General features: G+C 40.9%; 55 protein-coding genes (1 of these 55 running past the window's edge). 23 read left to right on the top strand and 32 right to left on the bottom strand.

Annotation, left to right across the window (positions count from 1 at the left end):
• Nucleotides 1-97, top strand: the final stretch of a protein-coding gene (locus ACSFVZ_RS14560) for a S9 family peptidase (protein WP_435559135.1). Its footprint begins 2,069 nt before the window's first position; only the last 97 of its 2,166 coding nucleotides appear in the window; its start codon lies off the left edge, out of view; it ends in the stop codon at nucleotides 95-97.
• A 21-nt stretch (nucleotides 98-118) separates the two neighbouring features.
• Here the strand turns inward: ACSFVZ_RS14560 and ACSFVZ_RS14555 are convergent, their stop codons facing one another.
• The 4 genes from ACSFVZ_RS14555 to ACSFVZ_RS14540 are packed head-to-tail and all read right to left on the bottom strand — an operon-like array spanning nucleotide 119 to nucleotide 3,820.
• A complete protein-coding gene (locus ACSFVZ_RS14555; RefSeq protein ID WP_135923141.1) occupies nucleotides 119-1,594 on the bottom strand; it encodes a sensor histidine kinase in 1,476 nt (491 codons plus the stop codon).
• Nucleotides 1,594-2,322 carry a response regulator transcription factor gene (locus ACSFVZ_RS14550; protein WP_138557886.1) on the bottom strand — a complete coding sequence of 243 codons (729 nt, stop codon included), beginning with the start codon at nucleotides 2,320-2,322 and terminating at the stop codon, nucleotides 1,594-1,596. The genes ACSFVZ_RS14555 and ACSFVZ_RS14550 overlap by 1 nt, the downstream gene beginning before the upstream one ends.
• A 58-nt stretch (nucleotides 2,323-2,380) precedes the next feature.
• On the bottom strand, nucleotides 2,381-3,109 hold the full coding sequence (locus ACSFVZ_RS14545) for a spondin domain-containing protein (RefSeq protein WP_435559134.1): 729 nt from the start codon (nucleotides 3,107-3,109) through the stop codon (nucleotides 2,381-2,383).
• Between the two features lie 9 nt (nucleotides 3,110-3,118).
• Nucleotides 3,119-3,820: a spondin domain-containing protein gene (locus tag ACSFVZ_RS14540; RefSeq protein ID WP_135923144.1), complete on the bottom strand. Its 702-nt coding sequence runs from the start codon at nucleotides 3,818-3,820 to the stop codon at nucleotides 3,119-3,121.
• Between the two features lie 223 nt (nucleotides 3,821-4,043).
• Between ACSFVZ_RS14540 and ACSFVZ_RS14535 the strand changes: the two genes are divergently transcribed.
• Nucleotides 4,044-4,415 (top strand): DUF4870 domain-containing protein, encoded by a 372-nt coding sequence (locus tag ACSFVZ_RS14535; protein ID WP_135923145.1) that lies wholly within the window; start codon nucleotides 4,044-4,046, stop codon nucleotides 4,413-4,415.
• A 56-nt stretch (nucleotides 4,416-4,471) separates the two neighbouring features.
• The gene (locus tag ACSFVZ_RS14530) at nucleotides 4,472-4,906 is read left to right on the top strand and encodes a YqaA family protein (RefSeq protein ID WP_138557884.1); all 435 of its coding nucleotides are present in this window, start codon (nucleotides 4,472-4,474) and stop codon (nucleotides 4,904-4,906) included.
• Here ACSFVZ_RS14530 and folX read toward each other — a convergent pair.
• From folX to ACSFVZ_RS14500, 6 genes are all read right to left on the bottom strand, one after another.
• Entirely contained in the window at nucleotides 4,903-5,262 is a 360-nt protein-coding gene (gene folX / locus ACSFVZ_RS14525) for a dihydroneopterin triphosphate 2'-epimerase (protein WP_054554637.1), read from the bottom strand. The two genes, ACSFVZ_RS14530 and folX, sit on opposite strands and share 4 nt — an antisense overlap.
• A 2-nt stretch (nucleotides 5,263-5,264) precedes the next feature.
• A complete protein-coding gene (gene folE, locus ACSFVZ_RS14520; protein WP_135923147.1) occupies nucleotides 5,265-5,819 on the bottom strand; it encodes a GTP cyclohydrolase I FolE in 555 nt (184 codons plus the stop codon).
• An 18-nt stretch (nucleotides 5,820-5,837) separates the two neighbouring features.
• Entirely contained in the window at nucleotides 5,838-6,557 is a 720-nt protein-coding gene (folM, locus tag ACSFVZ_RS14515; RefSeq protein ID WP_135923148.1) for a dihydromonapterin reductase, read from the bottom strand.
• Between the two features lie 342 nt (nucleotides 6,558-6,899).
• On the bottom strand, nucleotides 6,900-7,736 hold the full coding sequence (nadE, locus tag ACSFVZ_RS14510; protein WP_435559133.1) for an NAD(+) synthase: 837 nt from the start codon (nucleotides 7,734-7,736) through the stop codon (nucleotides 6,900-6,902).
• A gap of 88 nt (nucleotides 7,737-7,824) precedes the next feature.
• Nucleotides 7,825-8,445: a YceH family protein gene (locus ACSFVZ_RS14505; protein ID WP_135923150.1), complete on the bottom strand. Its 621-nt coding sequence runs from the start codon at nucleotides 8,443-8,445 to the stop codon at nucleotides 7,825-7,827.
• Nucleotides 8,446-8,456: 11 nt separating this feature from the next.
• Complete coding sequence (locus ACSFVZ_RS14500) at nucleotides 8,457-11,822, bottom strand: ATP-binding protein (RefSeq protein WP_253039786.1); 3,366 nt, start codon at nucleotides 11,820-11,822, stop codon at nucleotides 8,457-8,459.
• Between the two features lie 193 nt (nucleotides 11,823-12,015).
• Here ACSFVZ_RS14500 and ACSFVZ_RS14495 point away from each other — a divergent pair, with 193 nt between their 5' ends.
• Nucleotides 12,016-14,298, top strand: coding sequence for a penicillin acylase family protein (locus ACSFVZ_RS14495; RefSeq protein ID WP_435559132.1), 2,283 nt, complete (start codon nucleotides 12,016-12,018; stop codon nucleotides 14,296-14,298).
• Here ACSFVZ_RS14495 and ACSFVZ_RS14490 read toward each other — a convergent pair.
• On the bottom strand, nucleotides 14,291-15,391 hold the full coding sequence (locus ACSFVZ_RS14490) for a GGDEF domain-containing protein (RefSeq protein ID WP_206769074.1): 1,101 nt from the start codon (nucleotides 15,389-15,391) through the stop codon (nucleotides 14,291-14,293). The genes ACSFVZ_RS14495 and ACSFVZ_RS14490 overlap by 8 nt on opposite strands.
• A gap of 258 nt (nucleotides 15,392-15,649) precedes the next feature.
• Between ACSFVZ_RS14490 and ACSFVZ_RS14485 the strand changes: the two genes are divergently transcribed.
• Both ACSFVZ_RS14485 and ACSFVZ_RS14480 read left to right on the top strand, forming a co-directional pair.
• Nucleotides 15,650-17,182, top strand: a complete 1,533-nt coding sequence (locus ACSFVZ_RS14485; protein ID WP_135923153.1) for a carbon-nitrogen hydrolase family protein — start codon at nucleotides 15,650-15,652, stop codon at nucleotides 17,180-17,182.
• Complete coding sequence (locus ACSFVZ_RS14480; protein ID WP_135923154.1) at nucleotides 17,182-17,499, top strand: DMT family transporter; 318 nt, start codon at nucleotides 17,182-17,184, stop codon at nucleotides 17,497-17,499. The genes ACSFVZ_RS14485 and ACSFVZ_RS14480 overlap by 1 nt, the downstream gene beginning before the upstream one ends.
• 40 nt (nucleotides 17,500-17,539) lie before the next feature.
• Here ACSFVZ_RS14480 and ACSFVZ_RS14475 read toward each other — a convergent pair whose 3' ends face one another.
• The gene (locus tag ACSFVZ_RS14475; RefSeq protein ID WP_171040425.1) at nucleotides 17,540-18,418 is read right to left on the bottom strand and encodes a DMT family transporter; all 879 of its coding nucleotides are present in this window, start codon (nucleotides 18,416-18,418) and stop codon (nucleotides 17,540-17,542) included.
• 234 nt (nucleotides 18,419-18,652) lie between these two features.
• Between ACSFVZ_RS14475 and ACSFVZ_RS14470 the strand changes: the two genes are divergently transcribed.
• The gene (locus tag ACSFVZ_RS14470) at nucleotides 18,653-19,036 is read left to right on the top strand and encodes an MAPEG family protein (RefSeq protein WP_135923156.1); all 384 of its coding nucleotides are present in this window, start codon (nucleotides 18,653-18,655) and stop codon (nucleotides 19,034-19,036) included.
• Between the two features lie 79 nt (nucleotides 19,037-19,115).
• Here the strand turns inward: ACSFVZ_RS14470 and ACSFVZ_RS14465 are convergent, their stop codons facing one another.
• From ACSFVZ_RS14465 to ACSFVZ_RS14455, 3 genes are all read right to left on the bottom strand, one after another.
• Nucleotides 19,116-20,321 (bottom strand): M56 family metallopeptidase, encoded by a 1,206-nt coding sequence (locus ACSFVZ_RS14465; protein WP_435559131.1) that lies wholly within the window; start codon nucleotides 20,319-20,321, stop codon nucleotides 19,116-19,118.
• A gap of 9 nt (nucleotides 20,322-20,330) precedes the next feature.
• Nucleotides 20,331-20,705 (bottom strand): BlaI/MecI/CopY family transcriptional regulator, encoded by a 375-nt coding sequence (locus tag ACSFVZ_RS14460; RefSeq protein WP_054554650.1) that lies wholly within the window; start codon nucleotides 20,703-20,705, stop codon nucleotides 20,331-20,333.
• A 68-nt stretch (nucleotides 20,706-20,773) separates the two neighbouring features.
• Nucleotides 20,774-21,460, bottom strand: a complete 687-nt coding sequence (locus tag ACSFVZ_RS14455; RefSeq protein WP_435559145.1) for a pseudouridine synthase — start codon at nucleotides 21,458-21,460, stop codon at nucleotides 20,774-20,776.
• Between the two features lie 80 nt (nucleotides 21,461-21,540).
• On the opposite strand from ACSFVZ_RS14455, the gene ACSFVZ_RS14450 reads away from it, so the two are divergent.
• Together ACSFVZ_RS14450 and ACSFVZ_RS14445 are read left to right on the top strand one after the other, a co-directional pair.
• Complete coding sequence (locus ACSFVZ_RS14450; protein WP_063528566.1) at nucleotides 21,541-21,846, top strand: DUF6482 family protein; 306 nt, start codon at nucleotides 21,541-21,543, stop codon at nucleotides 21,844-21,846.
• A gap of 308 nt (nucleotides 21,847-22,154) precedes the next feature.
• Entirely contained in the window at nucleotides 22,155-22,568 is a 414-nt protein-coding gene (locus tag ACSFVZ_RS14445) for a GNAT family N-acetyltransferase (protein WP_435559130.1), read from the top strand.
• On the opposite strand, the gene ACSFVZ_RS14440 is transcribed toward ACSFVZ_RS14445, so the two are convergent.
• From ACSFVZ_RS14440 to lptM, 8 genes are all read right to left on the bottom strand, one after another.
• The gene (locus ACSFVZ_RS14440; protein ID WP_138557876.1) at nucleotides 22,561-22,920 is read right to left on the bottom strand and encodes a HopJ type III effector protein; all 360 of its coding nucleotides are present in this window, start codon (nucleotides 22,918-22,920) and stop codon (nucleotides 22,561-22,563) included. The genes ACSFVZ_RS14445 and ACSFVZ_RS14440 overlap by 8 nt on opposite strands.
• A gap of 9 nt (nucleotides 22,921-22,929) precedes the next feature.
• A complete protein-coding gene (locus ACSFVZ_RS14435; RefSeq protein WP_281547178.1) occupies nucleotides 22,930-23,904 on the bottom strand; it encodes a retroviral-like aspartic protease family protein in 975 nt (324 codons plus the stop codon).
• A gap of 262 nt (nucleotides 23,905-24,166) precedes the next feature.
• Complete coding sequence (locus tag ACSFVZ_RS14430; RefSeq protein ID WP_421967910.1) at nucleotides 24,167-24,877, bottom strand: HAD-IA family hydrolase; 711 nt, start codon at nucleotides 24,875-24,877, stop codon at nucleotides 24,167-24,169.
• Between the two features lie 12 nt (nucleotides 24,878-24,889).
• Complete coding sequence (locus ACSFVZ_RS14425) at nucleotides 24,890-25,843, bottom strand: tyrosine recombinase XerC (RefSeq protein ID WP_435559129.1); 954 nt, start codon at nucleotides 25,841-25,843, stop codon at nucleotides 24,890-24,892.
• On the bottom strand, nucleotides 25,840-26,451 hold the full coding sequence (locus ACSFVZ_RS14420; RefSeq protein WP_135923163.1) for a DUF484 family protein: 612 nt from the start codon (nucleotides 26,449-26,451) through the stop codon (nucleotides 25,840-25,842). Before ACSFVZ_RS14420 ends, ACSFVZ_RS14425 begins: the two co-directional genes overlap by 4 nt.
• Complete coding sequence (gene dapF, locus ACSFVZ_RS14415; protein ID WP_135923164.1) at nucleotides 26,448-27,278, bottom strand: diaminopimelate epimerase; 831 nt, start codon at nucleotides 27,276-27,278, stop codon at nucleotides 26,448-26,450. Before dapF ends, ACSFVZ_RS14420 begins: the two co-directional genes overlap by 4 nt.
• Nucleotides 27,279-27,342: 64 nt before the next feature.
• On the bottom strand, nucleotides 27,343-28,596 hold the full coding sequence (gene lysA / locus ACSFVZ_RS14410; protein ID WP_138557873.1) for a diaminopimelate decarboxylase: 1,254 nt from the start codon (nucleotides 28,594-28,596) through the stop codon (nucleotides 27,343-27,345).
• The gene (gene lptM, locus ACSFVZ_RS14405; RefSeq protein ID WP_435559128.1) at nucleotides 28,597-28,776 is read right to left on the bottom strand and encodes an LPS translocon maturation chaperone LptM; all 180 of its coding nucleotides are present in this window, start codon (nucleotides 28,774-28,776) and stop codon (nucleotides 28,597-28,599) included.
• A 148-nt stretch (nucleotides 28,777-28,924) separates the two neighbouring features.
• On the opposite strand from lptM, the gene cyaY reads away from it, so the two are divergent.
• The 8 genes from cyaY (at nucleotide 28,925) to add (ending at nucleotide 38,507) form a co-directional block, all read left to right on the top strand.
• Complete coding sequence (cyaY, locus tag ACSFVZ_RS14400) at nucleotides 28,925-29,248, top strand: iron donor protein CyaY (protein WP_036974421.1); 324 nt, start codon at nucleotides 28,925-28,927, stop codon at nucleotides 29,246-29,248.
• Nucleotides 29,245-29,901: an alpha/beta hydrolase gene (locus ACSFVZ_RS14395; RefSeq protein WP_138557872.1), complete on the top strand. Its 657-nt coding sequence runs from the start codon at nucleotides 29,245-29,247 to the stop codon at nucleotides 29,899-29,901. The genes cyaY and ACSFVZ_RS14395 overlap by 4 nt, the downstream gene beginning before the upstream one ends.
• A gap of 24 nt (nucleotides 29,902-29,925) precedes the next feature.
• Complete coding sequence (locus ACSFVZ_RS14390) at nucleotides 29,926-30,789, top strand: DUF2914 domain-containing protein (RefSeq protein ID WP_435559127.1); 864 nt, start codon at nucleotides 29,926-29,928, stop codon at nucleotides 30,787-30,789.
• A 29-nt stretch (nucleotides 30,790-30,818) separates the two neighbouring features.
• Nucleotides 30,819-31,757: a hydroxymethylbilane synthase gene (gene hemC / locus ACSFVZ_RS14385; RefSeq protein WP_135923168.1), complete on the top strand. Its 939-nt coding sequence runs from the start codon at nucleotides 30,819-30,821 to the stop codon at nucleotides 31,755-31,757.
• A gap of 1 nt (nucleotide 31,758) precedes the next feature.
• A complete protein-coding gene (locus ACSFVZ_RS14380) occupies nucleotides 31,759-33,570 on the top strand; it encodes a uroporphyrinogen-III C-methyltransferase (protein ID WP_435559126.1) in 1,812 nt (603 codons plus the stop codon).
• Nucleotides 33,567-34,676: a heme biosynthesis HemY N-terminal domain-containing protein gene (locus tag ACSFVZ_RS14375; RefSeq protein WP_435559125.1), complete on the top strand. Its 1,110-nt coding sequence runs from the start codon at nucleotides 33,567-33,569 to the stop codon at nucleotides 34,674-34,676. Before ACSFVZ_RS14380 ends, ACSFVZ_RS14375 begins: the two co-directional genes overlap by 4 nt.
• Nucleotides 34,677-34,706: 30 nt before the next feature.
• On the top strand, nucleotides 34,707-37,403 hold the full coding sequence (locus tag ACSFVZ_RS14370) for a CHASE domain-containing protein (protein WP_435559124.1): 2,697 nt from the start codon (nucleotides 34,707-34,709) through the stop codon (nucleotides 37,401-37,403).
• Nucleotides 37,404-37,505: 102 nt separating this feature from the next.
• Nucleotides 37,506-38,507 carry an adenosine deaminase gene (gene add, locus ACSFVZ_RS14365; protein ID WP_435559123.1) on the top strand — a complete coding sequence of 334 codons (1,002 nt, stop codon included), beginning with the start codon at nucleotides 37,506-37,508 and terminating at the stop codon, nucleotides 38,505-38,507.
• 9 nt (nucleotides 38,508-38,516) lie between these two features.
• Here add and ACSFVZ_RS14360 read toward each other — a convergent pair whose 3' ends face one another.
• The 4 genes from ACSFVZ_RS14360 to ACSFVZ_RS14345 form a co-directional block, all read right to left on the bottom strand.
• Nucleotides 38,517-38,933 (bottom strand): CBS domain-containing protein, encoded by a 417-nt coding sequence (locus ACSFVZ_RS14360; RefSeq protein ID WP_435559122.1) that lies wholly within the window; start codon nucleotides 38,931-38,933, stop codon nucleotides 38,517-38,519.
• A gap of 145 nt (nucleotides 38,934-39,078) precedes the next feature.
• A complete protein-coding gene (gene fre / locus ACSFVZ_RS14355) occupies nucleotides 39,079-39,792 on the bottom strand; it encodes an NAD(P)H-flavin reductase (protein ID WP_435559121.1) in 714 nt (237 codons plus the stop codon).
• An 87-nt stretch (nucleotides 39,793-39,879) separates the two neighbouring features.
• Nucleotides 39,880-41,346 carry a 4-hydroxy-3-polyprenylbenzoate decarboxylase gene (ubiD, locus tag ACSFVZ_RS14350; RefSeq protein ID WP_135923174.1) on the bottom strand — a complete coding sequence of 489 codons (1,467 nt, stop codon included), beginning with the start codon at nucleotides 41,344-41,346 and terminating at the stop codon, nucleotides 39,880-39,882.
• An 81-nt stretch (nucleotides 41,347-41,427) separates the two neighbouring features.
• Nucleotides 41,428-41,718 (bottom strand): MliC family protein, encoded by a 291-nt coding sequence (locus ACSFVZ_RS14345; protein ID WP_199526002.1) that lies wholly within the window; start codon nucleotides 41,716-41,718, stop codon nucleotides 41,428-41,430.
• Between the two features lie 113 nt (nucleotides 41,719-41,831).
• On the opposite strand from ACSFVZ_RS14345, the gene ACSFVZ_RS14340 reads away from it, so the two are divergent.
• Together ACSFVZ_RS14340 and ACSFVZ_RS14335 are read left to right on the top strand one after the other, a co-directional pair.
• Nucleotides 41,832-42,737, top strand: coding sequence for a DUF808 domain-containing protein (locus ACSFVZ_RS14340; RefSeq protein WP_281547186.1), 906 nt, complete (start codon nucleotides 41,832-41,834; stop codon nucleotides 42,735-42,737).
• 73 nt (nucleotides 42,738-42,810) lie between these two features.
• A complete protein-coding gene (locus ACSFVZ_RS14335) occupies nucleotides 42,811-44,763 on the top strand; it encodes an alpha/beta hydrolase family protein (protein WP_435559120.1) in 1,953 nt (650 codons plus the stop codon).
• Between the two features lie 311 nt (nucleotides 44,764-45,074).
• On the opposite strand, the gene ACSFVZ_RS14330 is transcribed toward ACSFVZ_RS14335, so the two are convergent.
• A complete protein-coding gene (locus ACSFVZ_RS14330) occupies nucleotides 45,075-46,031 on the bottom strand; it encodes a tetratricopeptide repeat protein (protein ID WP_135923177.1) in 957 nt (318 codons plus the stop codon).
• A 187-nt stretch (nucleotides 46,032-46,218) separates the two neighbouring features.
• Here ACSFVZ_RS14330 and dbpA point away from each other — a divergent pair, with 187 nt between their 5' ends.
• Nucleotides 46,219-47,607, top strand: a complete 1,389-nt coding sequence (dbpA, locus tag ACSFVZ_RS14325; protein WP_135923178.1) for an ATP-dependent RNA helicase DbpA — start codon at nucleotides 46,219-46,221, stop codon at nucleotides 47,605-47,607.
• A 9-nt stretch (nucleotides 47,608-47,616) separates the two neighbouring features.
• On the opposite strand, the gene ACSFVZ_RS14320 is transcribed toward dbpA, so the two are convergent.
• The gene (locus ACSFVZ_RS14320; RefSeq protein ID WP_199526050.1) at nucleotides 47,617-48,198 is read right to left on the bottom strand and encodes a DNA-J related domain-containing protein; all 582 of its coding nucleotides are present in this window, start codon (nucleotides 48,196-48,198) and stop codon (nucleotides 47,617-47,619) included.
• Nucleotides 48,199-48,413: 215 nt separating this feature from the next.
• On the opposite strand from ACSFVZ_RS14320, the gene ACSFVZ_RS14315 reads away from it, so the two are divergent.
• Entirely contained in the window at nucleotides 48,414-51,194 is a 2,781-nt protein-coding gene (locus tag ACSFVZ_RS14315; protein WP_435559119.1) for a tetratricopeptide repeat-containing hybrid sensor histidine kinase/response regulator, read from the top strand.
• On the opposite strand, the gene ACSFVZ_RS14310 is transcribed toward ACSFVZ_RS14315, so the two are convergent.
• The 3 genes from ACSFVZ_RS14310 to trxA form a co-directional block, all read right to left on the bottom strand.
• Nucleotides 51,167-52,423, bottom strand: coding sequence for a methyl-accepting chemotaxis protein (locus ACSFVZ_RS14310; protein WP_135923180.1), 1,257 nt, complete (start codon nucleotides 52,421-52,423; stop codon nucleotides 51,167-51,169). The two genes, ACSFVZ_RS14315 and ACSFVZ_RS14310, sit on opposite strands and share 28 nt — an antisense overlap.
• A gap of 161 nt (nucleotides 52,424-52,584) precedes the next feature.
• Complete coding sequence (gene rho / locus ACSFVZ_RS14305) at nucleotides 52,585-53,844, bottom strand: transcription termination factor Rho (RefSeq protein WP_062566226.1); 1,260 nt, start codon at nucleotides 53,842-53,844, stop codon at nucleotides 52,585-52,587.
• A gap of 182 nt (nucleotides 53,845-54,026) precedes the next feature.
• Nucleotides 54,027-54,353 carry a thioredoxin TrxA gene (trxA, locus tag ACSFVZ_RS14300; RefSeq protein WP_135923181.1) on the bottom strand — a complete coding sequence of 109 codons (327 nt, stop codon included), beginning with the start codon at nucleotides 54,351-54,353 and terminating at the stop codon, nucleotides 54,027-54,029.
• A 90-nt stretch (nucleotides 54,354-54,443) separates the two neighbouring features.
• Between trxA and rhlB the strand changes: the two genes are divergently transcribed.
• Together rhlB and gppA are read left to right on the top strand one after the other, a co-directional pair.
• Nucleotides 54,444-55,718 (top strand): ATP-dependent RNA helicase RhlB, encoded by a 1,275-nt coding sequence (gene rhlB / locus ACSFVZ_RS14295; RefSeq protein ID WP_135923182.1) that lies wholly within the window; start codon nucleotides 54,444-54,446, stop codon nucleotides 55,716-55,718.
• A 48-nt stretch (nucleotides 55,719-55,766) separates the two neighbouring features.
• On the top strand, nucleotides 55,767-57,260 hold the full coding sequence (gppA, locus tag ACSFVZ_RS14290; protein WP_135923183.1) for a guanosine-5'-triphosphate,3'-diphosphate diphosphatase: 1,494 nt from the start codon (nucleotides 55,767-55,769) through the stop codon (nucleotides 57,258-57,260).
• The last annotated feature ends 411 nt before the right edge of the window (nucleotides 57,261-57,671 follow it).

Here is a 57,671-nt window from a genome sequence, read left to right as displayed (position 1 = left end):
AGCAGGGCATGGTGGTGCATCTGGGCGCTTTAAAAGCTTGCAAGACACCGCGTTATTTTATGCCTTTATGTTAGATTTAGCGGGTATAGAAAAATAATCACCCATCAGGCATCCGTGATTAAGCGGATGCCTGCATGGTTAAATTAAAGCGAAATTCACTGCCTTTTCCAACAGTACTTTGTACTTCGATTTTACTATTCATTAGCATAAGTAGTTGTTTACATATAGCTAACCCTAATCCGGTAGAGCCACGTTTTATACTATTGCGAGCCTGATAATGTGGTTCAAAAATCGCAGTGAGCTCGTCGGCATGAATGCCAACACCAGTGTCTGATACCGCTACAAATAGTTCGTTAGCTTGCTCAGAAACGCTAACTGAAATCACTCCGCCATCTGGGGTATGGCGAATAGCATTTTCGATTAAGTTTGTTAGCACTCGTTCTAACTTGGCAATGTCAGCAGTTACTGTGAAATCGCATATCTCAGGGATAACCTTAAGTTTAATGCCGGCAGAGCGAGCGGTTAATTCCAGTTTTGCCACACAGTCATAAATTAACTCGCCCAAATTAAATGTTTCGGCATTTATTTTTACTTGCCCGCACTCTAAGTTAGCTAATTCAAATATTTGCTCAATGAGTTGTTTTAACTGTTGGCAATTATCCATCGCTAAATTTAGATAATGTTGCTGCTCTTGCTCACTTAAATGGCTGTTAGGCTTATTAATTACTTCGATAAAACCATGTAATGACGACAGCGGTGTTCTTAAGTCATGAGAGAGGTGGGTTAGTAATTCGCGACGCTGCTTATCTGCATGCTGTAGGGATTGAAATTGCTCATCGATGCGCGACAACATTGCATGTACGCCTTTGCTTAAATTACCAATTTCATTGTTACCCGTGTAACTTGGTCTGAGCGACATCTTTGTTAGGCTGTAATTGGCCGCTTCAATCTGGCAAATTTCTTTGTTGAGTTGTTTTAGCGGTAATGTGAAGAACCTAAATAATATTAGCATGGCTATAAAAAGCGCGAGCATAGCTGTTATAAACCAAGCCGCACCTAGCCACAGTGCATCATTTTCTTTGATATTGTTTAAGGTTGTATCAAATGCTTGACCACCAATAATAACGTATAAATAGCCTTGCAGTTGTTGTTGATTAAACACCGGGGCAGCAGAGAAAATCTTTTTTGCGTCATGGCTACGTGGATCGTCACCATAAATAGGTGTGGCAGTGGGGTCGTTAATGAGCTTTTTAATGGGAGCAAGGTTGATCTGTTTTTTAATAACTTGGCCCGGTTTTGCAGAGTATGTAAGTAATTCTCCGCGTGGGTCTACAAAATAAAATTCAAAGTTGGGGCCTAATATCATCAGGGTATGAAATAAATTCTCTAAGGCTTCATAATCATACACACCTTGTTTTATTAAAGGATTGTCATGAACGAGATGCTCAGCCAGCTGTAAGTGTAAGTTTTGCTGTGCATGGTGCTGCGAAGTTTGCTCAAGATGCTTGCTCCAACTAAATACTAGGGCACATAGTAGGCTAAAAATAAGTACAAGCGACCATGCGAGCTTTTGATAGAGTGTCATTGTTTTCATTAGTGTGTGCTCAGTTGCGATGGGTTTAGTTTGTAGCCAACCCCCCATACCGTTTCAATAAAGTTGCTAGCGTGATACTGCTCAAACTTACTACGCAGACGATTTATATGTGAATTGACTGTATGTTCATAGCCACAGTGTTGATATCCCCAAACGTGATCAAGTAATTGCTGGCGACTAAATACATGATTTGGGTGTTTAGCAAAATACACCAGCAAATCAAATTCGGTGGCAGTAAGATTGATTGCTTGATTAGCTAAAAAAGCCTGATGACTTGAAAACTCGATATGTAGATCCCCAAGTTGAATGGATTCTGCATTATGCGCTTGTTCATTAGTTGATTGTGCGATGAGCAATTGTGCTCTATGGCGCAGTTGTGTTTTGATCCTTGCCTGTAACTCTCTTGCAAAGAAAGGTTTGCAAATATAATCATCTGCACCCATCTCTAAACCAATTACCCGATCCATGTCGCTACTTAGTGCAGTCAATAAGATGACAGCTGTTTGCGGATAGTGCTCTTTAATTTTTCGACATAAGCTAAGGCCATCCATTTGCGGTAGATTGATATCTAGCAACACCAACCCATAACTTTGATTAGCCAGCTTTTTTATCGCGGCCTCAGCACTTGCTGTTTCGTCAATGTGCAGGTTTAAGCTAGTCAACTGGGTGGTGATGAGTTGGCGAATGGTTTTATCGTCTTCAACTATGAGTAATTTTTCAGGGCGCATCGTTTAATCCAAGTAGCTAAGGCACATCCTTATGACCTTAGCGTAAGGAGTGCGATTGTTATTGCGTCCGCGTTATGACTATTCGAGCAACGGGGTTATCAAACTTGTATTGGCTTGTAAGCACTGAGCTTGCTAAACCATCATCTTGAGTTACAACTCCCGGGTGCATTGCTACCCGATTAATGTCGTCTCGCATTTCGTTAAAACCTTCACCTGAATCAGCCGGACCAGGAATAGTGCCAGCAGCTTCAGAGTTGGCTTCAGTGCCAGCATCATAGGAAAAACTAGTACGAGACAGTGACTCATTAACCGCTAACGAAGACACGTCTATAGCATTAAGACCGGTAAACGCATCATTTGTATTCACTAACATAGTTGCAACACTGATTTTTAATGAATCAAGCTCCCCGGTTGTTAGTACCATAGTAACCTGTTGACCCGGTGGTAGTGGGCTTTCTGCAGAAGCGGATTGCAAAGTGTATTCACTGGCTAAAAGCTCGCTGTTGTCGCCGCCTTCGGCCATTAATTCAAGAGCACTGGAGGCTGGTTCGCCAATTTGCCATAGCATGCCATCGGTATGGGCAATCACGGCAACTGGTGAGAAAGGTTGAGCGGCAGTGAGATTTGTCACTTGCACGGTAAATTGATGGCTTTCTGCCATTTCTCCCATTTGGTTAGTCATCTCATCCACACTGTCTGTCATATCAACAGTCTTTTTATCAGAGCCACCGCAAGCTGTGAGGCTTCCTGCGAATGCAATGATGAGTAAGCTTTTTGAAAAGCGCATAATAACCTCCTATTTCACTGTGATAGTTAACATAGCAACAGGGTTAAGCCATCTGTGAACGGTATTATTAAGGTCACTCATTCCACCTTCAGGATCATCGTCACCTAAGTTCCCAGGGTGAATATGAACCATCATATTGCTTTCGCTACTAGTTACACCGCTTGCATTCATACCGGCATTACCGCCCGGCGCAGCCGGAATACCTGGCATTCCCATAGCACCAGAGCCATCGACAACTCGTTCGTCATTTGCTTCGGTGCCTGCATCATAAGCGTTTAAATACAGGGTGTAAGTCCCTGCTTCTGATGGGATCATCCAACTGTCTAAACCAACAAAGCCATCATTGGTAGGCAGTAACATAGCTGTTAACGACAAGTAGTTGTTACCTTCACTGGTGGTAAGCGAAGCCATTGTAGAGCTGGTTGGCGCTAATAAGCCTTCGGCTGGATTAGCAACCATATCGTTATTTGCTGCAGCTGCTTCATTCATTAATGGTTCTATGTTACCGCCTTCAGCCATCGCTTGAAGAGCCATTGAAGCAGGTGTAGCTACGTTAAACATCTGGCTATCGTTAGTGTGAGCAGTAATTAAGATAGGAGTAAAGTGTAAGCCTTGCGTAAGGTTAGTTAGTTTTATATCAAGCTCAGCGGCTTGGCTTGTAAGGCTAGTGACTGCACATGCAGCAAACAAAGTTAAAGGTAAAGCTTTCATGATCGATTCCTGTTTTTGATGATTCAAAATCAGTATCGAACAGCAATATCCAAAAACTTTCACAAAGTTATCACATTTTTATCACAGCCAAAAAAGTCTTCTCAAAAGCCTTTTGTTTGTCTTTTGTGCACGTTTTTGTTTTAAATCTAAGCAAATTATCTATGGTAAAGTAGCCTAAAGGTTTATAGTAGAAACATAAACAGACCATAACAAGGAATTTAAAATGGATGATAATCAAAAAGTTGAAATAATTGTGGCCGATAAAGAGCAGCGTAATTGGGCGATGTTTTGTCATTTAAGTGCATTAGCGGGATTACTTTTCCCATTTGGCTCGGTTATTGGTCCGCTTATTATTTGGCTGGTGAAAAAGGAAGAAATGCCGCTTGTTGCTGAGCATGGCCGCAAGTCATTGAACTTTCAACTCACCATGATGATTGCTTACATTGTTAGCTTCTTACTGGTGTTTGTTGTTGTTGGTGTCATTTTATTACCAATCGTTGCACTGTTTTCTTTGATTATGGTTATTGTCTCGGCAATTAAAGCCAGTGATGGGAAGGAAGTTAATTACCCATTGACGATTGAATTTATAAAATAAACTGATTGCCATATAATGAGGGCTCAGCCCTTTGCTGAGCTTATTTTGTGGTATTTATGGCCTATTTCTCCTTATTCCTCAGCGCGTTTATTTCCGCAACCTTATTACCGAGCTCCTCTGAGTTAGTTATGACCGCCATGATTGCCAGTGGCGACTATTTACTCTGGTTATTGTGGTTAAGTGCGACTTTAGGCAATGTCTTAGGTAGTTGCGTTAATTATTGGCTAGGCACACAAGTGATGCGTTTTAAAGACCGTAAATGGTTTCCTGTATCGCAAAAGTCGATAGATAAAGCAGAACAGCAATTTAATAAGTATGGTATCTACAGCTTGCTATTTGCTTGGTTGCCCATTATTGGCGATCCACTTACTGTGGTTGGAGGAATTTTTCGGGTTAAGTTTTCAATCTTTTTGTTACTCGTGACCCTAGGCAAAGGCGCACGTTATTTAGCTGTGCTTGCCTTTGCGGTAGGACTAGAAAAGTTATTTTAACTTTTTTGCCAATCAAGAGTCAGTGATACTGAATCAGCAAAGCGCAGCGCATGAGGTTTATCGACACGCACTTTGGCATAGTGAACACTTTGATGCTGGTGGCAAATCGCTAAAATTTCAGCAACCAATTTTTCTAACAGTAAAAAGTGGCCTTCTTCGACAAGGCTGATCACTTCTTTAGTAATAGTCTTGTAGTTTAGCGCTTTATCGACTGCGTCAGTCTCACAAGCTTGATCAGCAGGGTAGTGAATTTCTAAATTAATCACTACATCTTGCTTTTTTTCGCGTTCCTCAGGGTTAAAACCAATGAAGGTTCGTAGCCTGAGGTTAGTGACATTAATAATTGCGTTAGCCATCATTACCCTCTAACTAGTTGTAAGAACTCGTTACGGGTTTTTGGATCTGCTCTGAAGTTGCCTAGCATGACCGATGTACGCATGCTTGAGTTTTGCTTTTCAACGCCGCGCATCATCATACACATATGTTTTGCTTCAACAATTACACCCACGCCTTTTGCTCCGGTTACTTCTTCAACCGCTTTAGCGATTTGATGGGTTAATTGCTCTTGAATTTGAAAACGGCGTGCGTACATATCAACAATACGCGCAAATTTAGATAAACCAAGAACTTTGCCATTTGGGATATAGGCAATATGACAGCGACCAACGAATGGCAGCAAATGATGCTCACACATAGAGTAAAGTTCAATATCTTGAACCAGTACCATGTCATCGGCGTCTGATGTAAATACCGCATTGTTAGTGATCTCGTCTAACGTTTGGCGATAACCTTTTGTCAGATACTCCATTGCTTTAGCGGCGCGCTTAGGCGTGTCGAGTAACCCTTCTCGTTGTGGATCTTCACCCACGGCGCTAATAATTTCGTGGTAACTCTTTTTTAAATCATCGTGCATAGGATTCTCAGTAATTCGTTATTTTAAATGTCTGCCACCATCGACAGGCATCGAACGCCCGGTAATGTAATGGCTGTGTAGTAATAGCTCTACGCTGTGAATAATTTCAGCGCAACCAGGCTCAATGCCCATCAGTGATTTTTGTAATGTTTTTGCTTTGTATTCGTCGCTATCATCTTCGTTGAAAATGATTAATGACGGCGCAATTGCATTGACCTTGATTGCAGGGGCAAACTTAGCCGCGAATGATTTTGTTAAGTTATCAAGTGCAGCTTTGCTTGCAGCATAAGCAAGGTGTTTTGGACTACCTTTTTCAACGACATAATCGGTGAGATGAATAATATCGGCAGGGTGTCCTGTATTTTCGTAATGGTGTAGCAGTAAATCGCTCACTGCTAAATTTATTAGGTAGGGCGCTTTTGCATGAATTCGCATCATATTATCGAAAAGCGCTGCATAATCATGATTACTTGCTTCGCAGTCCCAACTAGAAGCATTATGAATAATGGCTTGAAGTTGATTGGTATGCGATTTTAATTGTTCTATGAAGTTGGCTATCGCTTCATCACTATTAAAGTCAGCATGAATACATGTAGCCCCTTGTCCAGCTAGTACATCAATGGCTTGATGACGCGTACGGTAGGTAACAATGATTTCTTGCCCTTGCGCTAAAAAGTGCTCGGCCAAAGCGAGTCCAATTCGTTGGCCTGCGCCAGTAATTAATATGGGCGATGACATAAACTAATATAAAACCTTAGATTTTTAATGTAATGAGTAATGTGTTTAACACTATCAACTATAAACCAAATTACAGAACTATTTCATCTTTACTGCAATGATGTTGCTAAACTTTCTACGCAAATGAAGATAACCCAGATCATTTTTAGTAATGGAGTAATTGTAGTTAGCTTGGTTTTGATAAGAAAAGCATGTCTTAAGCAAACCCAAAAAATCATTACCTAGCAGCTTTTAACGCCGGACTAAAGGAAGTTTTAGGTATCAGGGAAGAGTTAGCTGTAGGCAATTAAACAGTGTTAATTGCCTACAGCTAGAAAGTAATGCACCAAATAATATTGTTGCTTACAGCGCGTCGTAAACGGTTGGAATAGCTTGACGTTTATGTTGAGTGCGAAGATAAATCGCAGTTAGCTTCTCTTCAACTTCTGCTGAGACTTCTTTGCCTTCTAAGAAATCGTCAATTTGATCATAAGTTAGGCCGAGCGCTTCTTCATCGGTTAAGCCTGGGCGGTCACATTCTAAATCAGCGGTAGGAGCTTTATGGACTAGCACTGCTGGTGCGCCTAAATGCTCTGCAAGAGCACGAACTTGGCGCTTAGATAAACCAAATAGAGGAGCAAGATCACATGCACCATCACCAAATTTTGTGTAAAAGCCGGTAATATTTTCTGCGCTATGGTCGGTGCCAACGACTAATCCTTGGCAGAAGCCTGCAATTTCATATTGTGCGACCATGCGCTGGCGTGCTTTAACATTACCCTTAATGAAATCTATTTTAGCTTGTTCAGGAAGCTCAGCACTTGCACCGACTAACGCGGCCATAGCTTGTTCATGCATACCATCTACAGCTGCTTTGATATTAACCGTCATGCGCTTTGATGGCTTGATAAAGTCAACCGCGAGTTGTGCTTCGTCTTCATCTGCTTGTACACCGTAAGGTAAACGTACAGCAATGAACTGATAATCGTTTGTGTTATGTTCTTGGTTTAATTCATCTACAGCTAATTGACATAAACGACCACAGGTTGATGAATCAACACCGCCACTGATCCCTAATACAAGCGAGCGTGAGTGCGCAGCAATGAGACGGCTTTTTAGAAAGTTGACGCGACGAGTGATTTCCGCTTTTACATCAATAGTGGGTTGGACTTTCATTTCTGCCAGAATGTCGGCACGCATGGTAGAGCTCCTTTTTTACTTTTGGTTGTCAGCGTGGAAGCCCCAAGACGAATGGGGTAACTACATTATGTTACGGGTCAGGTTATTATTAAAGACCTAAATGCGCTTTTATTTCGTTAATTTGTTGCTTAAGTTCGTCTATTTCAGCTCTTAATTGTTGAACTTCGCTACTGTTAATTGCTTCAGGCTCACTCAGCATCTCTTCGATACTATCTGGATCTACGAATAAGTGCATATAACGACTTTCTCGTTTTCCTGGCTCACGGGCTAAGCGAGTGACATATTCTTTCTCGATTAATGCAGCTAAAGCTGCTTCCACTTCATTAACATTACTAAACTCAGCAAGGCGGTTACTTCGGGTTCTAAGTTCGCCGGGGGTTTGTGGTCCGCGTAATAGTAGCAAACAGATAATAGCACGCTGTTGTTCGGTAAATTGCAAGCTGCCAAACTCGGTATTGCAAAAGCGGTGCGCGTACTTATTAACCCGCCCAGAAAGGCCTTCATCTAAGGTTACTAATCGCTGCGCAATGAGTTCATCAAGGGTATCTTGTACTTGTGATTCAGATAACGACAGTACTGGATCTCTATTAGATTTTTGGTTGCAAGCGTTGGTAAGTGAATTTAAAGATAATGGATAATGTTCAGGTGTTGTACTTTGTTTTTCGAGCAAACAGCCAATGACGCGTTGTTGATTTATTGATAATTGCATTGTTTTACTCTCTATTCTTCAGTGCTTAACCACACGGTTAGTTTTTTACTGAGCGTATCAAACTTCAAAGGTTTGGTAACATAATCATTCATGCCCGCATTTAAACAGCGTTCTTTGTCACCTTGCATTGCATTAGCGGTGAGCGCAATGATAGTTACATCTTGATGTGCCTTACCAGCTTCACCTGCACGAATTGCCCGAGTTGCTTGGTAGCCATCCATTTCTGGCATTTGGCAATCCATAAGCACGAGTTGGTAAGGCATTTGCTCGCGACGAGATAGCTTAGCAATTGCTTCAAGGCCATTTTCAGCTATGTCGAAGCTGATACCTACCTGCTTTAAAAGCGATCCAGCAACAATTTGATTAACCTTATTATCTTCAACTAGCAGCACTTGTGAAGCAGAATTTTCATCTTGAGTGGCAACTTTTGTAATCAGTGTGTCGTTGTTTACTTGTTGTTGCTCAATGTATTTTTCGTTAGCAAGTGAGTTAAATAAATCTGACTGGGTCAAAGGTTTAAAAATGATACTCTCAGCTTTTAAGGCCTGTTTGCTTTGCACTTCGGTCAAACTCATTGGTGCCATTAAAATACGTTTACACTGTTCAGCATTAAAGTGTTTAACAAAAACTTGTTGTTGCTCTTTAGTTGCGTTGGTATAAAACAAGAAATCAACGAAAATCGCGTCACATTCGACATGTTCCGTCATAGCCGCGCGACTCAATAAACGTGTCATATCGGTAAATACTTCAACGCTGGCCCCCCATAGTTGCAGCTGTTTTTTCGCTATATTGCTACTCAACTTACAATTATCTGCAATGAATATATGTTTTTTATCAATAATATGGCTGGGTTCTAGGGCTTTCTTTTTATGATCTATTTTCACTTTTACAGAGAAATTAAAAGTACTGCCTTCTCCATATGAGCTGACCACACTCACATCGCCCTTCATTAGGTTACATAGTTGTTTAACAATCGCTAAGCCAAGCCCTGTACCGCCATATTGGCGAGTTGTTGAGGTATCTGCTTGGGTAAATGAGTCAAATAATGTAGCTTGCTTTTCAGGCTTAATACCGACTCCGGTATCAATGATGGAACAGTTTAAAAAGTGCTCGTCATCTAATTTCTCAAGCTTAGCAATAATAATTATTTTGCCATTTTTAGTGAATTTAACCGCATTACTAACAAGGTTGTTGATAATTTGTCTGATCCTGTTTGGATCGCTGACAATAAATTCGTGATAAATATCAGTCGTATCAAGGATAAGTTTGGTGTTGTTTTGTTCGGCTTTAATTGCAAATGATTCGATGGTGTTGCCGAACAGTTTTGAAATATTAAAGCTAACATTTTCGATATCTAGTTTACCGGCTTCAATTTTTGAGAAATCTAAGATGTCGTTAATGATATGCAATAGCGACTCGGCTGAAGATTGTGCTAGCTCTAGATGATGACTCTGTTGGCTATCTAATTTAGATTGCTTAATGATATTGAGCATGCCAATCACCCCATTCATTGGAGTGCGTATTTCATGGCTCATACTTGCTAAGAACTCACTTTTTGCTTTTACTGCTTGTTCAGCTGCTTCTTTAGCTTGCACTAGTTGCTGCTCGGTTTCTATACGGCGTTGGCTGGCGTGTAAACTACCAATTAGCGCTGCAACGGCAATTAAAAAACTTTCTTCGTTTTTGCTCCATTGCCTGCGAGATTTGCATTTTTCTGCGCACACAACCCCCATGGTTTTACTACCGGTGGGAATGATCACCGTGAGCATTGAGCATATTTTAAATCGTTCAAAATAAGTTGTTCGTAATTCTTTTAAAAACGGATGGTGTGGGGCATCACTAGCATTTACAACGGCATTGTTATTAATGGCGTCAAAGTAATCAGGGTAATCAATTTGTTTTAGTGTGGTTGCTTCTCGTATTTGTGGTGTATTCTCGTCATGAACAGCAAAGGTATCGAGAGACTCTCTGTCGTCACTAAATAACCAAATGCTGGCACGGTCAACGTCAAAAGCATGACAAATCGCTTGTACAATGACATGCTTTGATAAATTCAAATTACCCGTTAGTACAGCATCATTAACTGTGAGCGACGCTAAAATCTCGTTGTGTAAAGCTACTTTCCTGTTTTCAATTTCAACTCGTTTACGGGCATCAATATTTTGCAGTGAGCCGAATACTTTTATGCAGCGGCCATTACGATGTTCGGTTTCGGCGTGAACTAACACCCATATTTCATCCCCATCAGCTGTGACGACTTGTACCTGAGTTTCAAAGCTTTCGCCGTTTTTTATAGCGCGCTCATTCAATTGGCGGATTTTATCGCGGCTTTCACCGGCTTTAAAATAACTATAATTTTGAGGCCACTCGGGCTGCTTGCTCAGCGGAAATTTAAAAATTTGTTTGGTCATATCAGACCAATACACAGATTTTGTTTCTAGGTTGAACGACCATGCCCCTACTTTGGCAAGACTACTCATAGTCTCTAGCATTCGCTCACTCTTATATTGCCGCTCAAGCATTTTCAGAAAAAACCATGAGCAACCTGCAAATAAAACACAAAATAAAATAATGGCTAACCGTAGTGGCCAAATGGCAGAAGCAGGGGGGTGCCAACCTGCTTTGGGTGATGCGTACATTTGCCACTTACCACCCGGGAAGTGAATTATAAAATCGAGAGGATCATTTTTTAAAATTGCACTTTTTCCGTAAAAGAAATCTCCTTGTGAGCCCAGACCATTTCGCCCTTGCAGGGCAACATCATAATTTTCACTGAGCGAAACTAAACCAGAGTTTACATATATTTTATTGATATCAAGTACCACAGATAATAATCCCCAAAACTGTTGTTCTGGAGGAATAAATACAGGCATACGTGCGATGAGTGCCTGTCCACCTTGTACTAGCTCTAATGGGCCAGCCATAACAATCTGGTTTTCATCTCGTGCTCTGAGCGCATCTGCGCGTTGTGCTGCATTTTCTAAAAAATTAAGCCCAATTGATTTTTCGTTACCTTCTAGGGGGTAGGTCATTCGAATAACCATATTGGGAGCCGCACCAATATTTCTTAGTTCAGATGAGGTTTCAAATAGTGGAGAGGCTATTTGGCTGTAACGAGCTTGATCTAAATTTGGCTCCGCCGTTATAGCTACGGCGAGACCGCGAACAAGTTGAATATTTGAGACGAGGATCGCTTCTAATTCAGCCCGATAAGCACTTACTTTTGCTAGCTCTTGCGCACGGAAAGCATCTTTTTCACGGTGATAATTTATCCGATCAATCACGATACCTATAACGATAACAAGCACGAGAGATAGCCAAAAAGCTAACTTTAATTTATGTAATTTCTTATTATCAGTGTCGATCGTTAATGGCATTAGAAGCATTGATTTTTTTACTATTTAATTACTATAGACAATTTACCTTGTAATTAACAATGGGGACTTTGATATGTAAGTTATTTGTCTGTGGGTCGTTTTCTCAGTTCAGTGATCATTATTTTGTATGAAGACACTATTTTTTCACAAAACTTAGGTTAATATAGTGTTACTTTAGCTAAGGGAAGCAAGCATGTTTAAGATAATCAAATGGTTACTAGTCGCTTCGCTCATCATCGGACTATTGGCAACAGGCCTCATCTATGGGGTGTTGAATCTAAGTTTGCCAGCACTTGATGGTCGAGGACAAAGTAATGCAATTACCCACTCAGTGAAGATTGAGCGTGATGCTTTGGGGCAAGCTGTTATTAGCGCTCAAAATCGCTTAGATGCTGCTTATGCGCTTGGTTTTGCGCATGGCCAAGACCGATTCTTTCAAATGGATTTATTGCGCCGTAATGCGGCGGGTGAATTAAGTGAGCTGTTTGGTAAAGCTGCGTTAGAGCTTGATAAAAAAATGCGTTTTCATCAATTACGTCAGCGTAGCCAGTTTTTAGTTGAGCAACTACCTGCTGCAGATAAGACGCTACTTAAAGCCTATGCTAATGGCGTGAACGAAGGTTATGCGCAATTGGGTTTTGATAGCTTTGAATACATATTAACAGGCTCGAGTGCTCAACCTTGGCAAAGCGAAGACAGTTTGTTGGTTATTTTTAGTATGTACTTAGACTTACAAACAGCAACATTTGAACGAGATAAAACGCTGATAGAAATTGAGCAGCTTTACGGTAAAGACATGGTTGACTTTATTACCCAGCCAAGCCCTTATCAGGCTGCACTTGATAACAGTCAGTTACCTGCATACGGTGCAGGGATCCCTGCTTTAAACAAGTCATCATGGGTAATCAACGATATTCTCGACCGAGAAGAATTAGGGAGTAATAATTGGGCCGTTACAGGGCAGTTAACTAAAACGGGCGCTGCAATGTTATCTGATGATATGCACCTTTCTTTTGCGGTGCCAATCATTTGGTATCGCGCTCAACTCAATTATCCTGTTGATGGTCAGATGCAGCAAATTACCGGTGTATCATTGCCGGGGGCACCGGCAATTGTGGTTGGTACAAATAATAAAATCGCGTGGGGTTTTACCAATGGTTATTTAGATACCGCCGATTGGGTAGCACTTGAGAGTAAAGAGAAAACGTGGCAAATAGATGAACCCATTTTACTTAATGATGGCAAGGTTGAAAATTATGCTTTGACCATGAGTGAGTATGGTCCCGTTAAAGAAATTAATGGCAAACCCTATGCTTTAAGTTGGGTTGCTCATCATGATTATGCCGTTGATATGGACTTATTAAAGCTTGAAAGTGCAAAAACGGTTGATGATGCGCTAGCTATTGCTGCAGACGTTGGTATTCCGGTGCAAAACTTAATGGTGGTCGATGATAAAGGCAATGCTGCATGGAAAAATATGGGAGCAGTGCCTGCACGTAAAGTGCCTCATCAACTGGCTGTGTCTGAACAAGCTTACTCTGCAGCTTGGCATGAGAATGAAACGGATCGTCCCTTTGTAAAAAATCCTGAGAGCGGTCGTTTATGGACTGGTAATTCTCGGGTTGTTTCGGCTAAAGATGATGAGCGATTTGGTAATGGTGCATACGCGATGGGGGCAAGATCAGCACAAATTCGCGATCGTTTATTTGAAAAGCAGCAATTTACCGAGCAAGATTTTTATTCATTACAGCATGATAACGAGGCGCGCTTTTTAGCACCATGGCATCAATTACTGGTTAAACAGCTTAGTACTGCAGGCGATAAATATGCGCTGTATTTAAAAGAGCTAAATAACTGGCAGGCGTGTGCTTGTAGTGACTCGATTGGTTACACCTTAGTAAAACGTTACCGCAGTGAAGTGATTAATAGCTTATTTAGCCCATTAGAAAATAAGCTAAAAGATCTCGACAGTAGTTTAAAGCCAGTTAAGCGAGATTTAGAGCCTGCCGTTTGGCAACTTATCGAAGCTCAGCCTCAAACATGGTTAAACCCTGATTATGCAAACTGGCAACAGCAAATGGTAGGAGCCTTTGACCGCGTTATTACTAAACTTACAGAGCAGTACGGTAATAATTCACACAGTTGGCAATGGGGTAAGGTCAACGAATTAGTGATTGAGCACCCGTTTGCCAAGCAAATACCGGCACTTAAAAGCTTATTAAATATGCCTACAGCTCCTGGTTTTGGCGATACCTTCATGCCAGCAGTCCAAGGTCGTAGCTTTGGCGCTTCACAGCGTTTTATAGTACAACCAGGCCATTTAGATAAAGCGATTATGGCGATTCCTGGTGGTCAATCAGGGCATCCGTTGTCGGAGTTTTATCGAGCTGGATTTGACGACTATGTGAGTAACGGTTTAACTCCTCTATTACCACAAGAGATTATTCATAGTATTCGTATTGATGCGGTTAACTAACCGCATCAATATCATCGAAAGTAGGGTTGGAACCTTTCGCGACAGTGGTTTGATTTCGACCCAAGTGTTTACTTTGATACAAGGCCGTATCAGCGTGTTGTAGCATTTTTTCTATCGGTGCAAGAGGCTGCCACTCGATTAAACCAAAGCTCATAGTGATTGTTAAATCAGGGAAATCGGGATGGGCATCAAGCTCGGCTATCTGTTGACGAAGCGCTTCTATTTTAGCAAAAGCTTGCTGCTCATTAGTATTTGTAAGTATCAATAAAAACTCTTCACCTCCCCAACGAACAGCAATGTCATCTTCACTGATAAAGTCACTAATTAGTTTTGATACATTTATTAAGATGGTGTCACCTTTATCATGACCAAAGGTATCATTAATACTTTTGAACCTGTCAATGTCAGCCATAACCATACATAGATTGGCATCTTGCTCGATACTCTTTTTATGTGCCATTGAGATGAGCTTTTTCGCAAACCGTCGGTTGTATAATTTTGTTAATGGATCTCGAGCGGCCATCTCGGTGAGCTCAACGCGTTGTGAAAGCGTAATTTCACGAATAAGCCCCATCCCATACACCATAGGTAATCCGGCAATGATGATGTTTATCACATTGATATATGGAAGGAGTTCAGGATAAGCGAAACCATAGGTTACGTCTGAGAAAAATAAATACAACGAAGCAAAGGTAGCAATCATTAACAAGCTGTATGTTGCAGCCCATTTAAAAGTAAGCTGGTAATCAATCATCAAAATACACGACACAGTCCATAAATAGAACTGAAACCCAGCACCTAAGCCAAGAGTTGCGCAGACAATAACTGCATGAATAAGCACTTCGAGGCAAAACACCCTCAAAGCAAGAGAGGTTAAGCCTTGCTTTATAAGGAAAATACCACTGCCCCAAGCAAATACACTTAAAATGTTAACTATAGCGAGCATGTTCGCGCCAATGTGCGCGAAAGCGGGGATTAGTAAAGCATGTACAGCTAATGCGAAATAGGCAATTTTAGTAATAATAAGAAACTTTACATGCTCTATTTCTTCTAATCCAGACTGTTTGGTTTGTCTTAGTAAATGTTTTATCAAACCAACCTCATACACACTTACAGGGAGAAATTAAAGTATAGATGATTATTTGAACAATGCGGCAGTGTTGTCAGGTGCTTTTAATATCAGCACAATAAAATTTTTGTATAATGCTAATTAAAGCCTTGTTCACCTGCAGTTTGCTAAGTTTAAGGCTTGGCAGAGCTCATAATTGATGCCACTCTAAATAAAACCAATCTAGAAACATGAGAATATCTTGTTTTATTGATTATCCTCTCGTGCCTAAAAGGAGTAAGTATGCCGGCGGAAAAAACGCATTTAGCGATCTGTAATTTAACTAAAGAGCAGTATCCACAAATCAAAACTCTCATGGATCAAGCGTATCCGGGGCTCGGTGGTGCTTGGCCAAGTCACACTATTTTTAGGTTAATAGACCAGTTTCCGGAAGGGCAAATAGGCATTGTTGATGACGGTGTTTTGGTAGGAATTGCGCTTAGCGTACAGGTTGATTACGGACGCTTTTCTAACCCTCATACTTATGAAGACATTGTTGATGGTCACGACCGTGTATTTAGTGACCCTGAAGGTGATGCCTTATATGGTTTAGATGTGGTTATTTCATCGACTCACCGAGGTATGCGACTTGGTCGTCGTTTATACGATGCGCGAAAAGAGTTGTGCCGCCAGTATAACTTACGGGCTATTTTAGCAGGTGGGCGAATTCCGCGTTATTACAATCATAGTGCAGAGATGACTCCGATGGAGTACATCGAAAAAGTGGACCACAAAGAGCTGTACGATCCGATTTTAAGCTTTCAGCTATCTAATGATTTCCAAGTAAAACGTCTACTTAAAAAGTATCTTCCTGAAGATCAGGAATCTGTTGGTTATGCCACTTTACTAGAGTGGAATAACATTATGTTTGAGCCAACTGATACGGTACTTGAGTCGACCAAATCAATTGTGCGCGTCGGTGCTGTACAGTGGCAAATGCGCTGTGTTGAGTCTGTTGAAGAGCTGCTTAAGCAAGTGGAATATTTTGTTGATACGGTATCAGATTATAAGAGTGACTTTATTCTGTTTCCGGAGTTTTTCAATGCCCCGTTAATGGGACTCACTGAGCAAAGCAATCAAACCGAAGCAATTCGCTATCTGGCCGAATACACAGAAACATTCCGTGATGCTATGTCGCGTATGGCGGTTGAATACAATGCCAATATTATCACCGGTTCTATGCCGCTTGCTGAAGACGACAAGATTTATAATGTCAGCTATTTGTGCCACCGTAGCGGTAAAATTGATGAGCAGCGCAAAATTCATATTACGCCCCATGAGCAAAATGACTGGGTGATCCAAGGCGGTGACAAAATTGCCGTATTTGAAACGGATGCGGGTCGTGTCGGTATTCAAATTTGTTACGATGTTGAGTTCCCTGAGTTGTCACGTATTCTCGCTAAACAAGGGCTGGATATTTTGTTTGTACCATTTTGGACAGATACCAAAAACAGTTACTTACGTGTTCGTCATTGTGCCCAAGCACGCGCAATCGAAAATGAATGTTATGTTGTGATTGCAGGCTCTGTTGGTAACTTACCTGAAGTAGAGAGTTTAGACGTACAATACTCGCAATCGGCAGTGCTTACGCCATCAGATTTCTCATTCCCGCATGATGCGACCTTGAATGAAGCAACACCGAATACTGAAATGTTGTTATTCAGTGATTTAGATATGGATAAACTGAAAATCCTTCACAGTGAAGGTACGGTAAGAAACTTAAAGGACCGCCGTGAAGATCTGTATGACGTGATCTTGAAAAAGCGAGAGCAATAATGGCGTGGCTGTATTTAATTGTCGCAGGACTGTTAGAGATTGGTTGGCCAGTCGGCCTTAAAATGTCTCAACAGCCAGATAGTCGCTGGTTAGGTATTGCAATAGCTGTCGCCTTTATGGTCGCCAGTGGGGTTATGTTGTGGTTAGCGCAAAAGGATATTCCGATGGGGACATCCTATGCGGTATGGACAGGCATAGGAGCCGCAGGCACCTTCTTGGTTGGTATTTTATTTTATGGTGATGCTGCCACATTTGGCCGCATTGCCGGAGTACTTTTGATAATTAGTGGTGTAATAACCCTAAAAATTAGTCATTAAAAAAGCGGCATTACCGCTTTTTTAATGACTAGGAATAAGCCTAATTGGGTAGCATTACCAGAATCGCTGCCAGTGCAATTAACACAAGCCCCGCTGTGTCTTGGCGTTTCAACGGCTGTTTTAGCCAAAGAATCGATACCATAATGGTAAAAAATACTTCAATTTGCCCCAGTGTTTTTACATAAGCAACATGCTGCAAGCTCATGGCGCTAAACCAACCGATGGAACCTAAACAGCTACACACACTAACAGCGGTCGTGGTGCCTTTGTGATGCCAAATTTTCTTAAATGTATCGCGCTCTTTGAGTGCAATATAAACGCACAGCATAAGCGTTTGTAAGCTGATTGTCAGCACTAACACCCAAGCTGCAGAGTGCGGGAAAGTTAGTCCTGAATTTAAACTTGCTTCGCGGATCCACGACGATGAAAGAGCAAATGAAGTACCGCAAGCAAGCCCAAGCAGTGCAGTGCCCAAATTAAAGTGTTTAACATTCGCGATGCCACTTAATAGCAATACCGCAATTGCACCAATAAATACCCCAATCCAGCCTAGTAATGATAGTGCGGAGCCAAAAAACATAACACCTAAAATAGCAGCCATCAGCGCTTCACTTTTGGCAAGCCCAGCACCGACTGCAAAGTTATTCATTTTAAATAGTTTTACCATCAAGCCTGTGGCAAGGATTTGGACGATACTGGCGCCAACAATGTAGCCAATAAAAGCCAGATTAAAGTCAGGAAGTGCAGCGTCTTGGTATTGATAAAGTGCAAATAAATAAAGGGCAGCAATCGGGCTAGCAACAATAAAGCGGGCAAGCGTTACCCCTGCAACACTCACTGTTGCACTGAGTTTACTTTGCAGAGCATTGCGCCATGACTGCATAAACGCTGCAAAAATAGTTAAGAAAATCCAAGTCATATTGAAAATATATTAATGGGGGGAGGTAATTAGAGTATCAAAACCAAAGTATTAGGGCATTAGCTTATCGACCAACTTGAGAAAAACTCAGCTGTGACAATATGTCGCAGGGCTTTTAAGTAATCATTAGGCTATAGTGACAATGATGCTATTGCTAGCCGTTGCTTTTAGAAGTAGCGGCTTTTTTTTGTTTGCTGTAGGGTAAGCTATTACAGTTAAAAATAAGGAAATATCATGACAACACTGATTATCTGCGCACTCATCGCAGTACTCATACCTTATTTAGCTAAAGCCCCCGTGGCTTTTGCACAAAATAAGCTAGCAGGCTACGACAATAAGCACCCTCGCGAACAACAAGCAAAACTAACCGGCTTTGGTGCTCGTGCATTAGCAGCACATCAAAATAGCTTTGAATCGCTGATTATTTTTGCAGTAGCGCTGGCGGTGGTAATTGGTAGTAATAATATCTATCAGGTGACTGAAACCCTTGCGATTGTGCATGTTATTGCTCGCGTTCTGTACTGTATTTTCTACTACATAAACCAAGATATATTGCGCTCATTAGTCTGGTTTATTGGTTATGTTTGCGCTGTGGCGATGATCGCTCTTTGCCTCTAGTCATAAGGTAAATAGTTAAAAACCACAAAGCAAGCGGCTTAAATAAGGCGCTTGCTTTAGGGTCTTAAGTTGCTACAGCTTATTTAGAACTAACTTTAACTTTCTCAATTAAATCCTTAGCTTGATAGTTTTCGTCTAAGGCAAAATCGAGTTGCACTAGGGCGTTTTTAAAGCCAGATTCAGATGGCGCATATTGCCATTGTTTTAATGCTCTTTTCGCTTCTCGATTGAAAACATCTTCAGGCTCTGCACTTACCACACTAATATTGCTGGTGGCGCCGCTTGGTAAAATATCGTATTTCAAAACGACTGAACCGCTAATGCCTTGCTCTGCCGCTTGAATTGGGTATATCGGTTCTACGCGCATAACCGCTTGATAGTCTTTTGTCTTTTCAACTGACATTGGCTGTTTTGCAATGGCAAAGCTGCTAAGCATGCCCGCTGTAAAAATAACTAACGCTGTTTTTGCGATAAATGAGCTGTTGTCGATCTGCTTTATTTGATTTAGACGTTGTAACATGGTGTTTTTATCTCCGTATTGTGAATAAGCCATTAAGCCTGTTCTGCTAAAGCTTGCACAGTGCACTAATGCCTTACTGTATAAAATTCGTTGCTCTGTCGATTTATTTTTGAGTACCTGCTCATCACATGAAAGCTCTTGAATACGGCGCAGGCTTGCATAGCCAAGCCAAGCGATTGGGTTAAACCACTGCACAATAGTGGCACTCAAAGCAATGGCATTAATCAGATTGTCTTTACGTTTAATGTGCACAGATTCATGCTCTAAAATAAGCGCTAAAGCATGGTTATCGTAGTGGCTTTGATAGTTTGTAGGCAGCACTAGCTTGGTATTTATAACGCCTACAACCATAGGTGAGCTCACCTGCTTGCTTTGGTATAAGCGCATACTTTGGCTGTTGTGATGAACAACCGTAATTGGCTCTAGTTGCAGTTTCGCTAAAAAACGATAATGATAGTACACGGCAGTGATCAGCATAGTAACCGTAAAAAAGCCATAAATAGCGAACCACGTTAGCGTAAATTGCGGCATTATTGCTGTGTTTGGCGTAATGGTCAGCTTACTGATAAAGTCGTTTTGTATCGGCTTTAAGTGATTTGGCAGGTTCGCTAACAGTAAGCTAATAGGTAGTAGTGCCCACAGCGTATAAACCAAGCGCGCTGATAACTGGCTCAATAATTTTCGCTCTAGCAGCAATAAAAACAAAATTGCAGATGAGATCAAAAGTTGTTGATCTAACAACCAATTAAAAAATGCATCTAACATAACAACGCCTTATTTTTGCTGTTTTTCCCAATCATCGATAACCTTTTTCAGCTCATCAATATCATGTTGCGAGAGTTGCTCTGATTTAGCAAAGCCACTCACCAGCGGCGCAATTCGGCCATTAAAAAAGCGTTCAATAAAGCTTTGGCTTTCTTTTAATGTGTATTCTTCACGAGCAATGCAAGGGGTGTAGTTATATTGGCGACCTTGTTTCTCGAAGCTTAGTGCGCCTTTTTTAACTAAACGGCTTAGTAGCGTTTTAATGGTTTTTTCGTGCCATTCTTTATCGTCACTTAAACGCGCAATTACTTCACTAGCCGTGGCAGGGTAGCCAAGCCATACCGCATCTAATACTTCGAATTCAGCTTTAGAAAGTTCAATCATTTTTATGCCTACAGATGTAATCTTTAATTTAAGATTACACGCGTAATCAATTAATGCAAACTTTTTTGTTAGAGAATGTCACTTTTTTTGATACTGACTATCTGCCCTTCGGGCAAATTCAGCGTGGTGAGTGACAGTTTGGCGATATCTGTGCGGTACAGGTCGATGACTTTGTAGCCACAAAAACGTGCCATTTTACGTATTTGCCGGTTTAAACCTTGTTTTAAGACGATGCAAAACTGTGTTTCGGTGACTTGAGTCACCTCACAAGGAAGGGTTATTTGTTTATCTACAGGCACACCGTTTGCCATTTTTTTACAAAAATCACTATCAAGAGGTTTATCTACGGTGACTAAATAGCGCTTGGGATGGTGGTAATCAGGGTGGATCAGTTGATTACAAAACTCACCGTCATTGGTCAAAATTAACAACCCACGAGAGTCCTTGTCGAGCCGGCCAATTGGGTAAACGCGAGTGGTTTTAGGCAGGCTATGAATAAGGCTTGTTGGGTCGTCAGCATTTAATTTGCAATCTATACCAACAGGCTTGTGATATGCAAAGTAGGTGAGTGGCGCTTTAGCTGAAATTTTTTCGCCAAGTACAATTACATCATCGTGCTCATCAACATGATCTATGTGATTTGCAGCACGGCCATTTACTGTTACCTTACCTTGATCTATCAAGCGTGATGCTTGCTTTCGAGAACAAACTCCTGCATGGGCAATAAATTTAGCAAGTCGTACTTTTTCAGTCATGGATGCTTTTTGTACAATTAATTTGATCACAGTATACCAAAATCACGTATGAATAGTTCCACCACCAAAGAGGAACGCACATGCCTATCAAGTTATCAGAGCTTGCAGATCATCAGCCACTGCAAAAAGTTATCCTTCATTCGTTGGAAATGGCGCTGTATCAAGTGTCTGTGGTAATTAATAACGTTGAGTATTATGTTACTGATGAGAAAGGTGAATTTATACGAGATCTCAGTCCGTTGCATATTCAAAAGCGCCTAGATCATTTAAGTTACGGTGATATGGTTTTACGCCACACCAGTGCTTATGACGAAATGTGCGGTCAGCCAGAAAAATTGGCCAGCAATATGCTAGAAGTACCCTATGGTAAGAACCACTTATACTGATTAACGATATAAGCGTATACTGAGTCATAACATTTTATATACCCAAACCACCTCAAGATGCGAGTTTCAGTTGGAATTAAATGCGATTTAGGCAAGGCATTGATTGCAAGTAATAGTGGTTCTATTGTTAAAATCAATAACGCAGTATAAATTGCATTTAAACCAACCCTTTGGGCGCTTCACAGGCACTTACTCTCATCGTTGTTACTTCTTAAAAGGGACTGCCATTCTTGCAAAGTAACGCCTTGATATTAAGCACCTGTGAAACGCTGAATTCTGCATCTTGAGGTGGCTTGGGTATATATACTATGTATCAATTAAAAAGTGATGACTCAGCTGACTTAAATAACCAGCTAAGAGAACATGTTGTTGCCTACAATGCGGCACATTTTAATGCTAAACGTATCCCCGTTGGTTTTAAGTTTGTTAATAAGCATAACACCGTTGTGGCGGGTATTCATGGCCAAGTATTTGGTAACTGGCTGCTAATTAATTGGCTTTGGTGTGATGATAAGACGCGTGGTAAAGGGCTTGCAACCCGCTTACTAACGGAATTAGAGAGCAAAGCTAAAGCGCTTGGCGCAAACACTGCACAACTCGATACACTCGATTTCCAAGCCAAACCCTTTTACGAAAAAAACGGCTACCAAGTTAAATATGAAATGAGTAATTACCCACTCGATGGTTGCCGTTATTTTATGGAAAAATCTTTGCTTACTTAGCTTTCAGTACTTCTTGCTCGGTAAAAGTAACTCCTAAAAAAGGAGTTGCTTCAGGAGCAAGCATAAAGGTGCGAATGTTCATGTGGTCTTGCCCTTCAGGATTCTTCAGCACATCATCACGATAAAACGCGCCAAAACAATCTAGGGTATTTTGTTTGCTTAGTTGGTTAAGTTTTGCAAAGGCGAAAATTTTACATGAGCCATTATTTTCATTTGCTGCACTGATCAATCCATGATTGTTAAAGCCACTAGGAGTGAAATGGTAGTTACTCTCTATCACAGCCATTGTATCGTTAAACTCTATCTGCTGTGGCGTGTTAGCTAATTTCGATAAGAAATCGTTAAGTGTCATTACCTGTCCTTAATAGTTATCTTTTATCAACTCTAACTCATTCACTTGTTGATTGATATTAAACTTAAAATTCTCTAAGAAGTTCATACCTAGCAAACCATAACTGCCATGACTTTTAAGTACTAGAACATCGAAGTTATAGAGCCGCTGTTGACCGATTTGAAAAGAGTGTACTTGATAATGCTGCGCTTCAACGAGTCCATTTGCGGTATTTACTTGCATAGTACCAAGATAATGGGCGGGTTCTTTTAGTTGTTCTAGCAGTGATTGCGTTAATACCGTAAAGCTTGCGCCAGTGTCTATCATTAGCTTAGCGTCGGTGTCGTCATTGATTATGCTATTAACTAAATAATGTGAGCCATGTGGGATGAGAGGCACAACCTCAACCCCTGCTAATGCTTGCTGTATCAAACGATATAATTCGTCAGCTTCTTGCTTATGCTCATGGTTTTCAGGAAGTTGCTCAAGCGCAATTTGGCTTGCGACTAAGTCACCTAGGTGAAAATAAGCCTGCGCTTGAACTAATAAATAAAAGGTGTTTTGCGGCATATAATCTAGCCATTGTTGGCTGTGATTAAGAAGTTCTTGCCAGTTTTGTTCTTCAATCAATGACTCTGCTTTTAACTTTGTTAGCTCCGAAATTCTCTTCGCGAATCGCGCTTGCTTACTTTTTCCAAGCTGATTATGTAAAGCCATTAAACTAATAATTCCCTGTTGAACATGGCCCTGATTGATCATTCGTTTTGCATCGAGTTCTAACATTGATGCATCATAAGGGTGACTATTCAAAAAGGCAGTTAAAAATTGCTCACTAAGCTCGTCATCATGGTGGGATAGCCAAGACTCAAGTTGCTGTTGCCAAGCACGCTTTAATTGCAGTGCAAAGCTTGGGTTATTTTCTAAAAGTTGCGTGTACTCAAGAACTGCTTCATCAAATAGATTATTGCGAAATAAGGCGACAGCATGTTGAAACTTCTCTGGCAACCTCGTTACTTTACTGGGCTTTATAACAGTGTTTTTTTCAGTTAGCTTCTCAGCTGATCGTTTATAATTATCATATTGCCATAGGAAATAGCCATTAAGGCTAAGAGAGCACACGAGTAGTAACTTTAGTAGATAATTCACTTGTGCCTTCGCCTTACTTAACTAATTAATTTTCCATACGAGAAGTGTAGGCATATTTAAATTTAACACTGCCATGTAACTTCCATACTTTATTAAGCATAAAACAAATTACAAAAATTGGTTACTTTTTAACTAAATGATTCAATAAAAAGATATCGTTAATTTCGATGTCAGCTAATCCCTTGTATTTGTAATTTGCTGCCTGATTATTCAACCAAACACTTTGACAGCCAGCGTTATTTGCACCTTGAACATCTGTGTCGAGACTATCGCCAATATGCAAAATCTCTTTGTGAGCTACATTTAGCGTTTCAGCTGCAATGTCGAATAAGCCGGGATGGGGCTTTGCTTTACCATGAGGGCCTGCCTGTAAGACAAGTTCGAATACCCCTTTGAGGTTAAACTTGTCGACTTCGACATTGCCATTGGTTATTGCTATTAAGCGAAATTGTTTGCTGAGAGCTTTTAATAGCTCTAACACTTCTTTTGACACGGTAATTTGGCTGCGGGCATCTGCAAATGCTTGATAGGCGTTGTTAGCATGTTGTTGTGCTAAATCATTTTTAAACCCCAGATCGTGCATGGCATAGAGTAGTGCCGCACGTCGCCAGCGAGTCACATCGTCAATGAGGCTTGGATCTAGCGCTAAGGCTTTGTCGCGACAATAAAGCCAATACTGCGTGTCATTGGTTGGCCATTCTGGCAGCTTTGCTAAATAATCAGCTTGCGCTTGTAAAGCTGATTTTATAATCGGATGGTTGTTATAAAGTGTGTCATCTAAATCAAAACTTAAAACAGTAACAGGTGATAAAGCACGGTTAAAACGGATCATAATTACTAAGTATTACTCTGGAGTTGAGCGCTTTTTAGCGCGTGGATGAGTGTTATCATAAACTTTGGCTAGATGCTGAAAATCAAGGTGTGTATACACTTGTGTTGCCGATAAACTGCTGTGCCCTAATAGTTCCTGAACGGCACGTAGATCACCAGACGATTCTAAAATATGCGAAGCAAATGAGTGGCGAAGTTTATGAGGATGAACTTGCGAGCTGATCCCTTGTTTTATTCCCCACTCTTGCATACGTAGGCGAACTTGACGAACTGAAATGCGTTTTTTTTGGCTGCTCAAAAAAATAGCCGTTTCATCTGGGTGTGCAAATTGTGGACGAATTTTTAACCAAGACTTTAAAGCGCTTAATGCTTTGCTACCTACAGGCAATAAACGCTCTTTATTGCCTTTACCGCGCACTAAAATTTCACCTTCAGTGGTATTTATATCTTGTATGTTAGCGCCAACTAACTCGCTAATCCTTAAGCCTGATGAATACATTAATTCCATCATTGCTTTGTCACGTATTGTTAGTGGTTCTTCACCTTCTAGTTCTAATAGCTTTGCCATTTGATCAACGTCTAAATTTTTAGGCAATGGCTTGGAAAACTTTGGCCCTTTTATAGCCTCAGCTGGGTTATGGTAGTGAACGTGATTTTCAATCTTTTTAGTTTTAAGAAACTTGTAGAGGCTACGAATGCAACTAAGCTTTAAGCTAATTGTGCGGCCACTCAGTTGTTTGCCTCGTAGTTGCATACTGTAACGGCGAATATGCTCACCTTGAACAGCAAACCAGTTTTCACAGAGTTTACTAAAGTATAATGCTGCAAAGCCTAATTGACTTGTGTATTGGTTGACTGTGTGTGCTGAGTATTGCTTTTCGTAGCGTAAATAATCTGCAAAAAGTTGGATAGGTGTGCGCCAAGCATCACTTAATTCATCAATATTTGGCGTCGTCACATCGCTCATGCAAGTTCCAATAACCGCAGTTGCAATGAGCGAACAAACTCAAGTACGAAAAAGCTATCTTTAGCGGGCTCAAAGTGGTTTACATCATGACTACCAAACGCCAATATGGCAACAGGATGCGCGGTGTTTCCGATCAGGTAAAGGGCAGTTGATTGTATTGAACCAGAAAATAGTAAATCGCATTCTTGTTGGTTGATACGACCTAAATAAATGCCATCGTTTTGTAGTCGATGAGTTATTAAATCATCAAACTTCTTTTCATATTTCACTAAGTGACACTCATTAATTAGTGGGTTGGTACAAATAATGTTACGCAGATTGATGGCGAGCGTTTTAAAGTCGTAATTAGTCCATAGTTGGCGATGACATTCGCTGAACAGGCGGTAGATTAATTCGTTTTCTTTTGCTTGCTCAAGAAGTTGATCAATCTTATTTTTCAAAAATGTATTATGCTCACGGAGCTGGCGCTGTTGAATATGAACCAGTGAGGTTGCTCCAGCAGCTTGTTGATGCAGTTCAATGTCAGCGAGTAACTCTGGCTGTTTAATGAAAAAATCAGGGTTTTCAGTTAGGTATTGTGCAATTTGTTGTTCTGTTAGTTTGCTCATAATGCCACTTGTCCATCAAAAACATGTTCAGCAGGGCCAGTCATTCTTACTGGATGTCCTTCACCTTGCCAGCGAACTTGCAAGCTTCCACCGGGTAAATCTACTTGCACTGTGTTGGCAAGCTTATTTTGTACTTGACCAATAACGACAGCTGCACAGGCACCTGTTCCACATGCTAAGGTTTCGCTTACACCTCGCTCCCAGACTCTAAGTTTAATATGATCTTGAGAAATTACCTGCATAAAACCAACATTGGCTCGTTGTGGAAAACGCTCGTGATTTTCAAGCAGTGGCCCTAAAGTGTTCACTTCGGCAGTATGAATATCATCGACTTCTAATACGCAGTGTGGATTACCCATAGAAACTGCACCACTGAAAACCGTGTGCTCTTCTGTGCGGATGATATAGGTCAACTCACGTTTACTGGCTTTTAATGGTATTTTGTTTGGTTCAAAGTTTGGGTGGCCCATGTTGACCGTAACTTGGCCATCTTTTTCAATGTATAAAGTCAAGTTACCTGATTTAGTTGAAACCGAAATTTTATGCTTGTTAGTGAGACCTTTCATGCGCACAAAACGGGCAAAACAACGAGCACCGTTGCCACATTGTTCTACTTCGTTACCGTCAGCATTGAAAATTCGGTAATGAAAATCTAAATCGGGAGAATAAGGGGCTTCAACCATGAGTAGTTGGTCAAAGCCTATGCCGAAATGGCGATCTGCCAGTTTCTTTATTTGGTCACGAGATAAGAAAACATTTTGAGTGATGTTATCAATAACGACAAAGTCATTACCTAGGCCGTGCATTTTTGAGAAATTAACTAACATAACGCTCTAATTCAGGATTGCTCTGAGCTAATCATGCCACAGAGCTGCCCGGTTATAAAAACGTTTATGGTAAAATTTTCTCGCCTTGCCATAGGCTTTCTAAGGTTTCACGTTGACGAATTAAATGACTTTGTTGGCCATCCACCATAATTTCCGCAACACGAGGGCGCGAGTTATAGTTTGAGCTCATGGTAAAACCATATGCGCCTGCACTGCGCTGTGCCAATAAGTCGCCTGCTTGAAGTGCTAGTTGACGATCTTTACCTAAGAAGTCTCCGGTTTCACAAACTGGGCCTACAATGTCGTAGTTGTGAGTTGGCGTATCATCTTCACGAGGTTCAACCGGCACAATATTTTGCCAAGCCTGATAAAGAGATGGGCGAAGCATATCGTTCATACCCGCATCAACAATAGCAAAATACTTGTCTTGGTTTTGCTTTATAAACTCAACTTTGGTGACTAATATGCCGGCGTTGGCAGCAATTGCACGGCCAGGCTCAAAAATTAGTTCCAAGTCTTGATAATCAGCTAAGCGTGCGGTGATTTTGTCTACATATTCACTTGGGTGAGGTGGCGTTTCGCCGTTATAAGGCACACCCAATCCGCCACCAATATCAAGGTGTGAAAGTGTTATGCCAACGGCTTTTAATTCTTCGATAAGAGTTAGTACTTTTTCAAGTGCAGCTAAAAAAGGTTTAATTTCTGTTAGCTGTGAACCAATGTGGCAATCGACACCGGTAATTTTTAAACCCGGTAATGATGCCGCATGTTGGTAAACTGTCACTGCAGTTTGAATATCAATACCAAATTTATTCTCTTTTAGACCTGTTGAGATATAAGGATGCGTTTTAGCATCAATATCAGGGTTAACACGAATCGAAATAGGTGCCACAAGGTTTAGTGACGTCGCCACCTCTGAAATACGCTCAAGCTCTGCGACAGATTCAACGTTAAAACACTTGATCCCCAATTTAAGTGCATACGTTATTTCATCAGCGGTTTTTGCAACGCCAGAAAATACCACTTTACTGGCATCTCCACCTGCTTCGATAACGCGTGCAAGCTCACCTTTCGACACGATGTCAAAGCCAGAGCCAAGACGGGCTAAAATATTGAGCACGGCAATATTTGAGTTGGCTTTTACGGCATAACATACCAAGCTTTTATGTGACTTTGCTGCATCAGCAAAGGCACGGTAATGGCGCTCAAATGTTTTACGCGAATAGATATAACACGGTGTACCGTATTGTTCTGCCAGCTCTTTGACAGCGATGTCTTCAGCGAACAGCTGATTATTATTGTAGTTAAAAAAGTCCATCTATTGGTCCTGTTTTTGCTCTGGTTGTTCGGATGGATCAGCCTGTGGCTGAGATTCTTTAGGCTGTGCAGTATCATCTGGTAGATAAAGAGCACCACTTTGTCCACATCCTGCTAGGGTTAGAAGTATGGCGCTAAGTGGTAAGATTGTTTTTAATTTTTGGCTATGAGTCTCTTTCATTAGATTAATACGATTGCTGGCTTTATAATCGCAGAGTAACAGAATATTTAAAAAATGCAGCTATTCGCGGATGAATTTATTCCTGTTACACTTGTTGTACACAATCTGCCCCCAGATCTAGGCTTAAAGCCAGTTAAAGGACATTAAAATGACTGATCATGAATACCACACACTAGCCGATGCATTAATGCTAACTATTGAAGAGCAAATCGATGAATGTGATGCCGACTTAGATTATGAATCAGCGTCAGGTATTTTAGAAATCATCTTCCCAGATCGCAGTAAAATAGTGATCAACAAGCAAGCACCACTTCATCAAGTGTGGGTTGCGACGAAATTTAATGGTCACCATTTTGAACTACGCGATGATAAGTGGATTGATAACCGCTCGGGTGCTGAGTTTTGGCAATTTATGTGTGATGCAGCAACACGTCAAGCGGGCCAACCTATTGAGTGGCGCTCAGAACTATGAGTTTAGAGTTTGTCGAATACCCAGCACAGAGTGACCACAAAGCAACTGTTATTTGGTTACATGGGTTAGGTGATTCTGGTGATGGTTTTGCGCCAGTTGCACCACAGCTAGCACTTCCAGCTGAGCTTGGGGTGCGTTTCGTATTTCCGCATGCACCTGTGCAACCGGTCACCATTAATGGTGGTATGGCAATGCGCTCTTGGTACGATATTAAATCGATGGATTTAGATAAACGTGCTGATGAACAAGGTGTGCGTGACTCGGCTGCAAAAGTGGCTGAGCTTATTGACCAAGAAATTGCAAAAGGGATTGCTGCAAACAAAATTATTCTTGCAGGTTTTTCGCAAGGAGGGGTGGTATCGCTACACTTAGCGCCGCGACTCGATTATAAATTAGCGGGTGTAATGGCACTATCAACTTACATGTGTGTACCAGCTAAATTAGCCGATGAAACCAAGCAACAAGGGTTAAATATATTTATGGCACATGGTCGATTTGACGATGTGGTACCGCATAGTGCTGGCAGGCAAGCATTTACTGTACTTAGCGCTAATAACATGGAAGTAAGCTGGCAAGACTATCCGATGGCGCATCAAGTTTGTGGTGAAGAACTTATGGCTATCCGTGAGTGGTTAATTGCTCGCCTGAGTTAATTTTTGGTTGTGAAGGGGCCAAACATGACAAAAAAAATTGTAATAACAGCTAACATGAATGCTGAAAAATCAGAAAGCCGCCGCCTAGAAACGGTCACTTATCAGTGGCACTGGCGACGCATATTTATGGTTAGCAGTGTGATTTTTGTCGCACTAGCAGCTGTTATCTATAGTTTTGTTGGTGCTGTTAATGCCGAACAGGCTGAAACCGATGAGCAAAGTGCTGAACCAACGGGTACTGTTATGCAACAACCTACAGCAGCTGACACTGTATCGCCAAGCGAACTTGAACCAGCTTCACCTCAACTGCAAGAACCTGCTATTCAAGTCGTTGAGCAAAAGCAGGATGTAGAAGCGCCTGCTGATGAGCAGCCAATAACCTCTGACTTAGAAACAGAAACGACAGCGCAAGCAGAGGCTATTGATGAAGCTTCGCCGGTCCTTGAAGAAGAAAACCGCGACGAACCTATCGTCATCGCTAAAAATTCTGATGTTCAACAGCAATTTTCTCAGTCTGCTCATATTGCTAGCTTAGCGATTGGCGCTAAAATAGACACAGATAAAGTTAGTAGAGCGGTATTAACAACCGATGTTGTTGATCGAGAACCAGTCAACGTTCTAAAAAACGATGTAAAATTGTCGGAAATAACGCAAAGCTTAAGCTTTTTTAGTGAGCTTAAAAATATGCAGGGACAAACTGTTCGTCATCAATGGTATTACCAAGGCACTCAGCTTGCATCTATTGAATTAGCAATAACTAGCCCGCGTTTTCGAACCTACTCAACCAAAAACATCATGCCAGAGCAACTCGGCGAATGGCGGGTAGAAGTGGTGGACGCGCAAGGTACTTTGCTTGCGCAAAAAGAATTTAGACTTTTAGCTGATTAATTTCGGCCAGATAAACAATTGGAATTTTCATGACTCAGACAACAAAACGCGTTCGTATCGCTACACGTAAAAGTGCGCTTGCTCTATGGCAGGCCGAATTTGTAAAAGCACAGCTAGAGCACTTTCATGACGATGTGACGGTTGAACTTGTTCCTATGTCGACGCAAGGGGATATTATCTTAGATACACCGCTGGCTAAAATTGGTGGTAAAGGCTTATTTGTAAAAGAATTAGAACAAGCCATGCTAGATGGTCGAGCAGATATTGCTGTGCACTCGATGAAAGATGTGCCGGTTGAGTTTCCTGAAGGCTTAGCGCTTCATACTATCTGTGAGCGTGAAGACCCTCGTGATGCATTCGTATCAAATAACTACAAAAGCTTAGACGAGTTACCGCAAGGTGCTATTGTTGGTACATCGAGCTTACGTCGCCAATGTCAAATTCGTGAAGCGCGTCCTGATTTAGATATTCGTGATTTACGCGGTAACGTTAACACTCGTTTAGCTAAGCTTGATGATGGTCAATATGATGCAATTATTCTTGCTGCAGCAGGTTTAATTCGTTTAGAAATGCCAGAGCGTATTACGGCATTCATTGAACCAGAGGTTTCATTGCCTGCCAATGGTCAAGGTGCCGTCGGCATTGAATGTCGTGTAGATGATGAAGTAACAAAAGCACTGCTAGCACCACTTGAGCATACAGAAACACGTATTCGTGTTAATGCCGAGCGTGCCATGAACCGCCGTTTAGAAGGCGGCTGCCAAGTACCTATTGGTGCTTTTGCGTTGGTTGATGGTGAACAAGTGCATTTACGTGGTTTAGTTGGCGCAATTGATGGAAGTCAAATGCTACGTGATGAAGTTTCTGGCCCTGTTAGTGACGCTGAGCAGCTAGGTATTACACTTGCTGAAAAGCTACTTGCGCAAGGTGCAGATAAAATTTTAGCAGAAGTATATAGAGACGCTTAACATGCATATATTGATAACTCGTCCAGAAGGGAAAGGCACTGAACTTGCGCTTGCGCTTCAGCAGGCGGGTTATCGAGCAACCCAGTGTCCAGTGCTTACCCTTGATTATCTTACCCCAAGTAGTAGTGAGCTCTCACCACTTGAGAATGCTGATAAGATCATTTTTATCTCGCAGGATGCTGTTCATGCATTGTTAAAGCTCACACCCACAATTAATAAAGCAGCACAACTTTATGCCGTTGGACAGCAAACGGCAGATGCAGTGTATGAAGCCTTTGGGCGTCGAGCTGCAGTGCCGAAAAACCATGACTCAGAGGGCTTGCTCGAGTTAAAAACTCTACAAGATGTAGAGTTGGATAATATTGTTTTGGTTAAAGGTGAAGGTGGGCGCACAACGATAGCGAAAACCTTAAAACAACGTGGGGCACTTTTAAATCAGCTCGTGGTATACAAACGAACTGCAATCGAGAGTGAACCAGGTAAGTGGATGGACCACTGGCAAACAATTGATGTAGAAGGTATAGTCATTACCAGTAATGCAGCTGTTGACGCCATTTTTAATGGTCTCAATGAATCGCAGTTAGCATGGTTAAAAGCGCGACAATTTTATGTTGCCAGCGAACGTATCGCTGATTATTTAAAACAACAAAATGTAGCAAGAACGCAGATACACATTGCTGCAGGGGCAAGCGATAGTGCTATGTTCGCCTGTATTGATAAGCAAGGTAGCAAAATGAGTGAAGCAGATTTAAAACAAACCACAAAGCCAGCCAGCGCTGAGCCTGCCAAAAAAGCACCTGCAGCTAAACCAGCAGCAGTTCAGCACAAAAGAGAGATAAGTAAAACAGGGAGCTTGGCTTTACTCATTTCACTCCTTGTTGCCTCGGCTGTGGGATATGAGTTTTATCATAAATTTAATGGCGATCAACAATCTACTCTTGCTATTAATGAGCTGACAACAGAAAACCAACGTTTACAGCAACAGCTTGATGCGGTGAAAAGTGCCCAGCAAACATTGCAGCAATCGCTATTTAATACTGAACAAAAAGTTACTGATGCGCTGAATGAAAGTGCTGAACAAACGCAGCAGCAGCTGCAAGCGGCTTTAAAGCGTGCCGAGCAGCAAACTTTTACACTTAATCCGCAAGAAGTCACAAGCTTGCAGCGTATGGCTGAGTTTAAACTCTGGGCTGAGCACGACTACCAAGGTGCTGCTGCTGTATTATCTCGTTTAGATAGCTTGCTTGCTGAGCATCCTGGAACAGGGGCTATTCGCCAAGCAATTCATCAAGATTTGCAAACATTAAATGCCATTGAGCCAGTTGCTGTAGAAGCCATTTATTTAAAGCTGCACGGAATCAATCAGCAAGTGACTGAGTTGGCATTTAATGCTATTTCTCTACCTGAAGAAGTAAAACAAGAAGATCCAAATCAGCTTAGTGAAAACGTCAGTGAGTGGCGTCAAAACCTTGCAAAATCTTGGCAGCAATTTAAAGACTTCTTTGTCACAGTTCGTACTCGTGAAGACATGGTTGTTGCGCCATTTTTAAGTGAACAAGAGCGTCATTTAGTAAAACAACGCCTAAGTTTATATATCGCACAAGCGCAAGACGCCGTATTAACAAAACAAAGCAGTGTGTACTTTAGTGCAGTTGATGCAGCGCATGATTTAGTGAAAGATTACTTTAAACAAGATGATGCAGTCACTAAAGCGGTATTAACTAGCTTAACTTCACTTTCAAAAGAGCAACTCGATTTCAGCCCTAAAGTGTCACTGCAAAGTACTGAGCAGGTGAAGGAGTGGGCACAATGATCCGCTTCTTATTGATAATCATCGCTATTGCTGCTTGCTTAGGAATAGCCCCTTTTTTTATTGATCAAAAAGGCTATGTGCTTATTGCTTTTAACAATACCACGGTTGAAGGCACTATTTGGGGCGTCACTGCGTTAGTTTTGTTGGCTTTTGCTGCGATATTCTTGCTTTATAAATTGGTGCGTTATTTGTGGTCTTTGTATAGTCATACGCGACATCGTTTTTTTGCTCGAAGTGAAGAGCGCAAACATGCTGCGATTGAACAAGGTATATGGAGTTTAATCAATAACGATTACACTGAACTTGAGTTAGCACTTGAAAATAATAGTGTGGCAGAGCAATGGAATGATGTGCGTTATGCTTTACTTGCCAAAGCAGCATTGGCAAATAACAACCGTGAACAAGCAATTAGTTACCTTGATAAAATCAGTCAAGACAAGCAGCTAAAAGTAGCTAACTTATGGGTTGCAAGTGGTGAGACGAGTACTATTTTTGCTGACCTTAAAGCCTTGGCAGAGCGTAAAAAAGCCTCTAGTTTAGAACTTAAAATGTATGCTCACGTCCTGATGCAAGAGAAAAAGTGGTCGGCGCTTAATGAATTTATGCCTCGCTTATTACGTAAAACAGCACTTTCAGATAACGAATGGCGTCAGCTATTTGACCATTATTTTTCTGCGCAACCTAGCAGTGAGCTAACAACACGTTATGAGCAATTAGCCAAGAACTTAAAGCCGTTAGCTGAAGTGAGCTATTTTTCAGCTATGGCGCGCGTGGGTGATCTTAATAAAATTGAGCTAAGCTTAATCAAAATGCTAAAAAAACCACTTCAGCATAAAGATTTAGCACGTATTTTACGAGCTAGCACGGCGGGTGATGCACTCAAACTGCAAACAAGCTTGCAAGATATATTAAAAAAAGACACCGAAAATACAGACCTGCTTTTAGCCTTAGCATGTTTAGCAAATGCTCATGGCCAGTACGACTTAGCTGCACGAGTATTTGATAAAGCGCTTAATGCAGATAATCGCGACGAGTATTTGCAGCAAGCAGTGCTAAGCTATAGTAAAAGTGCTCAACCAGATAAGGCCCTGGTACTGTATCAGTAATTTTGGCTTAGCCTGCACAGGAGCGATGGCTTGAAAAACTTATTTGCGCTGACACTAAGTATCGCTTTCGCTTATTTTCTAACAGGGTATTTAAGTAATTCTCTTTTGGCTATCGACGGCTATGCTGTTGCAGCATGGCCCCCTTCTGGTATAGCTCTGGCCAGTATCTTACTTAGTCGAAACCGTGCCTTGCCGGGGGTGTTGTTGGGGGCTTTCTTAGTCAACCTTATCCATCTCGATAAAGTTACTGATATTTTACATTGGCAAGTTATGTTACAAGCCATTGGGGTAACAGCAGCATCTACTTTCCAAGCCTGGTTGGCTTATTACATTATTATTCATGTTGTAAAACGTCCTCTTGAACTATCTTCGCTAAAACAAAGTGTGCAAGGGTTAATCATTGGCGGCCCACTTTGCAGTCTTATCGCAGCATCGACAGGTACTGCGCTGTTGGTCATCAATAATGTGATTCCTAGCTACGCGGCACTTAATAATTTTATTGCTTGGTGGATTGGTGACAGTATCGGAGTACTCATTTTTACTCCGTTAGTTTTAGCGGCATTTAGTTATAATCATGCACGGCAGCGACTACAAATTATTGTTCCTTCACTATTAATTTATATGATTATTTGTGTCAGCTTTTATGGCGCAGCAAGTGTTAAAAAGGAGAAAGATTTACAGCGCAAAGAAGCAAAAGTAAGTGCAATAAAAACCAATCTTGAACACAAAATTGATGAAATTAAGTCTCATCTGTCGTTATTGGCAACCTTTTTTGCAAGTAGTGACATAGTTGATTTTGCAGAGTTTAAGCGCTTTACCTCAAGACAGCTGCAATACAGTAAAGAGATAATAGCGTTTGAGTGGGCACCAAAAGTGATTAATTCACAATTGGATAATTACCAAAATTTGCTGCGCGAAGAGCTTGGGCCTAATTACTATATCAAAGAGAAAAATTCCGCGGGACAATGGCAAGCGGTAAGTCAGCGTGCTATTTATTTTCCGGTGCAATATATCCACCCATTGCAAGGCAACGAGGCCGCACAAGGTTTTGATTTAGCCTCCCATGAACTGCGCAGGCAGGCACTGACAGACGCTCGTTTAATAAAAAATGTCACAGTGAGTGAGCCTATTACCTTGATGCAAGGTGATGGTAACGATAAAGGAGTCTTGTTCTTTAACCCTGTTTATTCAGACATAAATCATCAAGTCGGGTTTAGAGGTTATGTTGTTGCTGTGGTTAATTTAGAGTTGCTGGCGCAAACACTAAACTTTAATCAGAACACAGAGATTGATGCCAGCTTCTATGACGTTACCGACGGCAGTAACCCTGTCGAAATTTATAACCCTCAACGTGTTGGAACAACGGCCATTGCGAGCTTTAATTTTATTATTGGTGAGCGTGTCTGGCAGGTGAAATTATGGGAGTCAGTCGCGCAATCGTCTTGGTTGCCTTATTGGCTTGCACAAATAGTCGGTATGCTGTTTGTTTGGTTATTGATCACCTTTTTGATTTCAGTAACCGGTACTAATATTCAAATTCGTCAGCAAGTAGCAAAACAAACCCAAAGCCTTCGTGAAGAAAAACAAAAAGCGGATAAAGCCAGTCAAATTAAGAGTGAATTTTTGGCGAATATGAGCCATGAAATACGCACTCCTATTAATGGTATTAAGGGGTTGCACTACTTGGCTATGCAAGAGCAAGATTGGCCGCAAGCACGTAGTTATATTGATCAAGCCGATGGTGCATTGAATGTACTATTAAGAGTTATTAATGATGTTTTAGATTTTTCTAAAATAGAAGCTGGGCGCTTGGAAATGCATCAAGAGCCAATCGATGTTAATGCGCTTGTTAGTGAAGTCTGTAACTTGCTGCAATTTGAATTGAACACTCGCTCTTTAGAGTTTGACGTTGATTACGACAGCTCTTCGCAGTTAGAGATTTACACCGATCCTATTCGGTTAAAACAAGTGCTGTTAAATTTATTAAATAATGCTGTTAAATTCACACCACAGGGGCATATCACTCTACGTATTTGGCAACAGCGTGAGTTTACTTACTTTAGTGTTATTGATACCGGTATTGGTATTAGCAAAGAAGCGCAACAGCGATTATTTCAGCCATTCTCGCAAGCAGATAGTTCAACCTCACGCCGTTTTGGTGGCACAGGTTTAGGGTTAAGTATTTGCCAAAAATTGGTTTCGATGATGGGTGGCAGTATCAGTTTGCAAAGCGTTGAAGGGCAAGGTTCAACGTTTACTATTTCAATCCCTTTTGAGTCACCTTTATCAGAGGTTATCCAAAGTGATGATGAGGTTGCTGATATTGATGTCAGCTCATTATCATTCGCAGATTACGCAATACTTTTAGTTGAAGATAACCCGCTAAATCAGCATGTCGCTAGCTCTATTTTAAAAACCAAAGGCTGTCAGCCTGATATAGCAAAAGATGGCCACGAAGCTATTAAGATGATTAGTGAAAAAAGCTACGACCTTGTACTAATGGATATTCAAATGCCTAACATGGATGGTCTGCAAGCGACTAAGGTTATTCGCAATGAGCTGCTGATCTCCGAGTTACCGATTATTGGCTTATCGGCAAATGCCCATGATGATGACCTTAAGAAAGGCCTCGCCAGTGGCATGAATGGTTACCTAACTAAGCCAATTGACGCTGATAAATTGTTTAAAACATTGTGGCAGCATCTGCACGGCAAAAGTGCTTTATAAAGCAGACAATTGACCTCTTAAAAGTAAATATATTCATCTACACTTGAATTATCGTTGTGGGTACGTATGATCCGCGAAAATTTTCTGAACTGAGTACTAATTATGATCAACAAGACACTTCCTTTGCTTGATATTCATCGTCATCTTGACGGTAATGTTCGCCCACAAACGATCTTAGAACTTGGTCGTCAGTTTAATCTTGAATTACCTGCAGATACAGTAGAGGCGCTGATCCCTCATGTTCAGGTTATTGACCCTGAACCAAATCTTGTCGCCTTTTTACAGAAATTAGATTGGGGTGTAAAAGTACTCGGTGATTACGATGCCTGTCGTCGTATTGCCATCGAGAACGTTGAAGATGCTATTGCACAAAGCCTAGATTACGTAGAGCTTCGCTTTAGTCCATATTATATGGCACAAAGCCAAGGACTGCACCCGCAAGGTGTCGTAGAAGCGGTGGTTGATGGTGTTAGGAGTGCGTGTCAAAACGCACCAATTAAAGCCAACTTAATCGGCATTATGTCGCGTACTTATGGCACTAAAATTTGTCAGCAAGAGCTTGATGCATTACTTGCTTTTAAAAATGATTTAGTTGCTGTTGATTTAGCTGGTGATGAAATTGGTTTTCCGGGTGAGTTATTTGTTGATCACTTTAAGCAAGTTCACGATGCATACTTAGCTGCTACTATTCACGCTGGTGAAGCGCGTGGTAGCGAAAGTATCTGGCAAGCAATTAACGAGCTTGGTGCAACGCGTATTGGCCATGGTGTAAAAGCGATTGAAGATGCAGCGCTTATGGATCACTTACGTGATAAGCGCATTGGTATTGAGTCTTGCTTAACCAGTAACATTCAAACCAGCACTGTTGCTGAGCTTGCAAAACACCCGTTAAAAACCTTCTTAGACCATGGTATTTTGGCATCAATTAATACTGATGATCCAGCAGTTGAAGGTATTGAAATAGCGTATGAGTATCAAGTAGCAGCACCTGCGGCAGGCTTAAGCCAAGCCGATATGGAAAAAGCGCAAGCTAATGCGCTTGAAATTGCTTATTTAAGCGATGCTGATAAAGCTGCTTTAAAACAGTTAGCTGCTAATCGTTAAGCAGCTAACTTACACTTGGTGCTCTTGGCATGAGACATAGTTTTCATACAATGCTTTGAGCACGTCTCCCCGGCTGATCATGCCAACAACCTTACCATCCTCGATAACCGGGTAGTTTTTTGGCTTTCCAGTTTGCATGCTATCTGCCAGCTCAATGATATTTTGATCGCTACTTACCGTGACAACATCGGTGCGCATTAGCTGTTTTACCTTCACTACACCATCACAGAAATAACTGTTTTGCATGAGCGGTTGCAGCAGCTCTTGTTCAGAAATAAAGCCAACTAGGCTTTTGTTGTCATCGAATACAGGTGCGCCTAGTAATTTAAACTTTTGCAGCTCGCTAATCGCGGTGGTCATTTCAGTTTCAGGCGTAATGTGTGGCAACTTACGTTGCATAAAGTCTTGTACTTTTGTATTTAGCATTTGGGTCTCTCCCCATCGTTATTCTAATCAGAGTATGGTCAAGGAAATGCAGTTTGTGAAATCGTTTAGACGGATTAAGGCGATAGGTAAAACAAATAAAAAAGGCATCCAATTGGATGCCTTAAAAATAACCGGTATGAGTTAGTTATTTAATGAATGCAAATGCATCGGCGTACATGTTCTCACGTACCGCACCATGATTAATAAAATCATCGCGAACAACGCCAATCATGTCGAAGCGACCTGCCATGTAAATATCGTATGGTTCTAGCGACACGATATCTGCCATAACGGCTTTGTGAACGTAACCAGTTTTGCCTGTCCAGCTTTGCGACGCATTTTCAACTACAGGAATGTATTGGAAATGAGGGTTACTGTTTGCCCATGCTTGCATTTCGTCATGCGCATATAGCGCAGCTTGCTCACGTACACCCCAGTAGAATAATACCGGGCGCTCACAGCCTATTTCTGCAAGGTGATCAGCCATTGATTTGGCATAAGAAAAACCGGTGCCGCCAGCAAGTAGAATAATAGGACGCTCACCCTCTACACGAAGTTGCGAAATGCCTAGACCCACTTCAACATTAACTTGTTGTTGCTGAGCATGTGCTTGACGCAAATGATCAAGCGCTTGCATCGCGTATGAATCAGCACCTGAGGCACCAATGTGTAGTTCAATTTGCTCAGTTTGCGACGGACGGCTAGCAATAGAAAAGGCACGCTTATCTTTTTCGCCTAATACAAGTTGCATATATTGGCCTGCCTCGAATGACACAGGTTGCTGTGGTTTCAAAATGACCTTATGTACGTGGTCTGTAAGCGGGCTGATCGCAACAACGTCAGCGAGTAATGTTTGCATAGTTTACCTTTATAAGCACAGAAGCAAATTCGGTTATGAATCGCACTCATAACCGTTAAATTTTGAGCAGTTTAACATAGACACAGCCTAGAGAATATCTAAGCTGTCCCATAATTCATCAACACGTTCTTTGATTTTTGGATCCATAACAATGGGCTCACCCCATTCACGATCTGTTTCACCAGGCCATTTATTGGTTGCATCCATGCCCATTTTTGAGCCAAGACCAGAAACTGGCGATGCAAAGTCTAAATAATCAATCGGTGTGTTTTCAATTAACGTTGTATCGCGCGCAGGATCCATACGCGTAGTGATTGCCCAAATTACGTCGTTCCAGTCGCGTGCGTTTACATCGTCATCGCAAACAATCACGAACTTGGTATACATAAATTGACGTAAGAAAGACCATACCCCCATCATCACACGCTTGGCATGACCCGGGTATTGTTTTTTCATCGTGACCACCGCCATTCGGTATGAACACCCTTCAGGTGGTAGATAAAAATCTACAATTTCAGGAAATTGTTTTTGTAGAATTGGCACGAACACTTCGTTTAAGGCAACCCCGAGTACCGCCGGCTCATCTGGTGGACGGCCTGTGTAGGTACTGTGATAAATCGGGTTTTCACGATGCGTGATGTGAGTCACCGTCATGACCGGAAACTCGTCTACTTCATTGTAGTAACCTGTGTGATCGCCATATGGGCCTTCAGGGGCTGTTTCACCCGGCATAATATGGCCTTCAAGTACGAACTCAGCGGTAGCAGGCACTTGTAGGTCATTTGAAATCGACTTAACAACTTCTGTTTTACTACCGCGTAGTAAGCCCGCAAACGCGTATTCGCTTAGGGTGTCAGGTACTGGCGTTACAGCGCCTAGGATTGTTGCAGGGTCTGCCCCTAATGCGACCGATACAGGATAGGGTTCGCCTGGGTGCTCTTTACACCATTCACGAAAATCTAATGCGCCACCACGGTGCGATAACCAACGCATAATAATTTTGTTTTTACCCAGTAGCTGCTGACGGTAAATACCTAAGTTTTGGCGTTTTTTATAAGGTCCTCTAGTAACCGTTAAGCCCCATGTTATCAAAGGTGCTGCATCACCTGGCCAGCAATGTTGGATAGGCAACTTGGTTAAGTCGACATCATCACCTTCAAGTATGACTTGCTGACATGGTGCTTTTTTTACTTCTTTAGCGGGCATATTCAACACTTGTTTGAATACCGGGATTTGGCCTAGTGCCTCTTTAATGCCTTTAGGTGGCTCAGGCTCTTTTAAAAAGGCTAATAGCTTACCGACTTCGCGCAGCTCACTGACATCATCTTGACCCATTCCCATTGCCACTCGCTTTGGCGTACCGAATAGGTTAGCAAGTACAGGAATAGAGTGACCCTTAGGATTTTCGAATAGCAGAGCAGGGCCTTCTGCACGCAATGTACGGTCAGCAATTTCGGTCATTTCAAGGTAGGGATCGATTTCTTGTTTGATCCGTTTAAGTTCACCTTTTTGTTCTAGTAGCTCGATAAATTCGCGAAGATCTTTGTATTTCATTCTGGTCGCTTAAACGCTAAATAAATTGTCGCTATTATACTCAAAACCATTAATTAAGCGAATTTAGCCGCGACAGTTTGGTTAGCTTTGCTTTAGCTGACAATGATATTTTTTTCCTTTCAAAATAAGCATGGCTTCGTCGCCTTTAGACCAAAACAACACATGGTCATCGCTGTACTTTACGCCTGAACCACTGACTTCTCGATATAAAGTGTAAGTATTATCGACGAATGAAAGCGTTGCTTCGTCTTCATTATTATCAACAATACTCGCAGTTAAGCCATTATCACATAGATAGTTGTTTGCCGTGGCTTGCTCAGCACACGCGCACAAAGTGACTAAAGCGAGCCCTGAGAGAAGTTGTTTGTTCATGGAAACACCCCTGTTTTTGAATGAACTCTAAGCCTAACAAAGAAAAATTAACCGTTGGTGAAAATGGCTGGATAAGTTATGTTGACAGTGTACTTAATGGGCAAGGAACCACCATGGCTGGCACTAATTTATTAACCTTACTTGATGATATTACAACTCTTTTAGACGATATTGCGACTATGAGTAAAGTCGCAACAAAAAAAACAGCAGGGGTGTTAGGTGATGATCTAGCTCTTAATGCCCAGCAAGTGACAGGGGTAACTGCTGATAGAGAATTACCAGTGGTTTGGGCGGTAGCAAAAGGCTCATTCATTAATAAGGCCATATTAGTGCCAGCAGCTTTGTTGATTAGTGTTTGGTTGCCCTGGCTTATTACTCCTTTATTAATGATTGGTGGGCTGTTTTTGTGCTTCGAAGGAGCTGAGAAAATTATCGAAAAACTGTTTGGTCACGATAGTCACGAAGGTGAGCAACTGGTTGAGCAGCAAGACTTGCAAGAATACGAAAAGCAAAAAGTTAAAGGCGCTATCCGTACTGATTTTATCCTCTCTGCAGAAATTATCGTTATAACATTAGGCACGGTTGCTGGTGCAACGCTGGTAAATCAAGCTTTAGTGCTCAGTGTAATTGCAATTATTATGACCATTGGCGTGTATGGGTTGGTTGCAGGCATTGTCAAACTTGATGATGCTGGTTTGTATTTACTGCAAAAAGCGCAGCAAAGTGGCGGTAAATTTAAAGAGCTAGTGGGTAAGTTTTTAGTTGCTGCAGCACCTAAACTAATGCGCTTTTTAGCCTTTGCAGGAACGGTTGCTATGTTCTTAGTTGGCGGTGGCATATTGGTACATGGTATCCCTCTTTTACATCACGCCCAGCAGGGTAGTACTGAGTTTGTAACGGGTTTACTTGGTAAAACGGGTGAGCTGGTTTCGCCGGTTATTTTTGATGGTTTGTTGGGAGTTGTTGCAGGGGTTGTGATTGTCATATTCGTTAGTCTTTTCAAGAAAATTTCAAAGTAGCTACGCGTTGAGGGTGTACCCATTGTTAACTTTTTAGTATCTTTATTAACAATTAAGATATAAAAGGAATTTTATGAGCAGATTAATAATCGTTATTTCTTGTTTGCTACTTAGCTTTACTACTAATGCCAAATCTGAATTACTTGATATTCAAAACTTTAGTAAAGCAAGTGAATTCACAGGTGTTAAAATTTCTCCTACCGGTAAGTATTTAGCAGTAATCACACAACCTGAAGGCAAGAATGCTTTAATGATACTGGATACAGATACATTTAAAGTGCTTCATGCCATCCACTTTCCTGGTAATGCTCAAGTCGGCAACTATTACTGGGTGAATGAAGAGCGTATTGTATTAGCCAAAGAGTACCTAAAAGGTTGGAAAGATCATCCTGAATACCATGGTGAGTTGCTTGGTGTAAACGCAGATGGCAGTCAATGGAAGTACTTGGTTGGTTATCAAGGTGAAAGGCAAACAGGTACGAGAATTAAAAAGGCAACCCCTGTATTAGGGACATCTTATGTGCTTGATCCACTGGTAGAAAATAAGCGTAAAATGTTAGTTTTAACCATTCCATGGACAGCTGCCAACGAACCTCACACAATTGTATATGAAGTAGATGTCTATCGAGGGTCAAGAAAAAGGATCACACGTTCACCTTCAAGGATGGCTAGTTTTCTGACTGATCATGAAGGTAACGTAAGAGTATCTGCTTCGACTGATGATTATATTAATCCAAAAATATATATCCGTCCTAAATCAGGTGGTGAGTGGGAAGAGCTCAACTTAAAGGACGTTTCATATAGTGATGTTGGGTTGCATGCTTTTGATAGCACAGATGGATCTGCTTATGTGACGGCTTCTGTTAATGGAGAAGCTAAAGGGCTTTATAGATTAAATCTTAAAACTAAACAACTTGATCTAATTCACAAAGAAAAGAGTGTTTCACCCAAGCAAGTATGGGTGGATGAAGTCTCAAAAGAGCTTTTTGCTGTCGAGCATGAATTAGGCTATCCAACCTATTCATTTGTTGGTAATAACTCTAAGAAAAGTCAGCAGCTAAAAGCTCTTTTGAAAGTACTTGAAGGTCAGCAGGTTCAATTAGTTAGCAGTACCGTAAATGGTGATAAGAGCGTCATTTTTGCTTCAAGCGATACTAACCCAGGCAGTTATTATTTATTTGATGCAAAAACGAATAATCTCGGTTTTCTATTCTCATCGAGAAGTTGGATTAAACCTAGTCAAATGGCGATTACAAAGCCTATCAATTTTACAGCACGTGATGGACTAGCTATCTACGGTTACTTAACTATTCCGAATAATGCTGAAGAAAAAAACTTACCATTAGTAGTAATGCCGCATGGTGGTCCTCATGGTCCTAGAGATTGGTGGGGATATGATTCAACAGCTCAGCTGCTTGCGAGTAGAGGAATAGCTGTACTCAAGGTTAACTTTCGTGGTTCAGGTGGTTTTGGACGAAATTTTGAACGTGCCGGTCATCGCAAGTGGGGGCGGGAAATTCAATACGATATCATTGATGGGGTAAAATATCTTATTTCGAATGGTACTGTTGATAAAAGTAACATTTGCATTATGGGTGCCAGCTTTGGTGGATATTCCGCGTTACAAAGTGCGATCTTGGAACCTGATATGTTCCAGTGTGCGATTGGGGTTGTAGGTGTATATGATTTACCACTCATGTTTGATGAAGGGGATGTATCAGAACGTGATAGCGGGCAACGTTTCTTAGAAGTAGTATTAGGTGAGGATGAAGAAGAGTTAAAGCGTTTTTCACCTAGCTACAATGTAGAAAAGTTGAAAGCCCCGGTATTAATTGTTCATGGTGGCGAAGATAAAAGGGCGCCTATAGAGCAAGCTGAGTCGTTAATTTCGGCTTTAAAGAAAGAGAATCATCCTTATATTTATGAACTATTAGATGATGAAGGTCATGGCTTTTATAAAGAAGAGCACCGTACTCTTTACTATAAAAAGGTATTGGCGTTCTTAAATGATCATTTAAAACTTTAAATAAAAAATGCCGGCGAGAAACCTCGCCGGCAAGGATTTAGCACGGGAACGTAAGCGTGCTAGTGTGCAAGGTCTTCCTTCAAGTTATACAAACTCAAAAGACGATTCGTTCACTAAGTAATACAGCCCAGTTGCAATTTAAAACAGAGTAGGGAGAGTGACTCTGCTTTTGCTAACACGCATTTATAAAACCAACAAAATAATATAAATACTGCGCCACACAAAAATGTTATAACATAACAAAGTCAAAGTAAATAGCGAGAGTCATATTATTAGCTTGGTTTCTTCTCAGTGATGTTTATGGTAATTGATTATTGAGTGTCCAGTTTACTACAATCGTAACTCAAGCATAGCTCTGCGAGTTCAATCTTCGCTTTCGGATTCCCTTGTAAGGTGGCTTTGTTAAGCCAGTAAGCTGCTTTTTCGTTATTGATTTCTGTACCTTGGCCATCTCGATACATCTGACCCAAGTTTAATTGACCCCATGAATAACCTCCTTTGGCAGAGAGTGTAAAGCTTTCCAGTGCTTCCTTAAACTGGCCATCTTTAAAATAGGTGATGCCTTGTTGGTTATGTTTATCAAGCTTAACGCCTGCATACAAAGGCTTAGGTTTCGGGGGGTGCATAACAAAACCACCATACAAGCTATATAGCTCTGGTCGCATTATTTTGTATATGCTGTTGTCTTCATAAAACTGCTTTACTTGCTGTTTAGTAAAGGTCATGGTTTTACTCGAAAAGTAATCATCTTGCACTAGCATGCTGGTACGCATCGCAATCTCGATGTCTTTATTGTACTTGTAAGTGTAGTTAGCAACTCGAAAAGTCATGCTCTTGTCATCAAATTCAACGAGTTGGGCTACTTTCAGATTATTTATACGTTTTGGTTCACCAGTAAATTTGTCGGAATAAACAAAATAGGTGTCGAATTTTTTTGGTTCATTCAGGTAGCGAATTTCATTATCTGCTTGCTCATGTATCCCAAGTATTGCTTTCGTTAAAATATAAACTATTAATACCAAGCCAATAAAATATTTTATGAAAGAAGCCAGCTCTAGGGGGGGAAGAGAATACCAAGATACAGCTGATGTGTAGCCACAAGCATCGCATTGGTGCTGATAATTAATTGATAATGGAATAATTGGCAAAATACTAAAGCGCAGTACTTTACTGTGATTACTCAGTGAGAAGTGCTCGCTATGACAATGAGGACACGTTTTTTGCTTTTTGTAAAAAACATCAGCAGCGGCGGTGTTAAATAAAAGCATAGTTTCTTCCTGAAGGTTGCTTTCAATAAATTAGAACAAACACGCTGAGTTAGGAAGCCGCAAACTGTAACTAAATATGAATTAAGTTTGTAGATAGCTCTTTTCGTTTAGAGAAACAATGCATTCTCTGCTATGATCCACTGCATCTTCGAGGATGTCCCTCAATTATCAAGTTTGGAATATTACTGTGACTGCTACTGCTTTTTCATCTTTGGCTTTGCCGAAAGAGTTAACCGATAATTTATCGACTTTAGGTTATGCGCAAATGACACCGGTACAAGCGCAAAGTTTACCAGTGATCTTGCAAGGCAAAGATATCATTGCTCAAGCAAAAACAGGGTCGGGTAAAACGGCCGCGTTTAGCTTAGGTGTGTTGGCTAAGTTAAATGTGAAACGTTTTCGCATTCAATCACTTATTTTATGTCCAACCCGCGAACTGGCAGAGCAAGTTGCAGAAGAAGTCCGTAAGCTTGCTCGCGGCATTCATAATATTAAAGTTTTAACTTTATGCGGTGGTGTATCTATTGGTCCACAGATTGGTTCACTAGAGCATGGCGCTCATATTATTGTTGGCACACCAGGTCGTGTTGATGATCATATTCGTAAGGGCACATTGCGTTTAGATGACGTTGAAACATTGGTATTAGATGAAGCTGACCAAATGCTTGATATGGGCTTTCAAGATACTCTTGATGCCATTGTTGAATGTATTCCAAATCAACGCCAAACCTTGTTGTTTAGTGCGACTTATCCAAAATCAATAGCAGCGATTGCTGAGCGAGTTTTAAGCAACCCTGAAATGATTAAGGTTGAAGAAGAGCAAACAAAAAGCACGATCACACAATACTTTTACAAGCTTGATAATAACAAGCAGCGCTTTAATACGCTGAAGCTGTTGCTTTTGAAGTTTCAGCCAGAAAGCTGTGTGGTTTTTTGTAATACTAAGGTTGAAACACAGCAAATTTGTGATGACCTATACGCTGAAGGCTTTAGTGCCGTTGCTTTACACGGTGATTTAGATCAACGCGAACGTGAACGTACTTTAATTCGTTTTGCTAATAAAAGCGCGTGTATCTTGGTGGCGACGGATGTTGCTGCACGAGGCTTAGATATTAACGACATGGATATGGTTGTAAATTATCACTTAGCACATGATCCACAAACTCATGTTCACCGCGTTGGTCGAACAGGTCGAGCAGGTAAAAAAGGCATTGCATGTTCTATTTATGGTGAGGCTGAGCAATTTAAAGTGGCACAAATCGGTGATCATTACGAACGCGACTTCAACCCTGAGCCACTACCTCCTTTTAGCTTACTTGAAAAGCCGGCCTACAAGCCTACGATGGCGACCATCATGATCGATGCAGGTAAGAAGCAAAAAATTCGTGCTGGCGATATTTTAGGTGCTTTAACGGGTAAAGAAGGTATTGCAGGTCATCAGGTGGGTAAAATTAATGTACTTGATAACGTGGCTTTTATCGCTGTAGAGCGAACAGCAGCCAAACCAGCACTGCGCAAATTGACCGAAGGAAATATCAAAAAACGTAAGATTCGTGCGCGTCGTTTAAGTCGATAAGTTTAAAGTTTACGAGCAGCTAGCTTTTAGCTGCTCATACTCACGTTGTATTTTTTTAAACTGAATCGCACAGCCTTGACGGTCTGGGTGATGCTTTAAAGCCAGTTGTCGCCAGCGCTTTTGTAATTCTTTTAGTGAAAAGTTAGCGGGCAACTGCCATGCTTTTTGTATTTGTAAAAGCTGCTCTTTTGTAAGATTTGCAGAAGTAGTATGCCTGTTGAATGTAGCAAAGCGCTGCCAAAACTCATTTAATAGCGCATCAATTTCATCACTTGTTGTGTCGTAGTTTTGCCAATCTAAATAATACTCCCGCAAAGGATCAGTATTTTCTAGCACCTTTTCACACTTGTTATTTATCAATTCAATATGTAAGGCCGCTATGTGCAATTGTTGCTCAGGGCTAACCTGTATTTGGAGTTGATATAAGGCATTCATAACTAAGAAGTTACGTTTAAAAAGATCTTTTTGTGGGTCCTTATCTAAAACACTAAGATGACCTGCATCATTAAGTGCACTCGCAAGCGTATGGACTTTCCAGATAGGCTGTTTCAGAATGAGGTAAAAAATCTCATCTATCAGTGGGTTAAGCATTGTTAGCAGGCCAATCTTTATGTAATCTAAAACTATATACGCTATCACAGCTGCCTTACTGAAACTATGTTTATATTTTCATCAAGGAAGGCATTTAGCCGAGCTACGATTTAGTTTTTTCCTCGGACTATGTTGATATTTAGGGATATAAACATATGCGCACATTATTGAGTCTCAGGTTAATACATTCGGCATTAGTATGCTGTAGTGTGCTGATGACTACGTTTAGTTATGCTTCAGGTTCATTACTAGAGCAATTTAATCAATCACAAAAATTAGATGAAAAGCAGCAATTAGCGACACAATTACTTGCAGATACCACTATTAGCGCTGATGAAAAGCTGGCTATACAATTGCAGTTAGCAGATACGGCTCTAGAAAATAAAGAATTTGCCGCAGCATTTAAACACTATCAACTAGCTGAGAAGTCGACCTCTTTTGAAGCTCAACCAGACAGTTATTTTCGTGCAATCAAGATGCAAGGCGTTAGCTATTATTATCAAGGTCTTATCCAACAAGCTGTCGAATCCTATACACGTGCTTTACGCGTTGCCGAAAAAATGAATGCGCCTATTTCAGAGGCTAACTTACTGAGTAATATAGGTCTCGCTTATTTTGATATGTGGGATATGAGCAAAGCACTTGATTATTACACGCGCGCTAAATCTATCTACGAAAAGTATGGTAGCGCGCAAGATAAAGCTGATATTTTGCATAACATAGCGGGTCTTTATATTCGCTTATCGAGTTACGATATTGCTTTAGATATGTATAGAGAAACGCTAAAGATATTCGAGAAATTAGGTGATGAAGAAGGTGTTGCTCAGTCATATGGTAATATGGGCGTTGCTTACTCTGAGCTTGGACAATATCAATTATCATTACATTATTATCAGCGTGCATTACGTTATTACCAAAAAACACATGATGCCTATTACTTATCCTCTCGTCACGTCAATATTGCTAACGTTTACTTACGAACAGGTGATTTAGAACTGGCTCTAAGCCATGCTGATAAGGCCATCGAGTTTGCAGAACAAATAAATAACAAAACGTTAGAGCTCGCGGGATTATTATCAAGAGCTAAAATTGAACTCTTACAAGGTAAGCTAACACAAGCGGAAGTAACACTGACCACCTCAATTGAGATGGCCAAAAAATATAAAGATGATCTGAGAGTGCAGGATGGCATTGGAATGAATGCATTGATCAAAGCAGGCCAAGGAGATTTCACCAGCGCGGTAGCTCATTTTGATCAATTCGTTCGAACCTTAAAGGCCGCAAACAATGAGCGACTTCTAAGATCCCTAGGTGAGCTTCACAGTCGAATTAATGCCAGTCAGTTGACTCAGGAAATTATTGATTTAAAACAAAAACAGCGAGTGCAAGAGCTTGAAATGTCAAAGCAAAGACAACTTGCCATCATGCTGTTTATTTTATTTATTATGCTGGTCGTGACGGGCATCACCATTTATCGACGTATGATCGAAAAAGGAGCGAAAGAGCAACTTTCATTGATGGTTGCAAAGCGCACCAATGAGCTTGAAGAAACCGCAGAAAAGCTGCGCAGTGCAAATGAAATTAAAAGTCAATTTTTAGCTAATATTAGCCATGAGATCCGCACACCATTAACGGCTATTTTGGGACAAACAGATACCCTAATGAATGGTTTTTATAAACCAGAGCAACTCAATGATGAACTTGCTGTTATTCATAAACAAAGTGAACACTTAAAAGACCTCATAAATGATGTGCTTGATATTAGTAAAATTGAGGCGAATAAACTTGAGTTGAGTTTAAAAGAAGGTGATTTAGTTTGCTTATTAAATGATGTTCATTCAATGCTAAGTGGTCAAGCAAAAGCGAAAGGGCTGAAATTTGCATTTCATAACCAATTAGGTGAACAGTTTATTACCCGGTTAGACTTTACGCGGGTAAAACAAATTTTGATCAACTTATGTGCGAATGCCATTAAATTTACCCATCAAGGTGAAGTCGAGCTGCAGGTCACACAGACGCAACAAGGTATTTGCTTTCAGGTAAGTGATACGGGGATTGGCATGGATGCTAGCCAGCTGAAACTTATTTTTGAGTGCTTCAGTCAAGGAGACAATAGCATTAGTCGACGGTTTGGTGGTACGGGGCTAGGGCTTAGCTTATCACAACAACTCGCAATCATGATGGGCGGCTATATTAGTGTCGAGAGCGAAATCAATAAAGGTAGCGTGTTTGCATTCTATTTGCCATGTAAAGAACATGAACCCAGTCAAACTGATGCCAATAGCAAATACGGAAGTGACTTACCGCAATCACTAAAAGGATTATCTGGAAAGGTATTGATTGCAGAAGATCATGCCGATAACCGTCGTTTAATTCGCCGTTATTTAGAGTCAATGGGGTTAGATGTAATTGCTGTTGATAACGGTGCAAAAGCGGTTGAGCAATGTTTAATAGAGTTTCCAGATGTAGTGCTTCTTGATATTCAGATGCCAGTTTTAGACGGGTTAAGTGCCCTTAAGTTATTGAAAGAGTCGGGCTTTACCCAACCAATTTACGCCTTAACTGCTAATGCGATAAGCCATGAAATAGAAGCGTACTTGCAGGCCGGTTTTACAGGGTATCTTGCTAAACCTATCGACAAAAATGTCTTTTTTACGCAGCTTGCCAAGCATTGTAAAAATACCGCAGAAAGCACAAAAGCAAGTCACGATATTAGTGATTTAGTAACTAGCTTTATTCAAAGTTTTAACCAAGAAGCGTCGCTTATTCAATTGCATTTGGCTGAATATGATTTATTTAATCTTCAGCAAGATGCACATCGTATTGGCGGAGCAGCTAAAATGTTTGCCATGGAGCATATCGCGAAAAGTGCCTTTGCCTTAGAGTCAGCTTTAAAAAATAACCAACTCTCAGATTTAACAAATTTAGTTGATCGTTTACTTGAGCAACTCAACAGTGCATTAGCTGATCAGAATAGCTCTACATCACCATCTTGAGCTTGTTCTGAATCATTATTTTGAGTTGTTTCATAGCGAGAGCGATCGATACGTTGTTCACTACTTGTTTCTGGGTGTGTGATCTTAAACATTGAAAGTTTATCATCAATAACATGCGCTAGACGCACTAAATCTTTGCTTGAGACAGCTTGTATTTGTGAACTTGATAATGCGTCAGAATTTAGCTCAACCATAGCATCAATACTCATTTGTGCTTCATCTGACATTTGGCTTTGTAAGGCAACCTGTTCATGCACGCTCTCAGAAAACGCGTTAATTGCTAACATAGCCTGTTCTATTTTATTCGTTTCTTTGGTTGATGCTTCTGATAGTTCAACAGTACGCTGTGTTTCTTTTAATGCTGTTTGCATCAATTGGTTGGCTTTTTCTGTACTGTGTTGAATTTTCGCTACCATCTCACGAACTTCTTGGGTTGATTTACTGGTGCGTGCTGCTAAGTTTCGTACTTCATCAGCCACAACGGCAAACCCTCTCCCTTGCTCACCAGCACGTGCAGCCTCAATTGCGGCATTGAGAGCTAGCAGATTTGTTTGTTCAGCTATACTGTTAATCACATCAATTACAGAGCCAATTGCATCACTATCTTGTTTAAGTAAAATAATTTGTTCACTAGTTTGGTTGATATTGTCGGCCAATTTCATAAGGCTAGCTTGGCTTTTGTCGGCATCAAGTCGAGTTTGTTGCACAGACTTTGTTGCATCAGAGACCGAGTGAAATATTTCTTCAAGGCTACGGTCAAGTTCTTTCGATACTTCAATCGTTCGCTTTATTGTCTCTGCTAAATCAACACCATGCGCATCTTGAATTGTTGCTTTTTGGGTCATTGATGCATAGGTGTCACGTAACGCATCAGCCATAGGTAATAAGCGGGCAGATGACGCATATATCTCTCCTAACATATGCTCAACCATAGTTAAACTCGCGTTTAATATGTGGCAGGCTTCAGGTAATTTATTGTCGTTTTCATCAAAACGAAAAGTAAAGTCGATACCCTGATCAGAAGTGATATTAGAAACAAAATAACTTAAGTGATCTTGTTGCTGCGCGTCTTTTAAATAAATAAAGGTAATTAAAATAAGCCAAGGAACAATGACCGTTAAGCCGATTACTGCCATCGCGACAATTGATAGTTCAAAAATAATAAAACTAGCAATACTACTTAGTAAGCTGATGACAAAGAGAGCGACTGCTACTTTAATGCGGGTCATTGAAAAATCCTTACCTTTTAATCCTATAACTTATAGAACAAAACCCAACTAAATACCAACTATATTACGGAGTTATTTATAGTTGAATAGCGCTTCAACCGTACTTTTAAGTAAAAAAAATGCCTGTATAAAACAGGCATTTTTTTGATTTTGAAAGCTGCTTATTGACGCTTCATCGAATCGAAGAATTCATCATTGGTTTTGCTCATAGAAAGCTTATCAATTAAGAACTCCATTGCGTCAATTTCTGACATCTCATGAACAATCTTACGTAAGATCCACATTTTCTGTAGTTCATCTGGCTTAGTCAGTAACTCTTCGCGACGGGTACCTGAACGGTTAAAGTCGATCGCAGGGAATACACGCTTTTCAGCAATCTTACGATTTAAGTGTAGTTCCATGTTACCTGTGCCTTTGAACTCTTCGTAGATTACTTCATCCATTTTAGAGCCTGTATCAATAAGCGCTGTTGCGATAATCGTTAAGCTACCGCCTTCTTCTACATTACGTGCTGCACCGAAGAAACGCTTTGGTTTGTGTAATGCGTTAGCATCCACACCACCTGTTAATACCTTGCCAGATGAAGGAATAACCGTATTGTATGCACGAGCAAGTCGCGTAATTGAGTCTAATAAGATAACCACATCTTTTTTGTGCTCAACAAGGCGCTTCGCTTTTTCAATTACCATTTCGGCTACTTGAACGTGACGGCTTGCTGGCTCATCAAATGTTGAAGCAATAACTTCACCCTTAACAAGACGCTGCATCTCAGTTACTTCTTCAGGACGTTCGTCAATTAGAAGCACCATTAGCTCACAGTCTGGTTGGTTGTAGCTGATTGACTGCGCAATATTTTGCAGTAGCATTGTTTTACCCGCTTTAGGCGGTGCAACGATTAGGGCGCGCTGGCCTTTACCAATAGGTGATGCTAAATCAAGTACACGAGCAGTGATATCTTCTGTACTACCATTACCACGTTCCATACGTAAACGTTCGTTTGCGTGGAGTGGGGTAAGGTTTTCAAAAAGGATTTTAGTGCGAGAGTTTTCAGGTTTGTCGAAGTTTACTTCGTTGACTTTAAGTAGTGCGAAGTAACGTTCACCATCTTTTGGTGGACGGATAAGGCCTGAAATTGAGTCACCAGTACGCATGCTGAATCGACGTATTTGACTCGGAGATACATAAATATCATCAGGTCCGGCTAAATATGAGGCTTCAGATGATCTCAAGAAACCAAAGCCATCTTGTAAGATTTCTAATACACCGCCGCCATAAATATTTTCACCGCTTTTAGCGTGTGCTTTCAAAATGGCGAAAATAATGTCTTGTTTTCTTAAACGGGCTACGTTTTCGAGCCCCATGGACTCAGCTAAGTTTACAAGCTCTTTTATAGACTTGTCTTTTAATTCGCGTAAATGCATATTGGTGGGTTCTTTATTACAATTATCATACTCAAAATCATAGTTTGATACATGAGTGAGGTTTGTTGGTATAACTAAGGATTAGTTGGCTTTATAAACTAGCAGGTCACTAGCAAGGCGTCCAGTCTTTAAACAAAATAAAGCTAAAAAAAGGGCAAAAAGCCCTTTTTTTACATTTTCAGTTAGATGTTGTTCTCTAAAAACTCAACTAATTGAGTTTTTGAAAGTGCACCTACTTTAGTTGCTGCAACCTGACCATCTTTGAAAAGAAGAAGTGTTGGGATTCCACGAATACCAAATTTAGGTGGTGTGCCCGCATTTTGGTCAATGTTTAATTTACCGATAGTTACACGGCCATCAAACTCGCCAGCTACTTCGTCAAGAATAGGGGCGATCATTTTACAAGGTCCGCACCATTCAGCCCAAAAATCAACAAGTACAGGTTTGTCTGATTGTAGTACGTCAGCTTCAAAGCTATCGTCAGTTAATTGAATAATTTTCTCGCTCATTGCGATCTCCGATAAGTTAGGCGAAATATTTAATGCGTATTTAAACACTCTTGTTTCTTATTGCAAGTTTAAACGTTATGCTTAAACGCTATGACTAAGACACATTTGACCGATAAAAAGTTTTCAGACTTTGCTATCGCACCGGAAGTGGTTGCCGGTTTAACCGAAAATGGGTTTGAATATTGCACACCCATTCAAGCTAAATGCCTACCTTTTATTTGTGAAGGCCGTGATATTGCGGGCCAAGCACAAACAGGTACAGGCAAGACGTTGGCGTTTTTAACAGCCACGTGCCATCGGTTATTACAATCTAGCAAAGCACCTAGTAAACATCCAAGAGCCCTGATCATGGCCCCAACTCGGGAGCTGGCGATTCAGATACACAAAGATGCAAAAATTTTAGCGCCACACTGTAATCTTAACTTAGGTTTAGTATATGGTGGCGAAGATTACGAAAAACAACGTGCACAACTAGAAAAAGGCGTTGATATTTTAATTGGAACGACTGGACGCCTTATCGATTTGTATAAACAGGGTTGTTACACCCTAAATGAAATTGAAGTTGTGGTGCTTGATGAAGCAGATCGTATGTTCGATTTAGGCTTTATTAAAGATATCCGCTACATGTTTAGACGTATGCCTGAAACCTCAGAGCGTTTAAACTTATTATTCTCTGCAACCTTATCTTATCGTGTGCAGGAATTAGCGTTTGAACACATGACTAACCCAGAGCATGTGCAAATTGAACCTGACGTTAAAACAGGTAAGCGTATTCAAGAAGAGCTATTTCATCCATCTCAAGACGATAAAATTAAGTTACTGTTAACTTTAATTGAAGAAGAATGGCCTGAGAAAGCAATTGTGTTTGCAAATACGAAACACAGTTGTGAAAATGTTTACGCATGGATGAAAGCGGATGGTCATCGAGTTGGATTATTAACCGGTGATGTAAACCAGAAAAAGCGTCAATCAATTTTGGCTCAATTTACCAAAGGCGATTTAGACTTCTTAGTGGCAACAGACGTTGCAGCTCGTGGTTTACATATCCCAGAAGTAAGTCATGTATTTAATTTTGATTTGCCAGATGATTGTGAAGACTATGTACACCGCATTGGTCGTACCGGACGTGCTGGTGCTTCAGGACACGCTATTAGCTTTGCCTGTGAACAGTATGCCTATAATCTCCACGAAATTGAGCAATATATAGAACACAGCATTCCATTATCACATTATGATAAAAGTGCATTGCTTGATGATTTAACTAAGCCTACTATTCAGAAAAAGCGGAACTATTCTACAGGCCCACGTAATCGTAATAACAACGGACGTCGACCAAATAATAGTTACCAGAAATCACGGTCGTGATAAACGACCGTCATTGAAGACTTAGTAGTAACTAGAGGTTTTTGAACGGTGGGGCAATTTCAACCGCAAAAAAATGTGTATGCAGTAATCGATTTAGGATCGAACAGCTTTCATATGCTGATTGCCAAATCAATTGCTGGCGGTCTACAAACGATCGGTCGAGTCAAACGTAAAGTAAGGCTTGCAGCAGGGCTTGATGAAAACAACGTCCTAAGCTCAGAAGCCATGCAGCGAGGTTGGGAATGCCTAGCCTTGTTCGCAGAACGTTTACAAGACATACCAAAGAAAAACATTACCATTGTTGCAACAGCAACTTTGCGTCTTGCTACCAATGCCGATGTGTTTAAGCAAAAGGCTGAACAAATCCTTGGTCATAAAATCAATGTCATCAGTGGTGAGCTAGAAGCCAAAACGATTTACAAAGGCGTGGCGCACACATCAGCTTGTAGTGGAAAGCAACTTGTTATCGATATTGGTGGGGCGAGTACAGAGGTCGTTATAGGTAAAGGTTTTGACGCACTGCACTATAAAAGCCTACATATGGGCTGTGTCACCTTTTTAGAGCGCTATTTCAAAGATCAAAAACTGAGTAACGAAAATTTTGCAGCCGCGATTCAAGCAGCCAGAGATGTGATTGCTGAAATTGTTGATGAATATAAAGCGGCAGGCTGGCAAATAGCGAGTGGAGCATCTGGTACAGTGCAAGCAATTCAAGAGATCATGGTTGCGCAAAACCAAGATGAACTCTTAACGCTTGATAAATTGTATGCCATCAAAGAGCAATCAGTGCAATTTGAAACAATTGCAGATCTTGAGCTTCCAGGTTTAAGTGAAGAACGCCGCCTTGTGTTTGTATCTGGACTTGCAATTTTAATCGCCTTATTCGAATCATTAGCTATAAAGCAGATGGGTCTTGCTCGCGGCGCATTGCGTGAAGGTGTGCTTTACAGCATGGTACCAGAGCTACATAACCACGATATTCGTAAGCGTACGGTTGATGGATTAATGGCTCGTTATCATGTCGATGTAAATCAAGCCTGCCGAGTTGCACAACTTACTGAGCAATTAGCAAAGAGTGTAAAGGGGCAGTGGCAGTCAATTGATAACAACGCAATTGCGTTATTAAAAACGGTAGCGAAGTTGCACGAGATAGGTTTATTAATAGAGTATAAACTTTATCATAAGCACACAGCCTACATTATAGAAAACACCGATATGCCAGGTTTTTCACAATCTGAGCATAAGCTGATCACTGCTGTAGCGAATGCGCATCGTGCAGATCTGGTAAAAAACAGCTTTGCATACCTAGGATGTCATGAACAATTAGCTGAATGTTTGACAAGAATTGTTCGGATCGCAGTGATCTTATCAATGCGTCGCCAAGATGATGTACTGCCAGCACTCGATCTTAGTGTTAATGAAAACACCCTTACACTGACATTTGATGGCGATTGGTTAAAATATCACCCATTAATGGCCAGTGAACTGCAATTAGAGACCAAGCTACAAGCAAAAGCAGGTTGGAAGCTTATAGTTAAATAAACAGAAAAGGCCCAGAAGGGCCTTTTTTAGTGTTCTTTTTGCCCGTTTCGTTCGTATTTTGCTCGAACAGTCATTTTTTTCATAAAAACTTCAAAAAACAGTTGATCTCAATTCTGATCTCCCTATAATGCGCATCCATCGACACGGCGGACTGCTTACAAACAAGCGAAACGACGAGTTGGTTGAGTCAAGTAAAACTGAGTTTTGAAAAAATGAACTTTTCTCAAAATTAAGTGTTGACAAAAATAACGGCTTGCGTAGAATGCACAGCCCTTGAGACGCAAAAGTATCTCAAAACGTTCTTTAACAATATAAAGCAATCATCTGTGTGGGCACTCGTACAGATTGAGTTCTAACAGCGAAGCTTAGTTTACTAAGTGACGCAAACAAATTTAGAGTCTCAATTTCTTA

The sequence above is a fragment of the Pseudoalteromonas nanhaiensis genome, from assembly GCF_051235485.1.
Classification (GTDB): Bacteria; Pseudomonadota; Gammaproteobacteria; order Enterobacterales; family Alteromonadaceae; genus Pseudoalteromonas; species Pseudoalteromonas lipolytica_C.
This window is presented reverse-complemented; position numbering and strand designations above follow the sequence as displayed.

Coding starts and splice junctions, on each gene's coding strand:
- ACSFVZ_RS14455 (WP_435559145.1), bottom strand. CDS start 21,460: ATGACTGAAAAAGTACGACTTGCTAAATTTATTGCCCATGCAGGAGTT.
- ACSFVZ_RS14450 (WP_063528566.1), top strand. CDS start 21,541: ATGCCTATCAAGTTATCAGAGCTTGCAGATCATCAGCCACTGCAAAAA.
- ACSFVZ_RS14460 (WP_054554650.1), bottom strand. CDS start 20,705: ATGATTGAACTTTCTAAAGCTGAATTCGAAGTATTAGATGCGGTATGG.
- ACSFVZ_RS14340 (WP_281547186.1), top strand. CDS start 41,832: ATGGCTGGCACTAATTTATTAACCTTACTTGATGATATTACAACTCTT.
- folE (WP_135923147.1), bottom strand. CDS start 5,819: ATGCACGATGATTTAAAAAAGAGTTACCACGAAATTATTAGCGCCGTG.
- ACSFVZ_RS14540 (WP_135923144.1), bottom strand. CDS start 3,820: ATGAAAGCTTTACCTTTAACTTTGTTTGCTGCATGTGCAGTCACTAGC.
- cyaY (WP_036974421.1), top strand. CDS start 28,925: ATGACTGATCATGAATACCACACACTAGCCGATGCATTAATGCTAACT.
- ACSFVZ_RS14320 (WP_199526050.1), bottom strand. CDS start 48,198: ATGCTTAACCCACTGATAGATGAGATTTTTTACCTCATTCTGAAACAG.
- ACSFVZ_RS14495 (WP_435559132.1), top strand. CDS start 12,016: ATGTTTAAGATAATCAAATGGTTACTAGTCGCTTCGCTCATCATCGGA.
- nadE (WP_435559133.1), bottom strand. CDS start 7,736: ATGCGTGCCGACATTCTGGCAGAAATGAAAGTCCAACCCACTATTGAT.
- ACSFVZ_RS14470 (WP_135923156.1), top strand. CDS start 18,653: ATGACAACACTGATTATCTGCGCACTCATCGCAGTACTCATACCTTAT.
- lptM (WP_435559128.1), bottom strand. CDS start 28,776: ATGAAAGAGACTCATAGCCAAAAATTAAAAACAATCTTACCACTTAGC.
- ACSFVZ_RS14360 (WP_435559122.1), bottom strand. CDS start 38,933: ATGCTAAATACAAAAGTACAAGACTTTATGCAACGTAAGTTGCCACAC.
- ACSFVZ_RS14485 (WP_135923153.1), top strand. CDS start 15,650: ATGCCGGCGGAAAAAACGCATTTAGCGATCTGTAATTTAACTAAAGAG.
- fre (WP_435559121.1), bottom strand. CDS start 39,792: ATGCAAACATTACTCGCTGACGTTGTTGCGATCAGCCCGCTTACAGAC.
- ACSFVZ_RS14465 (WP_435559131.1), bottom strand. CDS start 20,321: ATGTTAGATGCATTTTTTAATTGGTTGTTAGATCAACAACTTTTGATC.
- ACSFVZ_RS14550 (WP_138557886.1), bottom strand. CDS start 2,322: ATGCGCCCTGAAAAATTACTCATAGTTGAAGACGATAAAACCATTCGC.
- ACSFVZ_RS14310 (WP_135923180.1), bottom strand. CDS start 52,423: ATGACCCGCATTAAAGTAGCAGTCGCTCTCTTTGTCATCAGCTTACTA.
- add (WP_435559123.1), top strand. CDS start 37,506: ATGATCAACAAGACACTTCCTTTGCTTGATATTCATCGTCATCTTGAC.
- dapF (WP_135923164.1), bottom strand. CDS start 27,278: ATGTTAGTTAATTTCTCAAAAATGCACGGCCTAGGTAATGACTTTGTC.
- ACSFVZ_RS14430 (WP_421967910.1), bottom strand. CDS start 24,877: ATGATCCGTTTTAACCGTGCTTTATCACCTGTTACTGTTTTAAGTTTT.
- ACSFVZ_RS14395 (WP_138557872.1), top strand. CDS start 29,245: ATGAGTTTAGAGTTTGTCGAATACCCAGCACAGAGTGACCACAAAGCA.
- ACSFVZ_RS14440 (WP_138557876.1), bottom strand. CDS start 22,920: ATGACACTTAACGATTTCTTATCGAAATTAGCTAACACGCCACAGCAG.
- ACSFVZ_RS14545 (WP_435559134.1), bottom strand. CDS start 3,109: ATGCGCTTTTCAAAAAGCTTACTCATCATTGCATTCGCAGGAAGCCTC.
- ACSFVZ_RS14505 (WP_135923150.1), bottom strand. CDS start 8,445: ATGCAATTATCAATAAATCAACAACGCGTCATTGGCTGTTTGCTCGAA.
- rho (WP_062566226.1), bottom strand. CDS start 53,844: ATGCATTTACGCGAATTAAAAGACAAGTCTATAAAAGAGCTTGTAAAC.
- ACSFVZ_RS14330 (WP_135923177.1), bottom strand. CDS start 46,031: ATGCTTTTATTTAACACCGCCGCTGCTGATGTTTTTTACAAAAAGCAA.
- hemC (WP_135923168.1), top strand. CDS start 30,819: ATGACTCAGACAACAAAACGCGTTCGTATCGCTACACGTAAAAGTGCG.
- ACSFVZ_RS14500 (WP_253039786.1), bottom strand. CDS start 11,822: ATGCCATTAACGATCGACACTGATAATAAGAAATTACATAAATTAAAG.
- ACSFVZ_RS14530 (WP_138557884.1), top strand. CDS start 4,472: ATGGCCTATTTCTCCTTATTCCTCAGCGCGTTTATTTCCGCAACCTTA.
- ACSFVZ_RS14390 (WP_435559127.1), top strand. CDS start 29,926: ATGACAAAAAAAATTGTAATAACAGCTAACATGAATGCTGAAAAATCA.
- ACSFVZ_RS14335 (WP_435559120.1), top strand. CDS start 42,811: ATGAGCAGATTAATAATCGTTATTTCTTGTTTGCTACTTAGCTTTACT.
- rhlB (WP_135923182.1), top strand. CDS start 54,444: ATGACTAAGACACATTTGACCGATAAAAAGTTTTCAGACTTTGCTATC.
- ACSFVZ_RS14375 (WP_435559125.1), top strand. CDS start 33,567: ATGATCCGCTTCTTATTGATAATCATCGCTATTGCTGCTTGCTTAGGA.
- ACSFVZ_RS14480 (WP_135923154.1), top strand. CDS start 17,182: ATGGCGTGGCTGTATTTAATTGTCGCAGGACTGTTAGAGATTGGTTGG.
- ACSFVZ_RS14345 (WP_199526002.1), bottom strand. CDS start 41,718: ATGAACAAACAACTTCTCTCAGGGCTCGCTTTAGTCACTTTGTGCGCG.
- ACSFVZ_RS14315 (WP_435559119.1), top strand. CDS start 48,414: ATGACTACGTTTAGTTATGCTTCAGGTTCATTACTAGAGCAATTTAAT.
- folX (WP_054554637.1), bottom strand. CDS start 5,262: ATGGCTAACGCAATTATTAATGTCACTAACCTCAGGCTACGAACCTTC.
- ACSFVZ_RS14535 (WP_135923145.1), top strand. CDS start 4,044: ATGGATGATAATCAAAAAGTTGAAATAATTGTGGCCGATAAAGAGCAG.
- ACSFVZ_RS14420 (WP_135923163.1), bottom strand. CDS start 26,451: ATGAGCAAACTAACAGAACAACAAATTGCACAATACCTAACTGAAAAC.
- ACSFVZ_RS14475 (WP_171040425.1), bottom strand. CDS start 18,418: ATGACTTGGATTTTCTTAACTATTTTTGCAGCGTTTATGCAGTCATGG.
- ACSFVZ_RS14380 (WP_435559126.1), top strand. CDS start 31,759: ATGCATATATTGATAACTCGTCCAGAAGGGAAAGGCACTGAACTTGCG.
- ACSFVZ_RS14555 (WP_135923141.1), bottom strand. CDS start 1,594: ATGAAAACAATGACACTCTATCAAAAGCTCGCATGGTCGCTTGTACTT.
- folM (WP_135923148.1), bottom strand. CDS start 6,557: ATGTCATCGCCCATATTAATTACTGGCGCAGGCCAACGAATTGGACTC.
- trxA (WP_135923181.1), bottom strand. CDS start 54,353: ATGAGCGAGAAAATTATTCAATTAACTGACGATAGCTTTGAAGCTGAC.
- ACSFVZ_RS14445 (WP_435559130.1), top strand. CDS start 22,155: ATGTATCAATTAAAAAGTGATGACTCAGCTGACTTAAATAACCAGCTA.
- ACSFVZ_RS14425 (WP_435559129.1), bottom strand. CDS start 25,843: ATGAGCGATGTGACGACGCCAAATATTGATGAATTAAGTGATGCTTGG.
- lysA (WP_138557873.1), bottom strand. CDS start 28,596: ATGGACTTTTTTAACTACAATAATAATCAGCTGTTCGCTGAAGACATC.
- ubiD (WP_135923174.1), bottom strand. CDS start 41,346: ATGAAATACAAAGATCTTCGCGAATTTATCGAGCTACTAGAACAAAAA.